Here is a 56,141-nt window from a genome sequence, read left to right on the forward strand (position 1 = left end):
TGACTGGTACTAATAGGCCGAGGGCTTGTCCTCAGTTGCTCGCGTCCACTGTGTTAGTTCTGAAATAACGAACGGCCGTGTTTTCATCCGGTGTTGGTTAATTTCATAGTGTTTCGGTGGTCATTGCGTTAGGGAAACGCCCGGTTACATTCCGAACCCGGAAGCTAAGCCTTTCAGCGCCGATGGTACTGCAGGGGGGACCCTGTGGGAGAGTAGGACGCCGCCGAACAATTTTTCCGGGAAAGCCCCGCACCTTTTGGTGCGGGGCTTTTTTGCGTTCCAGGACCTTGGGTGTGCCCTGTTCGACCTCCACCCCCGTGCACCGGACGGGGGAAGCTGAGGGTAGGGTCAGGGAGCATCATCGGCACATTCTTCACAGGAGGCCCCCGGGTGGAGGTCCAGGAGACTCGGGTCCAGACGGACCGGGTCCTCACCATCCCCAACATCCTCAGCATGGCTCGCCTTGTCGGGGTACCGCTCTTCCTGTGGCTGATTCTTCGCCCCGTGTTCGGAGGGCCCAACAGCGACAACTGGGCGCTCCTGGTGCTGATGCTCAGCGGCATCAGCGACTACCTCGACGGGAAGCTGGCCCGCAAGTGGAACCAGATCAGCAGCCTCGGCCGGCTCCTGGACCCGGCGGCTGACCGTCTCTACATCCTTTCCACCCTTGTAGGCCTCACCTGGCGTGAGATCCTGCCCCTCTGGGTCACCGCGGCGCTTCTCGCCCGGGAGCTGATGCTCCTGGTGATGGTGGCCATCCTGCGACGCCACGGGTATCCGCCTCCGCAGGTCAACTTCCTCGGAAAAGCTGCAACCTTCAACCTGATGTACGCGTTCCCCTTGTTGCTGCTCAGCGACGGGAGTGGTTGGCTGGCCACACTGGCAGCTGTCTTCGGATGGGCGTTCGCAGGATGGGGTACAACGCTCTACTGGTGGGCAGGAATCCTCTATGTGGTTCAGGTCCGCCGGATCGTGAAGGCGGACGCAGTAGCCGATTGAGCTCGTTGATGCGGTGCCGCGCAGTGTGGCCGGCCCGCGGCAGATGGTGTGAATGATGCCCCGACGGGCGCACTCGGCTGACCGTCGTCTCTTCTAGGAGGACGTTTCCGACATGAAGGCCGTCGTGATGGCTGGCGGCGAAGGCACACGCCTTCGCCCCATGACCTCGAGCATGCCCAAGCCGCTCCTGCCCGTGGCCAACAGGCCGATCATGGAGCATGTCCTGCGGCTGCTCAAGCGGCATGGGCTCAGTGAAACCGTAGTGACCGTCCAGTTCCTCGCCTCCCTCGTCAAGAATTATTTCGGGGACGGCGAAGAGCTCGGGATGGAGCTCACCTACGCCAACGAGGAGAAGCCACTCGGCACCGCGGGCAGTGTGAAGAATGCAGAAGAGGCGTTGAAGGACGACACGTTCCTCGTCATTTCCGGTGACGCGCTCACCGACTTCGACCTCACCGACCTCATCGCGTTCCACAAGGAAAAGGGCGGACTCGTCACGGTCTGCCTGACCAGGGTTCCCAATCCCCTGGAATTCGGGATCACCATCGTGGACGAGAACGGTCAGGTCGAACGGTTTCTGGAGAAGCCGACCTGGGGACAGGTCTTCTCGGACACCGTGAACACGGGCATCTACGTCATGGAGCCCGAGGTGTTCGACTACGTCCAGGCCGACACCTCGGTCGACTGGTCCGGTGACGTCTTCCCTCAGCTGATGAAGGAGGGCAAGCCCATCTACGGCTATATCGCCGAGGGCTACTGGGAAGACGTAGGCACCCACGAAAGCTATGTGAAGGCCCAGGCGGACGTCCTGGAGCGCAAGGTCGACGTGGAGCTCGACGGCTTCGAGATCTCGCCCGGCGTGTGGGTCGCCGAAGGGGCTGAGGTCCACCCCGACGCCGTGCTGCGCGGACCGCTGTACATCGGCGACTACGCCAAGGTCGAGGCGGACGTCGAGATCCGCGAACACACGGTCGTGGGGTCGAACGTCGTCGTCAAGACGGGCGCCTTCCTCCACAGGGCCGTGGTGCACGACAACGTCTACATCGGACAGCACAGCAACCTCCGGGGCTGCGTGGTGGGCAAGAACACCGACATCATGCGCGCGGCCCGGATCGAGGACGGCGCCGTGATCGGGGACGAATGCCTGGTCGGCGAAGAGTCGATCATCCAGGGCAACGTCCGGGTGTACCCGTTCAAGACGATCGAGGCCGGTGCGTTCGTCAACACCTCGGTGATCTGGGAGTCCCGAGGGCAGGCGCACCTCTTCGGGGCGCGCGGGGTCTCCGGAATCCTGAACGTCGAGATCACCCCCGAACTCGCCGTGCGGCTGGCCGGCGCCTACGCCACGACCCTCAAGAAGGGCTCGACGGTCACGACCGCACGTGACCACTCCCGAGGCGCCCGCGCCCTCAAGCGGGCCGTCATCTCGGCCCTCCAGGCCAGCGCCATCGACGTCCGGGACCTGGAGAACGTCCCCCTGCCCGTGGCGCGCCAGCAGACCGCCCGGGGCAGCGCCGGCGGCATCATGATCCGTACGTCACCCGGGGTGCCCGACTCGGTGGACATCATGTTCATCGACGAGCGGGGCGCGGACCTCTCACAGGCGCAGCAGCGCAAGCTCGACCGGGTCTACGCGCGCCAGGAGTACCGCAGGGCCTTCCCCGGCGAGATCGGGGACCTGCACTTCCCGTCCAGCGTGTTCGACTCTTACACGGGATCCCTCCTGCGGAACGTCGACGTCACCGGCATCGCGGACTCCGGACTCAAGGTCGTCGTCGACGCCTCCAACGGCAGCGCCGGGCTCGTCCTGCCCAGCCTGCTCGGGCGGCTCGGCGTGGACGCGCTGACGATCAACCCAGGACTCGACGAGGCGCGGCCCACCGAGTCGGCCGACACCCGGCGGGCCGGTCTCGTGCGGCTCGGGGAGATCGTGTCCTCCGCACGGGCGGCCTTCGGCGTGCGGTTCGACCCGGTGGGCGAGAGGCTCTCCCTCGTCGACGAACTGGGCCGGATCATCGAGGACGACAGGGCCCTGCTGGTCCTCCTGGATCTCATCGCCGCCGAGCGGCGCAGCGGTCGTGTCGCCCTGCCCGTGACGACCACGCGCGTCGCCGAGCAGGTGGCGGCCTACCACGGCACCCAGGTGGAGTGGACTACCACCTCGCCGGATGATCTGACCCGGGTGGGCCGTGAAGAGGACACCATCTTCGGAGGAGACGGGCGCGGCGGGTTCATCGTTCCCGAATTCAGCAGCGTGTTCGACGGGAGCGCCGCCTTCGTCCGGCTCATCGGGCTCGTCGCGCGCACCCAGCTCACGCTGAGCCAGATCGACGCCCGTATTCCCCGGGCGCATGTCCTGCGCCGCGACCTGGCGACTCCGTGGGCCGTCAAGGGGCTCGTCATGCGCCGGGTCGTCGAAGCGGCCGGTGACCGCAGCGTGGACACCACGGACGGGGTCCGTGTGGTCGAGGCGGACGGACGGTGGATCATGGTCCTGCCCGACCGGGCGGAGGCCGTCACCCATCTGTGGGCCGAAGGCCCGGACGACGCCTCGGCCCAGGCACTGCTCGACGAGTGGGCCGCGGTGGTGGACAGCGCCGGGGACTGACGCGCATGCGGTGCGCCGCGACGCCCCGGGCAGGGGGTCGCGGCGCACCGGTGGGGCCATTCGGCGGCAGCCGCGATGACGTGCGACGATGTGCGGCATGTCGCAGCAGTCCCCCGATCGGAGCACCGCCCCGCCGCCCGCACGCCCCGACGCCTCCATGTCGCTGCTGAACAACGTGATGGACCACAGCCTCGACGACGGGTACGCGGAGGCCTCCGCACGGCGCAGGGCCGACGGGAGCGCTGGGCTGCCCCGTACGCTCAAGTCGAAGCTCGGCCTGGCCGCCGGACTGGTGGTGGCCGCCCTGGTGGTCACCCTCGGCGCCGCCGAGGCGCGGATCTCCGCGCCGGTCGTCGCCAAGGAGCGCGAGGAGCTGATCGACCGCATCGACGCGGAGACAGAGGCAGCGGACACATTGGAGTCGGAAGTCGAGGCCCTCCGCCGCGATGTGAGTGAACGTCAGCGCAAGGCACTTGAGCAGCACGGTGGGGACCAGGGGCAGCTCGTGGCGCTGTTGGCCGGAGCGACGCCGGTCGAGGGCCCCGGCGTGAAACTGGTCGTCGACGACGCCAAGGACACCGACCAGGGCGGCGGCGGTCCGCGCGAGTCGACGGGCTTCGCCGACACCGGGCGGCTGCGCGACCGGGACATGCAGCGGGTCGTCAACGGCCTGTGGGAATCCGGGGCCGAGGCGATCGCCATCAACGGGCAGAGGCTGACGGCCCTGTCGGCGATCCGGGCCGCCGGCGACGCCATACTGGTCGACAACAGACCGCTCGTACCGCCGTACACGGTGCTCGCGGTGGGGGACGGCAAGAAGCTCGCGACCGCCTTTCAGGACAGCGCCGACGGCCAGTACCTTCAGGCGCTCAAGGAGAGCTTCGACATCCGCACCAGCATCTCCGATCAGGCGAAGGTGCGGCTTCCGGCCGCGCCGAGCCTGATCGTCCGTACAGCAGAGCCGAAGGCCGCCGGCAGTGGTGCGGCAGACACAGGGAAGGGCACATCGTGATCGCCGTACTGGGCCTCGTCGTGGGAGTCGTGGTCGGACTGTTGGTCCGGCCCGAGGTGCCGGCGGTGGTCGAGCCCTATCTGCCGATCGCGGTGGTCGCCGCGCTCGACGCCGTCTTCGGCGGTCTGCGGGCCATGCTCGACGGCATCTTCGTCGACAAGGTCTTCGTGGTCTCCTTCCTCTCGAACGTCGTGGTGGCCGCGCTGATCGTCTTCCTCGGCGACAAACTGGGTGTCGGCGCTCAGCTCTCCACCGGTGTGGTGGTCGTGCTGGGCATTCGGATCTTCTCCAACGCCGCCGCGATCCGCCGGCACGTCTTCCGGGCTTGAGGCCGATGAACAACGACGAGAATTCCCGCAGCGAACAGCCGGAGAGCGGCGCGTCCGCCGTCGTCCCCGATCCTCCCGCGCCGCCGCCCGTCACGGAGGTGTCCGGTCGGCAGAGGCTCAAGGCGGGCCTGTGGCCGCCGCGGTTGAGCCGGGCCCAACTGATCGTCGCGTTGCTGCTGTTCGGGCTCGGGCTGGGGCTCGCCATCCAGGTGCGGTCCACCAGCGACGACAGTGCGCTGCGCGGAGCCCGGCAGGAGGACCTGGTCCGCATCCTCGACGAGGTCGACGACCGGACCCAGCGTCTGGAGGACGAGAAGCAGCGTCTGGACGATCAGCGCACCGAGCTGGAGAACAGCTCCGACCAGGCCGAGGAGGCCCGGAAGCAGACGCTGGAGAAGGAACGTCAGCTCGGTATCCTCGCGGGCACCGCGGCGGCGCAGGGCCCCGGCATCACGCTGACGATCACCGACCCCTCGGGGGCGGTCGCGCCCGACATGCTGCTCGACGCCATTCAGGAACTGCGGGCGGCGGGAGCCGAGGCGATCCAGGTCAACGGGGTGCGGGTGGTGGCCAACACCTATTTCTCCGGTGACGCCGGAAACGTCCAGGTGGACGGGGAGAAGATCGAGGCGCCGTACGAGTTCACGGTGATCGGCAAACCGCAGGATCTGGAGCCCGCCCTCAACATTCCCGGCGGTGTGGTCCAGACGTTGGAGAAGGAGCAGGCCACCGTGCTCGTGGAGCGGTCCGACGACATCGTCGTCGATGCCTTGCGACCGGCGCAGCGGCCTGACTACGCTCGGTCGTCTTCCCCGTGAGCCGGGCGAGTGTGGGGGCCGGTGGAGCGGGTCGGACGGTTGCGGGGGGTCGGCGCACCGGATTGGTGGTGCGTGGTGGAAACTGTCGGGTGGATACGGACGTTGTGAAGATGTCCGGGTCGGCAGGTGTGTTCAATCAGGGTTCGTCCTGCCCCACGGGCGGGTCTATGTCGGTCAAGGGGAATCGCCCGTGAAGTTGTTTGCGAAGTTGTTCGGGAAGAGTGCACGCGAGGACAGCAACAGTGCTGCCCGCCACCGCGCGCCGCGCCACGGTCAGGGCGAGGAGCAGGAGGCGGAGCGTCCGCTCTTCCGCGACGAGGTCTCCGGCGCCCCGGGGGGTGACGGCGTGTCGTCTGTTGACCCTGCCGGTGCCGGACGCATAGGTTTCGGCGCACCATCAGCCTCGAGTACGGGTGGAGGGTTCACCCCGGAGGGCTCGTCGATGCCGGTCTGTACGAGGTGCGGTCACCGCAACGCGGAGGCCAGCAGGTTCTGTTCCAACTGCGGGGCGCCGCTGCGGGGCGGTGTTCCCGAGCGTCCCTCGGAGACGACGTCCACCATCTCCATCTCCGGCCTGGAGGCGTACGAGGCGGAGGCGACGGGTCAGACCGCTCTGCCCTCGCTCTCCCCGGAGGCCCAGGCCGCGGTCGACGCGCTGCCCGGGGGCTCGGCGCTGCTGGTCGTGCGGAGGGGCCCGAACTCCGGGAGCCGCTTCCTGCTCGACAGCGACCTGACCACGGCCGGCCGTCACCCGCAGAGCGACATCTTTCTCGATGACGTGACCGTGTCGCGGCGTCATGTGGAGTTCCGCAGGAGCCCGGACGGTAGCTTCACCGTGGGTGATGTCGGCAGCCTCAACGGCACCTACGTCAACCGTGAGCGCATCGATTCGGTCCAGCTGTCCAACGGCGACGAAGTCCAGATCGGAAAGTACCGCCTGGTCTTCTATGCGAGCCCGCGGGGCGTGTGACCAGCCCCCGGACTCCGTCCGGGGGAACCCCGAGGAAGGCCCATGCTGCGAACACCGACAGGCGGTGCCGGACACGGCACCGCCACCGCGGAAGCGCGCCCGATGAGCATCGGTACGGTGCTCATCCAGCTGCGCGAGGAGTTTCCCGAAGTCACCATCTCCAAGATCCGGTTCCTGGAGGCCGAGGGGCTCGTCGAGCCGCAGCGCACTCCTTCCGGATACCGGAAGTTCGCCCCGCGTGATGTGGAGCGCCTGGCCCAGGTGCTCCGCATGCAGCGGGACCACTACCTGCCTCTGAAGGTCATCCGGGAGCACCTGGACGCCCTGGCCAGGGGGGAGCAGCCCGTGCTGCCCTCGCCCGGCGAGCGGCGGGACCTGGCCGACGGGGTGTGGGAGACCGGCCCCGGGACGGCGACCGCCGCCCGGGTCGGACGGGCCGAGCTGCTCGCGGCGGCCGAGGTCGACGAGGACCGGCTGGCCGAGTGGGAGTCCTACGGACTGATCGTCCCCGCCCCCGAGGGCGGCTACGACGCCGAGATGGTGACGGTCGCCAAGCTGGTGGCGGACCTGGGGCGTTTCGGCCTGGAACCGCGTCATCTTCGGGCCATGCGGGCCTCCGCCGACCGGGAGGCGGGGCTGGTGGAGCAGCTGGTCGCGCCCTTGCGCCGGCACCGTAATCCGCAGACCAGAGCCCATGCCGAGACCACCGCGAACGAGCTCGCCGAGCTGTCCGTACGGCTGCACGCGGCCCTCGTGCAGAGCGCTCTGCGCAGCCGTCTGCACTGACCTCGGCGGAGCCCGACTACCCAAACATGGCGAGCACGTCCTAGGGTTGCTGTGTGAACGAGCTCGACGTTGTCGGTGTCCGGGTGGAAATGCCCTCCAACCAACCGATCGTTCTCCTGCGTGAAGTGGGAGGCGACCGGTACCTCCCCATTTGGATCGGTCCTGGGGAGGCGACCGCGATTGCCTTCGCCCAGCAGGGCATGGCTCCCGCCAGGCCGCTGACCCATGACCTGTTCAAGGATGTGCTCGAGGCCTTGGGCCAGGAGCTCACCGAGGTCCGCATCACGGACCTCCGCGAAGGGGTCTTCTACGCGGAGCTCGTCTTCGCCAGCGGAGTGGAGGTGAGCGCCCGGCCCTCCGACGCCATAGCGCTCGCCCTGCGGACCGGCACGCCGATCTACGGCAGTGACGGCGTGCTGGACGATGCGGGTATCGCGATCCCCGACGAGCAGGAGGACGAGGTGGAGAAGTTCCGCGAGTTCCTCGATCAGATCTCTCCGGAGGACTTCGGTACGAACAGTCAGTGACCGTCCCGCAGGGGTGCTGTCAGCGCATCCGACAAGCCGTTCCCGGAAACGAGACACGGGAAACCACCCTCAGGGTGATTATCACTCGGCGTGCCGAGTGTGGCGATCGTTGACGCACCCCGAGTGACTGCCTACCTTCGAGTGGGCAGGTCAAGGACGGAGGTCGGCGTGAGAAGCAGCGGCGACGGTACGGCGGCGGGTGGGCCGTATCCGCAGCACGGCAGTGGAGCCGACCACGCCATCAGGCAGCCGGTTCAACCGGCAGCGGTGGCAGCGGGCGGCGTGGCAGCGGCGAGCGATGCCGACGACATCGGCTATCGCGGACCGACGGCGTGCGCGGCGGCGGGGATCACCTACCGCCAGTTGGACTACTGGGCCCGTACGGGACTGGTCGAGCCCAGTGTGCGCCCGGCCTACGGGTCGGGGACCCAGCGTCTCTACAGTTTCCGGGACGTGGTTCTCCTCAAGATCGTCAAGCGTTTCCTGGACACCGGGGTCGCTCTGCAGAACATCCGCACCACGGTCCAGCACCTGCGGGCCCGTGGTTTCCAGGATCTTGAGCGCATGACGCTGATGAGCGACGGAGCCACGGTCTACGAGTGCTCCTCGCCCGACGAGGTCGTCAGCCTGCTCCAGGGCGGGCAGGGAGTCTTCGGGATCGCCGTCGGCGTCGTCTGGCGGGACGTGGACGCGGCGCTCTCGCAGCTGCACGGCGAACGGGTCGACACCGGCGAGACGCTCGTCGGCCACAACCCCGCCGACGAGCTGGCGCGGCGCCGCAACCGCGCCGTCTGAGCACCCCGGAAGCACAGCACGGCGGGCAGCACGAAGAGGACGACGGGACGGTCCGGTACCCACGGGGTGCCGGACCGTCCCGTTGTCAGTGCCGTAGGGCAGCATCGACGGTGTGAGACCCGCGCCCACCATCCTTCACCTGGACATGGACGCCTTCTACGCGTCGGCGGAGCAGGCGGCCAAGCCGAGCCTGCGCGGCAAGGCGGTCGTGGTGGGTGGTCTCGGACCGCGCGGAGTGGTCGCCACCGCCTCGTACGAGGCCCGGCGCCTGGGCGTGCACTCGGCGATGCCCACCGCACAAGCCCGGCGGCTCGCACCGAACGCCGCCTACCTGGTGCCCCGCTTCTCGCTGTACCGGACGGTGAGCGACCAGGTGATGGAGCTCCTGGGGCGGCTGTCGCCCCTGGTGGAGCCGCTCAGCCTGGACGAGGCCTTCGTGGACCTGGAGGCCGGCGGGACGGCCGACGACGCGGCGTCGGCCCGTGCGACGGGTGAGGGGTTGCGGACGGCGATCCGCGCGGTGACCGGCCTCAGTGGGTCCGTCGGGCTGGCCGGTTCCAAGATGCTCGCCAAGATCGCCTCCGAGGAGGCGAAGCCCGACGGGCTGCTGCTCATCGAGCCGGGCACCGAGCGTGAGCTGCTCGCCCCCATGTCCGTGCGCATCCTGCCGGGGGTGGGACCGGCCACCGGCGACCACCTCAGACGCGCCGGGATGACCACCGTCCACGATCTGGCCGAGGCGGGCGAGGCGGAGCTCGTACGGCTGGTCGGCAAGGCCCACGGCCATGGGCTCTACCGGATGGCGCTGGGGCTCGACGACCGGCCGGTGGTCGCCGAGCGGGACGCCAAGTCCGTATCGGTGGAGGACACCTTCGACGTGGACCTGCACGACCGGGTGCGGGTGCGGGCCGAGGTGGAGCGGCTGGCCGTCCGGTGCGTGGAGCGGCTGCGCGCCGCCGACCGGTCGGGCCGCACGGTGGTGCTGAAGGTGCGCCGCTACGACTTCTCCACCCTGACCCGCTCCGAGACGCTCAGAGGCCCCACGGACGACCCCACAGTGGTCCGTGAGGCGGCGGGGCGGCTGCTGGAGTCCGTCGACACCACGGGGGGCGTACGGCTGCTGGGGGTCGGTGTGACGGGGCTGGCCGACTACACCCAGGAGGACCTGTTCGCCCAGGCCGCCGACGCCCGGGAGCTCGCTCAGCGGGCCCAGGAGGAGCACCGGGCGCCGGTGGAGGGCGACGAGGAGAACGTGGCGGCCGAGCCCGGGCCGGAGGGCGCGGAGCTGCTCGCCGCACGGCGCTGGCCCGCCGGGCACGACGTGCACCACGAGGAACACGGGCACGGCTGGGTCCAGGGGAGCGGCGTGGGCCGGGTCACCGTCCGGTTCGAGGAACCGTGGAGCGCACCCGGCCGGGTGCTGACGTTCCGTGTCGACGATCCGATGCTGCGGCCCGCCGACCCGCTGCCGCTCGTGCGTGAAGCGGCCGACTACTCCTCCTGGCCCGCCAGCCTGCCGAAGTCCCGGTCGGGCGCCGACTCCGCCGGGGGCGGGGAGTCCAGCCCGTAATGGCGGTAGAGCTGCAGTTCCTGCTCGGGCGAGAGGTGCCGGCCGACGCCGAAGTCCGGCGCGTCCTTGATCAACGCGCGGTCGAACGGAACGCGCAGCGCGTCCTCGACGAATTCGCTGGGTTCCAGGGGGACGAAGGCGTCCCTGCTGAACAGGCCGGTGCGGACGGCCGCCCATTCGGGCACGCCCGTCGCGTCGTCGAGATAGACCTCATCCACCGTTCCGATCTTGGCGCCCTGGCGATCGAATGCCTTGCGGCCGATCAGGCGGCGCGGATCGATATCGGTCTGCACAGTGCCTCCCACTGGTCGCAACTGCTCAGGGTGGACGCTGTCGCTCCACCAGCACCACACAAGTGCAGATCCGTGGCGTCGGCCACTCGAGAAATCCGGCGCGGGGGCCGCTGGTAGGCTGACAGTGGCTGCTGACCCCGTGCGGGAGAGTCCTCCGGTGCAGAATCCGGAGGCGCCGAAGGAGCAACTCCTCCCCGGAATCTCTCAGGCCCCCGTACCGCACGGACGAGGTCACTCTGGAAAGCAGGGCGATTCCGCGCGGGCGCAGGCAGGCCCAGGCGGACTCGACCCTCACCGACGGTGAAAGCCGGCACGCCCCCGGGCGCGCCGGTGAAGCTCTCAGGTTGAGATGACAGAGGGGGAGGCCGTTCGGGCACCCGCGCCGTGGTGCCCCTCGCAGGTCGTGACAGACCAGGAGGCCTCCACCATGACCCCCCGTCGCACTCCGCTCTCCCAGCTGGAGCAGGGCATTCCGTTCGAGCAGCGCCACATAGGGCCCGATGCCGGAGCCCAGGCGAAGATGCTCGCCCAGGTCGGCTACGGCTCCCTCGACGAGCTCACCGCCGCCGCGGTGCCCGACGTGATCAAGAGCGCGGAGGCCCTGAACCTTCCCTCGGCGCGCACCGAGGCGGAGGTCTTGGCCGAGCTGCGGTCACTGGCCGACCGCAACGAGGTGCTGGCCCCGATGATCGGCCTCGGCTACTACGGCACCTTCACGCCGCCCGTCATCCTGCGCAACGTCATGGAGAACCCCGCCTGGTACACGGCCTACACGCCGTACCAGCCGGAGATTTCCCAGGGCCGCCTGGAGGCCCTCCTCAACTTCCAGACGATGGTCGCCGAGCTGACCGGGCTGCCCACCTCCGGCGCCTCGCTGCTCGACGAGGGCACCGCGGCCGCCGAGGCGATGGCCCTCGCCCGGCGCGTCGGCAAGGTCAAGAAGGGCGTCTTCCTGGTCGACGCCGACACCCTGCCGCAGACGGTCGCGGTGATCGAGACCCGCGCCGAGCCCACTGGTGTCGAGGTCGTCGTCGCGGACCTGAGCGACGGCATCCCCGCCGAGATCGCCGAGCGCGGCGTCTTCGGCGTCCTGCTCCAGTACCCGGGCGCTTCCGGTGCCGTGCGCGCCATCGAGCCCGTGATCGAGCAGGCCCACGAGCTCGGCGCGATCGTCACCGTTGCCGCCGACCTGCTGGCCCTCACGCTGCTCACCTCGCCCGGCGCGCTCGGCGCCGACATCGCGGTCGGCACCACCCAGCGCTTCGGCGTCCCGATGGGCTTCGGCGGTCCGCACGCCGGCTTCATGGCGGTCCGCGAGAAGTTCGCCCGCTCCCTGCCCGGCCGCCTCGTCGGCGTCTCCGTCGACGCCGACGGCAACAAGGCCTACCGTCTGGCCCTCCAGACCCGCGAGCAGCACATCCGCCGCGAGAAGGCCACCAGCAACATCTGTACCGCGCAGGTCCTGCTCGCCGTCATGGCCGGGATGTACGCGGTCTACCACGGCCCCGACGGGCTGCGGACGATCGCGCGGCGCACCCACCGCTTCGCCGCGATCCTGGCCGACGGCCTGCGGAGCGCCGGTGTCGACGTCGTGCACGGCGCGTTCTTCGACACCCTGACCGTACGGGTCCCCGGAAAGGCGGCCGCGGTCGTCGCGGACGCCCGGGAGCGAGGCGTCAACCTCCGCCTCGTCGACGCCGACCAGGTCTCCATCGCCTGCGACGAGACCACCACCCGCGCGCAGATCTCCGCCGTCTGGGCCGCCTTCGGCGCCGAGGGCGACATCGAGGCGCTGGACGCGACGGTCGCCGACGCGCTGCCCGAGGGGCTGCTGCGCTCCGACGACATCCTGACCCACCCGGTCTTCCACCAGCACCGCTCCGAGACCGCGATGCTGCGCTACCTCCGCAAGCTCGCCGACCGCGACTACGCGCTGGACCGCGGCATGATCCCGCTCGGCTCCTGCACCATGAAGCTGAACGCGACCGCCGAGATGGAGTCGATCACTTGGCCCGAGTTCGGCGCGCTGCACCCCTTCGCCCCCGCGGACCAGGCGCAGGGCTTCCTCTCGCTCATCCGTGAGCTGGAGGAGCGCCTCGCCGAGGTCACCGGCTACGACGCGGTGTCCATCCAGCCCAACGCCGGCTCCCAGGGCGAGTTCGCGGGTCTGCTGGCCGTCCGCGCGTACCACCGGGCCAACGGGGACGACCAGCGCACCGTCTGTCTCATCCCGTCCTCCGCGCACGGCACCAACGCCGCCAGCGCCGTCATGGCGGGCATGAAGGTCGTCGTGGTGAAGACCGCCGACGACGGTGAGGTCGACATCGCGGACCTGCGCGCCAAGATCGAGCAGTACCGTGACGAGCTGGCCGTGCTCATGATCACCTACCCGTCCACGCACGGGGTGTTCGAGGAGCACGTCGCCGAGATCTGCGGCGAGGTGCACGACGCGGGCGGTCAGGTCTACGTCGACGGCGCCAACCTCAACGCGCTGGTCGGGCTCGCCAAGCCCGGCAAGTTCGGCGGCGACGTCTCGCATCTGAACCTGCACAAGACCTTCTGCATCCCGCACGGCGGCGGCGGCCCCGGCGTCGGCCCGGTCGGTGTCCGCGCGCACCTCGCCCCGTACCTCCCCAACCACCCCCTCCAGCCCGCCGCGGGCCCGGAGACCGGTGTGGGCCCGATCTCGGCCGCCCCGTGGGGTTCGGCGGGCATTCTGCCGATCTCGTGGGCGTACGTCCGTCTGATGGGCGGCGAGGGGCTCAAGCGGGCCACGCAGGTCGCCGTGCTGGCCGCGAACTACATCGCCAAGCGGCTGGAGCCGCACTTCCCGATCCTGTACAACGGTCCGGCCGGTCTGGTCGCGCACGAGTGCATCGTGGACCTGCGCCCCATCTCCAAGGCGACCGGCGTCTCCATCGACGACGTGGCCAAGCGTCTGATCGACTACGGCTTCCACTCGCCCACCATGTCGTTCCCGGTGGCCGGCACGCTGATGATCGAGCCGACCGAGAGCGAGAACCTCGCGGAGCTCGACCGGTTCTGCGACACCATGATCGCGATCCGGGCCGAGATCGAGAAGGTCGCCTCGGGGGAGTGGAGCCAGGACGACAACCCGCTGAGCAACGCCCCGCACACCGCGGCCGCGCTCGGTGGCGACTGGGACCACGGTTACAGCCGCGAGGAGGCCGTCTTCCCGGCCGGAGTGTCCGCCGCGGACAAGTACTGGCCGCCGGTGCGCCGCATCGACGGCGCCTTCGGCGACCGGAACCTGGTCTGCTCCTGCCCCCCGCTGGACACGTACGACGACTGAGTGGGGCTGCGGTAGGGCGTGCGCCGTGAGCGGTGCACGCCGGACATGCGTCGGGGCCGGTGCGGAGATCTCTCCGGGCCGGCCCCTGTTCGTCGGCCCGTCCTCAGGCGGCCTTCACCGCGCGGCCGGTTGCCAGGCTCCGGTGCGGGGCGATGATCTGTCCGTCGGGCAGCAGTTCGCCGGTGTCCTCGAAGAGCAGGACGCCGTTGCACAAGAGGCTCCACCCCTGTTCGGGGTGGTGGGCCGTCAGGCGGGCGGCCTCCCGGTCGGGTGAATCGGCGGTGGGGCAGGGTGGCTGGTGCTGGCACATGGATGGGTTCTTTCGCTGCGTCGAGTCGAGTGTCCTGCGGCTGGATGAGGTGTTCATGGCCGCCCCCGTATCAGTCGGTCCGGTCCCAGTGTTGCCCCACGGGGAGGATTCCGCAGGGATTTGGTCGCAGCACCCGTACTCCTCTCATGACGCATCACCCGCGCGGACGGTTCATCGCAACCGCACTGTCCCTTTGGGTGGTTCGGGGTGGCCGGATGGGGCTAGGCCCTGTCGTCGAACTCCCGTCTGCCCCGCGGTGCCATGCACGCACTCTCGCCGCGCCGGGCACACGCCCGAGTACGGTCCAGTACGCGGACGTGAGCCCGGCAGGCCGAGAGCACGCACCTGACCCCGCAGGGCCGCCCTCCGGGCGACGACGGGAGTTCGACGACAGGACCCAGCCCTCGGTGGGCAGCCCAGCGCCCCCGCAGTGACCCCTGCCCCGCCCGGTGTTCGGGCGGGGCAGGATGGGGTCGCTACGGGGGCGCTGGGCCGGGGTGGCGCTCCGGTCAGGCAGATCTGAGGAGCGGGCCGGGGGCCACGCGCAGCGAGATGACGGGCAGCAGATCGGCGACCCGGTGCGGGCGGTGGGCGGTGATGCCAGGCGGGGCCGGCGCCAGGGGCACCAGGACGTCCGTCGGCGCGAGCATCCCGCCGGCGGGATCGGCCTCGGTGTCGCCGTGCAGCCAGAGGGTGAGCATGTACAGCTCCGGGATGGACAGCAGCCGGGCCTGGCAGGCGGTGGACGACCCCTCCGCCTGCCGGAGGGCCAGCTCGGTCGAGGCGAGGTAGGGCCCCTCGAAGAAGTGTGAGAAGGCCCAGCCGTCGGGCGTGAGCACGGTGTCCGCCGCGGCGACCGCGCGGCCCTCGCTCCGGATCAGGAAACGCCAGGCCGCGAGGCGTGTCAGAGGTGCTGTTCCGGTGGGCGCGATCCGGTCCAGCACATGCACGGGAAGCGGTAGTTCGGGGCTCAGCGGTCCCTGGACGGACCGGAGAGCGGATGTTCGGGCCTCGCGGACGGCGGTGGGAGAACCGAGGGCCGCGAGAACACTGCGCAGGGCGGGCGCGGGAGCCGGGGGAACATGCAGCGGCATAGTGGGTCGCCTCTCACTTCGGAGACACGGTGGCGCTTGGGCGGGTGCAGACAGCGCTGTCGGCATGAGGGCCGGAGACGGCCGGTGACGGGCGAGTCGCATCAACACTCTGCCTCGTTGAGCGGAGTTTATATGACGTGTGTTCACACAGTGTTTCCACTAGCGGTCGGAGGTATGTCGCGCAAGGCGTCATCCGGCCTTCGCATTGTGGTATTCCTGGTGATTTGAACTGCTGCGGGCGGCCCCGACCTGGCGTTCTTCCGGTGGAGCGGTCGGCTGGAACCCGTCGGTGTTTTCACCGCGCATACCCCGGCCGAAAATATGGGGAACCACATGCCTCCGGAATGTGCCCCCGGTCTCCTTCCATCAGACTATCGGGTATCGGAGGCCCGTGGGGGCGTTACGGATCACTCCCGCTGGGCATTATCGATCGTGATGCGAGCGGCCTGGGCCGCCGGCCGCCCACTGGAGGAGGGACCCCTCGATGGGGGAGAAGGTCGTGGCGGAAGCCTTTGACCTGTCCGATCGACAGGCGTACCGCGCCAAGCTCAACCAGTGCCTGGAGGGGCTGGGCAGACTCCTGGCGGAGCGGAGGTTCGACCGTCCGCGGAACCTGATGGGGCTGGAGATAGAGCTGAATCTCGCGGGTTCCGACGGGATGCCCCGGATGATGAATCAGCAAGTGCTCCAGCGCATCGCGAGCCGGGATTTCCAGACCGAACTGGGGATGTTCAATCTCGAAGTGAATATCGTCCCGCACCGACTCGGCGGCCGGGTTTTCGATCAGCTCGCGGAGGAGTTGCGGACCGGTCTCGCCTATGCGCACCGCAAGGCGGGGGAGGTGGACGCGGGCATCGTGATGATCGGAATCCTGCCCACCCTGGGCGAGCATGACGTGGTGTCCGCCAATCTCTCGGACGTGGACCGTTACACCCTGCTCAACGATCAAATGGCGGCCGCCCGGGGGGAGGATTTCCTCCTGGATATCGAAGGCGTCGAGCGATTGGTCTGCACCTCGCCCTCCATTGCCCCCGAATCGGCCTGCACCTCGGTACAGCTGCACCTCCAGGTGACGCCCGCCCGGTTCGCCGACGTGTGGAACGCCGCCCAGGCGATCACCGGCGTCCAGATCGCGCTGGGCGCCAACTCCCCCTTCCTCTTCGGCAAGGAGCTGTGGCGGGAGTCCCGGCCGCCCCTGTTCCAGCAGGCCACCGACGTGCGGCCGCCGGAGCTGGCCAACCAGGGAGTGCGCCCCAGGACCTGGTTCGGGGAGCGTTGGATCGGCTCCGCCCACGAGCTCTACGAGGAGAACCTGCGCTACTTCCCGCCGCTGCTGCCGATCTGCGACGACGAGGCCCCCCTGAAGGTGCTGGACGAGGGCGGGGTGCCCGAGCTGGCCGAGCTGGTGCTGCACAACGGCACCGTCTACCGCTGGAACCGTCCGGTGTACGGGATCGCCGACGGCGTCCCCCATCTGCGGGTGGAGAACCGTGTGCTGCCCGCCGGGCCGACGGTCACCGATGTGATCGCCAACGCCGCCTTCTACTACGGGCTCGTACGGGCGCTCGCCGAGGAGTCCCGGCCGGTGTGGAGCAGGCTGCCGTTCGAGGCCGCCGAGGAGAATTTCACCGAGGCCTGTCGGCACGGCATCGAGGCCGAACTGCTCTGGCCGCGGTCGGGCCGCTCCGGCGGGCCGGCGAGGATCCCCGCCGTACAGCTGGTGCTGGACGAACTGCTGCCGCTGGCCGCCGCGGGGCTGGACGCCTGGCACATCGAACCCGCCGACCGGGACCGCTATCTCGGGGTGATCGAGGAGCGCTGCAAGCGGCGCGTCAACGGGGCCTCCTGGCAGGTGGCCACGTACCGCCGGGCCCTGGGCGCCGGGCTGGGGCGGGACGCGGCGCTCGCGGCCACCACTCGCCGCTATGCCGAGCTGATGCACGCGGGGGAGCCGGTCCACACCTGGCCGGTGGGCTTCCCGGCGCCCTGAGACCCCCGGGAAGCCGGCGCCGCTGCCCCCGGCGTCCTTCCGCCGCGTGGCTGTCGGGCAAGCTAGGACGTCCCATGCCGGTGGCGCCCCTCGTTGAGGACGAAACAGGGAAAAGGGGACCGCACCATCAGTGAGGGTGGTCGTCCCCCGGCCTGTCGCGCATGATCTTCGTACCTCTATTCGAGACCCTGGTGCGGCGGTCGATGGGATGAGACGTGATTGCGGAACACAAGGCAGGTGTACAGGTGGAGGCCGGGCGAGTGGCTGATTCTTTTCCCCAAGAGGCCGTGTCGCGAAGGATCTCCCGGTCCGAGGTGCTGCTGGTCCTGGCGCTCTCGCTGGGCGCCAGCGCGGTGTCCTCTCTCATCAGTTTTGTCGGATCGCTGACGAAACCGGGGGGTTTGAAGGACCAGGCGGCGACGCTCAACGGTTCGTACGCTCCGGACCGTCCATGGCTTGATCTGTCATGGCAAATGTTCGGAATCGCCACGGCGCTGGTGCCGGTCGCGCTGGTCGCGCACCTGCTGATCCGGGAAGGGGCGGGGCTGCGGGCCATCGGTTTCGACGTGACGAAACCCTGGTTCGACCTCGGCCGCGGAACCCTCGTCGCGGCCGGCATCGGCAGCGCCGGCCTCGCCTTCTACCTGGTGGCCCGCGCCACCGGATTCAACCTGACGGTCGTTCCCGAGTCCCTCCCCGAGGTCTGGTGGAAATTCCCCGTACTGATCCTCTCGGCGATCCAGAACTCCGTGGTGGAGGAGGTCATCGTCGTCGGCTATCTGCTGCGCAGACTCGGACAGTTGGGCTGGACGCCGATGGCCGCGCTGGTGGCCAGCTCCGTGCTGCGCGGGTCGTACCACCTGTATCAGGGGATCGGCGGCTTCATCGGCAACGTGGTGATGGGCGTCGTGTTCGTGCTGCTGTACCGACGCTGGGGCCGGGTGGGCCCGCTGGTCGTCGCGCACGCACTCCTGGACATCGGGGCGTTCGTCGGATACGCCCTGCTCGCCGGCCGGGTCGACTGGCTGCCGACGCCGTGAGCGCGGTGCCGTCAGGGGGTGCGCCGGAAGTTTCGGCGCACCCCCTGACGGCCGTCAGAGCGTGGTGAGCAGTTCGCCGTCGATCACCGTGACCGCCGTGCCGGTCAGCAGGGTGCGCTCGCCGCGCAACGCGGTGCGGACCAGCCCCGAGCGGGCGGACGCCTGGAGACCGGTGAGGTCGTCGCGGCCGAGGTGGGCCGACCAGAAAGGGGCCAGCGCGGTGTGGGCGCTGCCGGTGACCGGGTCCTCGTCGATGCCGACGCCCGGGAAGAAGCCGCGCGAGACGTAGTCGTATCCCCGGGCGGGGTCCTCGGCGGCGGCGGTGGCGATCACACCGCGCCGGGAGTGGGCCGCCAGCGCGGCGAAGTCCGGGGCGAGTGCCCGTACGGCCGCCTCGTCGCGGAGCTCGACGAGCAGGTCGCCGATGTGCTCACCGGTGTCGTGCACCGAGACGGGGTCCGCCCCGAGGGCGTCGGCGAGGCCGTACGGCACCGGCTCCTCGGTCAGCGGGGAGGTGGGGAAGTCGAGGGTGAGGGCGCCGTCCTGCCGGGCGGTCGCGGTCAGGATCCCGCAGCGCGCGGCGAAGCGCACCGGGCCCGTGGCCAGACCCGTGGTGTGCAGGACGTGGGCGGTGGCGAGCGTCGCGTGCCCGCACATGTCCACCTCGGTGGCCGGAGTGAACCAGCGCAGCGCCCAGTCGGCCGTGCCGCCCGGCGGCAGCGGGTGGGCGAAGGCCGTCTCGGAGAGGTTGACCTCGGCGGCGATCTCCTGCAGACGTGCGTCGGCCGGGAACGTACCGCTGTCCAGCAGGAGTACGCCGGCGGGGTTTCCGGAGAAGGGGCGGTCGGTGAACGCGTCGACGATGCGAATCCTCATGGGACGACCGTAGATCGCCGGGGCGGAGGCGGGCCAAGGCCAATTCCGGGTGGCCGGCCCCTGACCGCCGTGTCGGAGCGTCCGTGCCGCCGACGGTTCTCGGCTCACCGATGACTCCCCGGGCCCGACGGAGTCACCAGAAGGAGAACGTACGCGTCCAGCGCCGGAGCGTACGGGTCCAGTGCACGGGAGAGAGTGGCATGCGCACCCTTGCGATCACGCAGAACATCACCGTCGACGGATCGATCGAGATGATCACGGACTGGTTCGATCCCCAGGGGCAGGCGGGCGTGGACATGAGCGACGTCCTGGAGGAGAGCCATCGGCAGGACGACCGCGCCGACGCACTGCTCCTGGGACGGCGGACGTTCGAGGACTTCCGCGGCTACTGGCCGCTGCGGACCGATGACTCCACGGGTATCACCGCCTACCTCGATCAGGTGTCCAAGTACGTCGTCTCCGGCACGCTCACCGACCCCGGGTGGCAGAACTCCACGGTGCTGACGGGCGACCCCGTCGAGGAGGTCCGCCGGCTCAAGGCCGAGGAGGGCGGCAAGGACATCGTCCTCACCGGCAGCATCACCCTGGCCCACGCGCTGATCGCGGCCGGATCGGTCGACGAGCACCGCCTCTTCGTCTACCCGGCCGTCCAGGGCCGCGGCCGGCGTCTCTTCCCCGAGGGATACGAAGTCCCCCGGCTGCGGCTCCTGGAATCGAGGGAGTTCCGCAGCGGGATCACCCTGCAGCGGTACGCCCCGGCCTGACCCGGCCGGGAACACCGCACGCCTGCGGGACCGGAAGCACCCGTCCCAGGCGAGCGAGCGGGACACGGCCATCAGGACCGGCGACAGCATCATGCCCCCGGCCGACACCAGGAGGCCGGTGCGCAGACCCCACCCCTGGGCGAGGAGGCCGCCGAGCAGCGAGCCGAGCGGGGTGAACCCCATCCCGGCGAAGGTGATCGTCGCGGCCGCGCGCCCCTGCATCCCGTCCGGTGTGACGGCCTGCCGCACTGACTGCATCCCGTCCGGTGTGACGGCCTGCCGCACCGACATGACCGTGACGTTCACCAGTTGGCTGAACGTCCCGAACACGAAGTTGACGGCGAGGAGCGCGAGCACCGTCGCGATCGAGGAGCGCGAGCACCGTCGCGATCGAGGAGCCGTGCAGGGCCGGTACGCACAGCAACGCACCGTTGCCGAGCACCGCGGCGGACACGAGCACCGCACCGTGACCGAACCGGCCCGGCAGCCGCGCGGCCAGGAAGGAGCCCAGGAGCGCGCCCTGACCGGTCGCCGCGAGGGCGAGGCCAACGGTGACGCCCGTCAGCCCAGGGCTCCGACGGTGAACGTCACCATGAACAGCGCGGGCAGGCCGAGCAGTCCGAGGAGACCGGCCACGGCCGCCGCCCCCAGGGGCACGGCTCGGCCGGCGTCGGTGAGCACCATCACCGTACGGGCCCGCCACCGGTCCACCCAGGCACCCGCGAGGAGGGAGAGCAGCAGGATCGGCGCCTGCCCCACGGCGCGGAGGGCGCCCAACTGGCCCGCGCCCGCGTCGAGCGTCAGGACGGCGAAGAGCGGCAGCACGACAAGAGCGTCGTGTGTTCGCCGAGCTGGGAGGCCGTCTGACCTGCCCAGAGCCTGCGGAAGTCGGCGTCCCGCCAGGGACCGGACCGGCCGGCCCCGTCGGTGACGTCAGCGCGCGCTCGGACGACCGACCATGTCCCTCCGCTCCTGGTGGGAACACTCCTGACGAGTCATTCGCCGCCCGGAACGCTAGTGCTTGCCGAGCGGGGGCGAAAGGCCATTACGGGGGGCACGGGAGGCGGGCCCGGCCTCGGACGGGTGTGACCGGGCGGTGCCCCTCGGCGTCCGCGATGCAGAGCACCGGGGAACGGATCACCGCCCTGCGGTTCTCACCGTTCGTAACGCTCCCGCCGTCCTGCCGTTCTCACCGCCGTAACGCTCCCGCCGCCCTGCCGTTCTCACCGCCCGTACCGTTCCCCGCCGGTTCGGGCGACGGAAACCGTGCGGGCGGTGAGGCCGCATCACGCGACGGCGGTGCCCTCAAGCTCGACCAGCTGGCCGGGGACCGCCAGTCGCGTCACCCCGAGCAGGGTGCTGGCCGGCGCCACTCCGGCCGCGCCGAGCCGCCCCGCCAGCGCGCCGTAGTGCCGGAGGAGCAGATCGGCGTCGGTCGTATAGACGTTGAGGCGGACGAGGTTCGCGAGAGACATGCCCGCCTCGCTCAGCACGGCCTCCAGGTTGTCGATGCTCAGCGTCAACTGCGCCGCCATGTCCCCGTGGTGCTGGGGCTTGCCGTCGTCGCTCATCGAGGTCTGCCCCGAGACGTACAGGGTCCGGGTCTGCCCGGAAACGACTACACCCTGGTTGAACCCCAGGTCCACCGACCAGGTCACCGGGTTCACGGCCGTTCGTTCCAGTGCCACTTGAGCTCCATTCGATTCATGGGAGTACGGAGGTCCGTCGGCCCGGCGGGCGCCGACCTCGACGTCGTACGGGGGGAGCCTTCCAACAAATGACGACACCCTTGGTCGTGTATTTCGCTACCGTTCCCGCATGCGCGCCGACCGTTTGGTCTCGTTGGTACTGCTGTTGCGTCAGCGCGGTCGGCTGACCGCCGACACGCTGGCCCGTGAGCTGGAGGTGTCCACCCGTACCGTGCTGCGCGACATCGAGGCACTGTCCGCGGCCGGAGTCCCGGTCTACGCCGAACGCGGCAGGCACGGCGGGTTCGCCCTGCTGCCCGGTTTCCGGACCGAGCTCACCGGGCTGAACCACGACGAGACCCTCGCCCTGCTGGCCGCCGGATCGGGACGCGGGGAGCAGGTGTTCGGCCTCGGACCGGCGCTCGCCTCGGCCATGCGGAAGGTGGTCGACGCGCTGCCGGAAAGCCATCAGGCCGCCGCGAGCGACGCGGCCCAGCGGTTTCTCGTCGACCCGGAGACCGACCTGCTCTCGCGCCGGCCGGTCGTCGACCAGGTACCGGGCACCGCCATGATCGAGGTCCGCCGGGCCGTGCTCTCCGGCCGCAAGCTGCGCATCCACTACGCGGCCACGGGCCGGGCGCCGCAGTGGCGCACGGTGGACCCGATCGGCCTGGTGACCGTACGGGACCGGGGCTACCTGCTGGCCACCAGATCAGGCGCGGACCGCACCTACCGGCTGTCACGGGTGCTGGCCGCGGAGGAACTGCCCGAACCGGCCCAGCGGCCGAACCGGGTCGACCTGGACCGGATCTGGCGGGACCGTTCCGCGCGATTCCTCGCCGGCGGCGACCACGTCACCGCGCTGGTGCGGGTGCATCCGGCGCGGCGGGAGGAACTGATGGGAACCGTGCTGGCCGTCCGCGCGGAAGATCCCGAGACGGACGGCTGGCCGCGGCTGGAAGTCACCTTCCAGGACGCCCGGCACGCCGAATGGGCACTGTGGCGTCTCGGTACGGATGCGGAGGCCCTGGCCCCGCAGTCCTTGCGCAGCGCGCTGCGCGACGTCGCCGTCACGCTCGCGGCCCGCTACGGGACCTAGCCGGTGTCGTGCCGATCGAGGCCTGCCGCGGTTCAGCGACCGAACGGACGAAGGCGATCGTGCGTGAGCGCAAGCCTTCCCGGCGCGAGGCGATGATCTCGTCGACCGGGCGGTCGAAGGCTTCGCGGACCGGCTTGCCGTGCACCTTCACCGCGCAGTCGAGGTCGGTGCACAGGAGGAGCCCGATCGCGTCGAGGCGTTCACGTTTGTCACGTGAGGGGCGTTGGGCGGTGAACAGCGAGACCTCGTTGAAGCGGCGGGCGAACCGGCACAGGTCGCACATCACCGCGCGCGAACCGCGCGCCGAGTCGTTCGGGGCCTGGCGCAGCAGCACTCCCCGCGCGCTGCCGTCGACCTCGGTGACGAGGTGGGCGAGGGCCGGGGCGCGCAGGTCTCTCCAGCCGAGGTAGTCGATCCGGTGCCATCGGACGTCGTCGAACCGGGCCGGCAGGCGGATCTTCTTCGCGGCCGGGTCCAGGTTCACGATCGCGCCGCGCACCTCTTCCCTGGTCATGGGGCGCATGGCTTCTCCTTGCGAGTCGCACACGGGTGCGATCTGTAGGGGGACGGGGGGTGGGGGAACCCCGAGCGTCAAGATGTGGAGGTGGTGGGTGCCGTGTGCCACGGCATCGCGCGGGACGGCCGGGTCACGGCGCGAGCCGCATGCGATGGGCGACGCCCGGGTCCCGCAGGGGCTTGAGCGCCAGGCGCACCAAGGCCAGTGCGTTGTCGTCACCGGCGATGCGATTGGCGCTGAGCTCGCCGCAGGACACGCACTGGTGGATGATCATCCACTCGCCGTCGGGCCTGACCGACATGCCCAGGGCTTCCATCCGGGCGCGGCAGTCCGCGGCCCGGTCGCCCGGCACCCGCCGGTCGACGTGCAGGCTGACCAGGCAGTTCGGGCAGTGATTGCGGTGCGTGGTGCCGGGGGCTTCCAGGGACACGTCCAGTCGGCAGCCCGCGCACCGGAAAGCGTCTCCCCGGTGCCCTCCCTGGCTGTGCAGGACGTCCTTGTACCGCTGCGGCCGTCGTGCGGCCCGGGCACGGCGACGGGTGTTCTTCGCTCGTCTCGGCATGGCCGGTCCCCTCCTCTCCTTCCGGTTCAGAGGTCGCCGAACGCTTCGAGCGGAAAGGGAGGTTGTGCCAGTGGCCGGACGGCCAACCGCATCAGGATGAGCTGGTTGTCGTCCGTGCGGGTGGGGTGGGAGGTCAACTCGTCGCAGCGCACGCAACGGTGGATGACCACCCAGCCGCCCGTACGCGGCACGGCGACGGCGATCGGCGACATGCGGCCCCGGCAGTCACTGGAGCCGCCGTCGGCGGGGTCGAGAACATGCCGGCTCTGCAGGCACGACGGGCAGTGATGGCGCCGTGCGCCGTCGCCTTCACCGTCGTCGGCGGAAACGGTCCGGCCGCACCACGAGCAGGAGAATGCGCTGTTCAGGGTGGTGTGGGGAGTGCTGGAGAGAGTTCTGTTGGTGCTGGACACCCGGGGTGCTCCTTGCTGGGAAGTCTGTGATGACAGCAAGAGCAGGCCGAGCGGCCTCGACGAAGACGCCCCCCTCGTACGACGCGACATGCGTGCGGGCGGAGGCAGGGGCTGATTCAGTGCACCGGAGAGTCACGTCCGGGCGCCGTCCGAGAAGGAGGGCAGCGGAAAGACGGACTACTGGCTAGACGGTGCAGCGAGGCGCGCGCGGCGCGGGCCGGAACATAAAAATCTCTCTTTTCCAGGGCGCGGAAGCCCAGAACAGACCGAGGAACGCCGTCAGCGTATCCACGGCTCGGCCGGGGGGCCAGTGATTATTCCGGGCACCGCACCACCGGCTGCCCGCACCGCAACCGCACGCCGGCCGGCGAAGCGGTCACGGTCTTCGAGGATCGCCGCGACGCCGAGCGCGGCCGACGGCTCGACGACGAGGCCGGCCTGGTCGAGGAGCATCCTCATACCGGCGATGACCGACGCCTCCCGGACAAGGACGGCGTCGTCGGCGACCAAGGGGAGGTCGTCCAGGACGGCCGGGACGGGATACCGGCCGGCGACGCCGTCGGCGATGGTGTCGGTCGAGTCGGTGGTGACGACGCGCCGTTGGCGCCACGAGCGTGTCCCACGGAATCGTGCCGCGTGCCGCGTGCCGCGTGCCGCGTGGGCGTGGGCGTGGTCAGGAGGTGACGAGCCCGGCGAGCTTGCGCAGTGACTCCTGGAGCGCCGCCGTCGCGGAGTCCTTGAGCTTGCCGCCCATCAGTGAGACCGCCGCACCGGTGAACTCCCCGTCGATGCGCATCGTCGTGGCGTCGCCCTCCGGGGTCAGGGAGTACCGCATGGCCAGGTTGACCCCCATCGGGCCCTTGCCCCGGGTCGCCAGCAGGCGGCCCTCCTCCAGGCCGTCGACCGTCCAGATCACTTCGGCGGGGAAGCCCATGAGCTTCATGTTCTCCTCGTAGGTGGCCGCGAGTTCCAGCTCGGCCGGGCCGCCCCGGGGGAAGCTGGTGTGGGTGGCGTTCCACTCCCCGTACGACGAGAAGTCCGTCAGGCGGCCCCAGACCTTCCCGGCGGGCGCCTCGATGCGTGCCTCGGCGCTGACTTCAGCCATGCGACCACCCCTGGTTCGTCCGGTTTCGGTGTCGCGGAAGGTAGCGGCGGCCGCGCCAACATTCAATACTGATGAGCCGTCAGGTCTGTATGGGGCTGTCTGCTCCGCCAGATCACCGCGGAGTCGAACCTGTCCGAAGCGCGGGGGTGGGGGCCCTCGTCGTGGCAGTGGAAGGCCGCCCAGAAGAGATCGGCGGGCAGGGCGTCGTCGGGTGCGTACACGCGGTAGACGTACTCCAGCCCGTCCCGGGCGAGCAGCGCGACCATCCAGAACACCCGTTCCTCCCCTCCCGCCCCCGCCGCGTCCGTGTGGCGTGAGGGACGTGCGCGCGGGGGCCCGCGGTTGCCGCGGGGGCGTGAGACGCAAGGCGGCGCGCGCTCCGGGCCGTCATGGTTGTGCCGTTCGGCACGATCTCATCCGCAAGGATGACGGACGGCTGCGGTGTCCCCAACTTCGGTGGGATGCCCAATGGGTCGCTCCGGGGATGTCTTCCGGCCGTGGGACTGATGGGGTAGAGGTGTGCAAAACCGGACGCCGCGCATGCCTGACCAGCCCGCACCGAACCACGCGGAGAACGATGCCCGCTTCACCGTGGAACTGGCATCGGTGCTCAACGGTGCGCGCAGGCGCGCGCTGCGCGACGGTGACCGGCAGATCGACACCGCCCACCTCCTGCATTCGCTGATCGAAACGGACCCCGATGTCCGCGAGGTCTTCGACGGTGGGCCCCAGCTGGCCAAGGTCCTCGGTTATCTCGTCCAGCGCAGCATCGGCTACGGGCTCCGCTGGCAGGGCTCCGTCGAGGACTCCGGCGCCGTTCCGGTGGTGCGCGACCCGGCGGTCGACGGCTGGTCGCCCTCGGCCCTCGCCGCGATGGAGGGCGCGCTGCACCGTTCGGCGGCCCGCGGCGAAGCGCGCGCCGCCGGCCTCGATCTGCTCGCCGCCCTGGCTGCCGACGCCGAGTGCCGTGCGGTGGAGGTGCTCGCCCGCGGGGGCGTGGGCGCGCGGTGGCTGGCGGACCGGGTGGTCGTGCTCACGGCCGAGGCGGCGCGACACGCTTGAGCCGCCCCATGGTGGCGATGCCTCACCTCACCGCCTGCACGCGGTCGCGGCCGAGGGCATCTCGACAGGTGTCACGGGGATGGCGGTGCTGTCGACTGCTGCCATGATGTGCCGATGCAAGCGTCTTCGGGATTTCAGGGCAGAAGTGCCGGGCTGGGCCTCGCACTGGTCTCGGCCTTCGCCTTCGGCGGTTCGGGAGTGGCGGCCAAGCCGCTGATCGAGGCGGGGCTCGACCCGCTGCACGTGGTCTGGCTGCGTGTCGCGGGAGCCGCCGTCATCATGCTCCCGGTCGCCTGGCGGCACCGGAATCTCGTTCGGGAACGCCCCGCGCTGCTGGCCGGGTTCGGCCTGTTCGCGGTGGCCGGGGTCCAGGCCTTCTACTTCGCCTCCATCTCCCGTATCCCGGTCGGTGTGGCGCTCCTGGTGGAATACCTGGCGCCCGCGCTGGTCCTCGGCTGGGTCCGCTTCGTGCAGCGCAGGCCCGTCACCCGGGCCGCCGCGGTCGGTGTGGTGCTGGCGGTCGGCGGCCTGGCGTGTGTCGTCGAGGTCTGGTCCGGGCTCAAGTTCGACCTGCTCGGCCTGTTGCTCGCCCTCGGCGCGGCCTGCTGTCAGGTCGGCTACTTCGTTCTCTCCGACCATGGCGGGCAGGACGGCCGGGACGGCGAGGGCAAGCACGCCGAGCCTCCGCACCCCGTCGGGGTCATCGCGTACGGACTGATCGTCGGCGCTGCCGTCCTCACCGTCGTCGCCCGCCCCTGGGGCATGGACTGGTCGCTGCTCGGCGGCAGTGCGGGCATGAACGGCGACGAGGTCCCCGCCTGGCTGCTGCTCGGCTGGATCGTGCTGCTCGCCACCGTGCTCGCGTACGTCACCGGGGTCGTCTCGGTCCGGCTGCTCTCGCCCCAGGTGGCCGGAGTCGTCGCCTGCCTCGAAGCGGTCATCGCGACCGGACTGGCCTGGGTGCTGCTCGGCGAGCACCTCTCCGCACCGCAGCTCATCGGCGGATTCGTGGTCCTGACCGGCGCGTTCATCGCCCAGTCCGCCGCGCCGAAGCCCCCGTCGGGTCCCGTCGCCTCCGGCGCCGGTGCCGGAGCGGTGGCCGGCGTCGCCGAGGGCGAGTTGTCCGGCGGCCGGGCCCCGCATTAGTGTGACGGCCATGCATCTGACTGTGCTGCCGCCCCCTGCCGCCTAGCGCGGGCGGCCACTCCTGACGAAGACCGGGCTCGGGCAGTCCCCGAGCGGTTCGTCGCTGCCCGCGTGCGGAGCCGAGCGACCTGCCACCCTGTCCTCCTCTGGAGAAGTCATATGTCCATCCCTGTTGCTTCCGCGCTGCCCGTCGGGCGGAGCATGCTGTATCTGGTCGTCGCCGGAGTCGCCTGGGGCACCGCGGGCGCGGCCGCGTCCCTGATCTTCCGGGTCAGCGATCTCGGCCCCCTCGCCCTGTCCTTCTGGCGCTGCGTGGGCGGTCTCCTCCTGCTGGCCGGCGCGCTCGCCCTGCGCCCCCGCCGGACGCCCCGGAAGGCCGAACCCCGGCGTCGTCGGCTGCTCCGGATCCTCGGTACCGGCATCGGTCTCACCATGTTCCAGACCGCGTACTTCGCGGCGGTCGAGGTCACCGGCCTTGCCGTCGGCACCGTCGTCACGCTCGGGGCCGGGCCCGTCCTGATCGCCGTCGGGGCGCGTCTGCTGCTGGGGGAGCGCCTCGGCCGGGGCGGCCTGGCCGCCGTGACCGGCGCGCTGGCCGGGCTCGTCGTGCTGGTGCTGGGCGGCGAGGGCGGCGACGTCGTGCCGGCGGGGGTGCTGCTCGCGCTGTTGTCCGCCTCCGGGTACGCGTTCATCACGCTGCTCACCCGCTGGCTCGGGCGGGACGGCGGCGGCGGTGACGCGCTGACCACCAGCGCCTGGGCGTTCGGCATCGGAGCGGTGGGCCTGCTGCCCATGGCCATGGCCGAGGGGCTGGTGCCGCACACCGCCGAGACGGGACAGGTGCTGTGGCTGCTGGTCTACGTGGCCGCGGTCCCCACGGCGCTCGCCTACGCGCTGTACTTCGCCGGGGCGGCCGCCGTCCGATCGGCCACCGTCTCCGTGATCATGCTCCTGGAGCCGGTGAGCGCGGCCGTCATCGCGGTGGCCGTCCTGCGGGAGCGGCTGACGACGGCCACGGTCCTCGGGACGCTGCTCCTGCTGACCGCCGTGGCCGGACTGGCCCTCGCGGAGGCGCGCGGCGCGGCGGCGGCCCGTCGGAGGGAGGGCCTGGCCGTGTGACGAGCCTGCGCGGCGGCGCGGCGGGTGCAGGTCGCGGCGGCCAGGGCCGCCGCGACCTCGGTCGGCCGGCGCGCCGCCGCGCCCTCCGTCAGAGTGCGGACAGGTACTCCGGTACGGCGATGGCCGGATCCATGTCGTCCGCGGGGACCGGTGCCGCATAGCCCCGGGTGAGCGGCACGATGCCGGTCCAGTGGGGGAGGGCGCTGTCCTCGGGCTCGTCGTTGGGCCCGCCGGTGCGGACCTTCGCGGACACTTCGTTCAGGTCCAGCCGGATCACCGCTGTCGCGGCGAGTTCCTTGGCGTCGGCCGGCCGGGAGTCGCGGGAGCGGCCGGGCACGACCTGGTCCACGATCGCGTCCAGGGCGAGCCGACGCTCCTCGGGGTCGGTCACGGTCACTGCCGTGCCGTGCACCACCACCGAGCGGTAGTTCATCGAGTGGTGGAAGGCGGACCTGGCCAGCACGAGGGCGTCGACATGGGTGACCGTCAGGCAGACCGGCAGCCCCGGGTCGGCGCTCCTGGCCGACCGCAGCGGTCGTGAACCCGTGGAGCCGTGGACGTACAGCCGCTCTCCTATCCTGCCGAAGAGGGTCGGCAGGACGACCGGGGCGCCGTCACGCACGAAGCCCAGGTGACAGAGGCAGGCCTCGTCGAGGATGGAGTGGACCAGCTCGCGGTCGTAGGAGGCGCGCTCCTTGGACCGGGTGGGGACCGTGCGGTCGGTGGGCAGGTAGGGGGCGGCGACGCCGGAGCCCGTGTCGTCGGGCGTTGCGGTGTGCTGCATTGCTTACTCCATTGCACTAGTGCATACTGTTGTTTGTGCTAGGAGAGTATCGGATCAGTGGGCGGCGCGCAGCGGAGATCGCCGCCAGTGTGGAGCGCGGGGTCGGCTCCGGAGACCTTCCGCCGGGCCATGTGCTGCCCCCCATGCGGGAGCTGGCCGCGCGTCTGGAGGTCAACCCCAACACCGTGGCCGCCGCCTACCGGACCCTGCGCGAGCGCGGCGTGATCGAGACGGCGGGCCGGCGGGGGAGCCGGGTGCGTCCGGCCCCTGCCAGCACGTCGCGCGGATCGCTGCGGATCGAAGCGCCCCTGGGCGTCCGGGACCTCGGCGAGGGCAACCCCGATCCGGAGCTGCTGCCCGACCTCGGGCCGGCGCTCGCCGCGGCCGCCGCGGCCGACGAGGAGAGCCGTGGTCTGTACGGGCAGGCCGCGGTGGTAGCCGAGTTCGCCGCGTACGCCCGCGCCGTGCTGGACGCCGACGGGGTGCCCGCCGGGCCGGTCGCCGTGACGTCCGGAGCGCTGGACGCGATCGAGCGGGTCCTCGCGGCGCACCTGAAGCCGGGTGACGCCGTGGCGGTGGAGGACCCCGGCTGGGGCAGCGTGCTCGACCTCGTACCGGCGCTCGGGCTGCGCGCCGTGCCGGTCGGCGTGGACGACTCCGGTCCGCTGCCCGCGGATGTGGAGCGGGCGCTGCGGGCCGGGGCGCGGGCCCTGGTGGTCACCGACCGGGCGCAGAACCCGACCGGCGCCTCCCTGGACGCGCCGCGCGCCCGGGAGCTGCGCGCGGTCCTCGGACGCCACCCGGACGTGCTGCTGATCGAGGACGACCACGGACACGCCATCGTCGACCTGCCGCTGCACCCACTGGCCGGGGTGACGGCCCACTGGGCGTTCATCCGTTCGGCGGCCAAGGCGTACGGCCCCGATCTGCGGGTGGCCACGCTCACCGGGGACGCCGTCACGGTCGACCGGGTGGCGGGGCGGCAGCGGCTCGGGCCCGGCTGGGTCAGCCGGCTGCTCCAGCGTGCCGTGCTCCAGCTGTGGACCTCGGGCGCCGTCGACACCCGTGCGGTCTCCCGCTCCTACGGGGACCGCCGGGACGCGCTCATCCATGCGCTGGCGGAGCGCGGCGTGAGCGCCCGGGGCCGCAGCGGTATGAACGTGTGGGTGCCCGTGAGCGACGAGACCGGGGCCGTCGCCCGGCTGCTCCACGCGGGCTGGGCGGCGGCCCCCGGCGCGCGCTTCCGGCTGGACACCCCCCAGGGGGTGCGGCTCACCGTCTCCCCGCTGACCGCGGCGGACATCGGCCCCCTGGCGGACGCGGTGGCCGCGGCCGCGGGTCCCGCCCGGCCGGTCAGCTACGGCTGAGACCGGCGGCGTCCACGTCCGGCGGCACCGCCCGGTCCGCCGCGGGCTCCGGTGGGGCGGCGACGACAGCTTCCGCGGGCTCCGGTGGGGCGCCGACGAGAGCTTCCGCGGGCTCCGGTGGGGCGCCGACGACAGCTTCCGCGGGCTCCGGTGGGGCGACCGGGCGGGCCCGGCTCTGGGTGAGGGCCGCCCCGACGAGGACGATCAGCGCCCCGACCGGGGTGTTCCAGCTCAGCTGCTCGCCGAGCAGCGCGACGCCTGCCGCCGTCGCGATCACCGGGATGAAGTACGTGACCATCTGGGCCGTCGTCGGACCGACCTCCTGGACCAGGCCGTACTGGAGCAGGACGGCGAGGCCCGTGCCCAGCGCGCCCAGGGCAAGCACCGAGACCGTCGGGAGCAGCGGAAAGGACGTCGGTGCCGAGGTGAACAGCGGAGTCACCACAGCCAGTTGCAACGTACCGAGGAAGAGCTGGCTGCCCGTCAGCGCCAGCGTCGACGACCCGGTCCCGGCCAGGGTGCGGCGTACGTAGATCCAGCCGACCGGATAGCAGAACGAGGCGAGCAGCGCCATGCCCGTACCCGGCAGGTCCAGGCCGGGGAAGCCCTGCCAGGCGCCCAGCACCGTGAGGACGCCGAGGAAGCCGACGCCGAGACCGCCCACCCGGCGGCGGGTCGGGCGGTCCTCCGACAGGGCGATCACCGAGAGCGCCATGCCCCACAGCGGCGAGGTCGCGTTGCAGATCCCGGCCAGCGTCGAGGGGATCGTCAGCTCCGCGTAGGAGAAGAGCGAGAACGGCAGTGCGTTGAGGAGGAGCGCCGCGACCGTGAGGTGCCCCCAGGTCCGGGCGGAGCGCGGAAGGCGCTCCCGGCGCATCGCCATGGCGACCACCAGCACCGCCGTACCGGCCAGCAGCCGACCGAAGGTGACCTGGAACGGGGCGTAGCCCTCGGTCCCGACCTTGATCAGCAGAAAGCTGAACCCCCAGATGAGCGAGAGCCCCGCGAACCGGATCCGCCAGTCGAGGGCGGGGCGCCGCACGGCGGGCGCGGTCGGGGCGGGCGCAGGAGGTGGCGGGGGAGGCTGCGGGGGAGGTGCTGACGCCGGGGCCGTGGCCCCCGGCTCGCAGGGAGCGCTCATGAGGTCAACCCTGACGAAGATGACGTCGTAGGACAAGTGAATCTTTCTGTGCTCGTTCGCGTAGCATTGCTTACATGTTGAACCTGGAGCGGCTGCGCACGCTGGACGCCCTCGCCCGGCACGGCTCGGTGAGCGGGGCGGCCGACGGGCTGCACGTCACGACGTCGGCGGTCTCGCAGCAACTTGCGAAGCTGGAGCGTGAGGTCGGGCAGCGGCTGCTCGCCAGATACGGCCGAGGCGTCCGGCTCACCGACGCCGGCCGGCTGCTCGCGGACCACGCCGCGCGGATCCTGTCGCAGGTGGAGCTGGCCCAGTCCGACATCGAGGCGCAGCGCGGCGAGGTCGTCGGCGAGGTGCGGATCTGCGCTTTCCCGACGGCGGCTCGCGGGCTGTTCCCCGCGATGCTCACCGCCCTGCGCGCGGACCACCCCGATCTCGCCGTCCGTACCCGGGAGCTGGAGCCCGAACAGGGCCTGCGCGCGGTGCTCCGCGGAGACGTCGACCTGGCCGTCGTGCTCGACTGGAGCAACAAGCGGCTGCCCGTGCCCGGCGGTCTGGCCAAGGCCGAACTCCTCGACGACGCGCCGGACATCGCCATGCCGGCCGGGCATCCGCTGGCGGACCGTGACGAGGTGGAGCTGGAGGACTTCGCGGACGACCCGTGGGTGTCCTGGCCCGAGGGTGAATTCTGTTACGAGTGGCTGATGTTCACGCTGCGCTCCCGTGGCATCGAGCCTCGCATCGCCCATCTGGCGGGTGAGCACCACACACAACTCGCGCTGATCGCGGCCGGGTTCGGTGTCTGCGTGGCTCCTCGGCTGGGGCGCGGCCCGGTCCCCGAAGGCGTGCGACTGGTGCCGGTGCGGCAGACCATGCGGCGGCACGTCCACGTGGTCTGGCGCAAGGACGCGGACCGTCGGCCGTCGGTCCGCGCCGCGGTGAAGGCGCTGCGGGCGGCGGGGGCAGGTGTGGGGGTGGGTGGGGCGGCGGACGGTGGGTGAGCCCCGGCCATGGGGGCGTTGGGGTCGCGGGCGGGAGCTCAGGCGAGATCGGCGAGCTTGCGGAAGTCCCAGGAGGTGATCGTCTCCGGGGTGAGCCGCAGCCAGGCGTGCCGTCCGTCGTGCGGCATCTCCGTCACGCCGAAGTACTTCACGGGGAACAACCGCTCCGGCTCGACGAGTTCGGGGCAGGGCTCGCCCGTGCGGGGCGCCTCGCCGACGAACTCCGCCCGACCGGTGAGCTCCACGCCGCGCAGCTCCTCGTACCCCCCGCCGTCGTCCACGACCACGGCGATCCTGGCGTCCCCGCGCAGCTGGGACCAGCGCAGGCTGCGCGTGATGGAGTACAGCCAGAGGGAGTCGCCGTCCCAGACGAACCACAGGGCCCCGACGTGCGGGGCGCCGTCGGGGCCGAGCGTCGCCACCCGGCAGATGCGCTGTTCGCCGAGATAGGCGTCACGCTCCAAGGGCGTCATCATGATCCGGCGGCCTCGTCGCTGGGTGTCGGTCATGGTCGCCCTCCTGGTATCTGACTGTACGTCAGGAATCATGGACACTCTTCCTTCGTGACGCAATGGCCGCTACTCTCACGCGCCCGGCCCGTCCGCGGAAGTCCGTCCACGGAAGTCCGTCCACGGGAGCCCGTCCTCCCGGGCGCCGGTCACAGAGAAGGAGGGAAGCGCCCGTGCCGTCGAGGTCATCACAGGAGCGGCTCACCGAACTGCTCGATCCCGCCACCACCGTTCTGCTGACCGTCGAGTGCCAGCAGGGCGTCGTGGGACCGGACAGCGCCCTGCCCGAACTCGCCGCCGCAGCCCGCTCGTCGGGCGCGCTCGACAACATCGCCCGCCTCGTCGCCGCCGCCCACGGGAGCGGGGTCCAGGTGATGCACGCGGTCGCCGAGAGCCGACCCGACGGCCGTGGCGGCAACCACAACGCCCGGCTCTTCCGCGCCGTCGCCCGGCTGCCCGTCCAGCAGCACACCGGCAGCACCGCCGTCCGGGTCGCGGCCCCCATCGAGGTGGCCGACGAGGACCTCGTCGTCCGTCGGCTGCACGGCCTCTCGCCGCTGGCCGGCACCGACGTCGACCCGCTGCTGCGCAACCTCGGCTGCCGGACGCTCGTCGTCACCGGCGTATCGGCCAACATCGCTGTCCCCAACGCCGTCTTCGACGCGGTCAACCTCGGCTACACGGCCGTCGTCCCGGCCGACGCCATCGCGGGGGTGCCCGCCGAGTACACCCCCGCGATGGTCCGCAACACGCTCGCCCTCGTCGCCACCGTCACCACCACGGACGCCGTACTCGGCGGCTGGAAGCGACCGCGCAGGCAGGGGGCGGGGCAGGGAGCGGCTATGCCAGCCTGATCGAGTCGCCCTCGACGTTGATCTCACGGGCGGGCAGCGGTCGTGTGGCGGGCCCGCCGGTCGGGCTGCCCGTGGCGGCGTCGAACGTGGAGTCGTGACAGGGGCACGTGATCGTGCCGTCCGAGACGTCCTTGACCGCGCAGCCCTGATGGGTGCACGTGGACGAGAACGCCTTGAACTCGCCCGGCTGCGGCTGGGTCACCACGACCTTCTGCGCGGCGAAGACCACCCCGCCGCCCTCCGGGATGTCCGCGGTCGCGGCGAGCACCTCTCCACCCTTCCCGCCGCCGCTCCCGGGCTGCTCGACCGCGTCCGAACCTCCCGAACCCCCCGAACCGTCCGATCCGCCGCACGCGGTGAGGGCGGCGGCCGCTCCGGCCGCTCCCGCCGCGGCGACGACCGTGCGGCGTCCGAGGAGGCTCCGGTGTTCCTGCGTCGCGCTCATCGCGGCATTCCCTTCGTCGGTCTTCCTGTCGGTCTTCCCGGCTCGGTCACTTCGGTCAGGGGTACGTGCCCCGGGGACACGGTGTTCACGCCGGGATCCCGCGATGTCGGGATGCCGCTGGACGGCCCCGTCGGCCGGGGGTAGTTTCGCCGTCATCTGCCGCCGCCATCAGGGGAGTCCGCATTGGTGCTGGTCGGACGGACCGGAGAACTGCACGCCCTGCTCGACGCGATGGCCCACCCGCCGTCGGTCGCCCTGATCGAGGGGGAGGCGGGCGTCGGAAAGACCCGGCTGATCCGGGAGGCCGTCGGACACCCGGTGCCCGGCCCCGGCCGCCCGCCCGGCACCCGGGTTCTCGCCGGGGCCTGCCCGCCGCTGCGCGAGCCCTTCCCGTACGGTCCCGTCTTCGACGTCCTGCGCACCCTGGAGGGCGCGGTCCCCGAGCGGCTCAACCCGGTCTGCGGAGCCCTGCGCCCCTACCTTCCCGAACTCGCCGGTCAACTTCCCGCCGAACCGGCCCCGTTGCTCGATCCGCAGGCGGCGGCCCACCGTCTCTTCCGGGCTGTGCGCGCTCTGCTCGCGGCGGTGTCCCCGGTGGTCCTCGTCGTGGAGGATCTGCACTGGGCCGACGACGGCACCCGGGATCTCCTCCGCTTCCTGGCCGACGACCCGCCGCCGGGCCTGTCCACCGTCCTCAGCTACCGCCGCGAGGACCTCAGGAGCGGGGCCCTGCCGCTGGGCCGGGCATATCGGCACCCGCCGGGCGTCACCTCGGTGGTCCTCCCGCTGAGCCCGCTCGACGTCGCCGGAGTCAGGACCCTCACGGCGGCGCTGACCGGCCGTGACGTCCCCGCCGTCGTGGCGCGCCGGCTGCACGAACGCACGGCCGGCATCCCCTTCGTCCTCGAGTTCGTCCTGGAGGAACCGGACGAACTCGACGGTTCCCAGGGGGCGGTGCCCCTCCTCCTGCGCGACGCCATGGCCGAGCGGGTGGCGGGCCTCTCGGAGCCGGCGGCGGCCGCCGTGCACGCCGCCGCCGTACTGAGGGTGCCCGCCGCCGAGGAGCTGATCGGCGCGGTGGCGGACCAGCACGGCGAAGAGGCGGCCGACGCCCTGCGCGAGGCCCTGCGCGCGGGCGTGCTCCACGACTGCGGGGAGGACCGCTACGGGTTCCGGCACGGTCTGGCCGAACAAGCGGTCTACGAGGGGCTTCTGAGGCCGGACCGACGACGGCTCCACCGACGCGCCACCGCCGTGCTCGCCGCCCAGGACCCCCCGCCACTGGTCCAGCTCGCCCACCACACTCGCCAGGCGGGCGACCTGAACGCCTGGCGCACGTACGCCGAACAGGCCGCCGAATCCGCCCGGAAGCTCGGTGACGCGGCGCTCGCCGTCGAGCTCTACGAGGGAGTCCTGGACGACCCCCTCCTCCCGGAGGCGGACCGGGCACGGCTCGCGGTGCGCCTCAGCCGGGCGGCCCTCTTCGGACTGGCCCACCGGCGTTCCAGCCGGCTGCTGCGCCGCGTCGTCTCCTCGGCCAACTCGGCCGAACTGCCGGACGCCGTACGGGGGGAGATCCGGCTCAACCTGGGGCTGCTGCTCAACAACCAGGCGGGCCGGCACGAACAGGGCCGCCTGGACACCGAGCTGGCCGTGGACGAGCTGCGGACACGCCCCGAGCTGGCCGCCCGCGCCATGGCGGGCCTCGCCATGCCGGTCTGGGGTGAGCACCCCGTCGCCGTCCACGCGCACTGGGCCGAACGGGCCGAGGAGCTCGCCGCCCGGCACGGTGACCGCGCGCTGCGGATCGCGGTGCGGGGCAACCATCTGACGCTGCGGGTCTGCCTCGGCGACGGCGAGGCGGTGCGCGGGGAAGCCGAGAAGCTCCTCGCCGACGGGCGGAACGCGGCCGAGCGGGTCGAACTGGCCCGGATGTGCGCCAACGCGGCTGACGCCTTCGCCTGGGTGGGCCGGTCCGCCGACGCCGAACGCTTCCGGGACGAGGGGGTGCGACTGGCGGAAGCGGCCGGAGCGCCCTTCCTCAGCGGCATCATCGAGGGCACCGCCCTGCGCATGGCCTGGACGCGCGGCGCCTGGCGCGGCCTCGCCGACCGGGCCCGTACGGTCCTGGCCGACGCGCCCGGCGTCTCGGGCATCGCGTCCGACGCCCACCTCGTCCTCGGGCTGCTCGCCGAGACCCACGGCGAGTGGGACGCGGCGCTGGAGAATCTGGACGCGGCGGCGCTCGGGGACCCCGTCAACGCCCCGGCGCCCGTACTCGCCGCCGCGTCGGCCGCCGCCGTACGGATACGGCTGGAGCGGGGCGAGAGCGACGAGGCGTGCGCGGAAGCCGTGCGGGCGCTGGACCGGGTCCGCCGCAAGGGCGTCTGGGTCTGGGCCGCGGAGCTGGTTCCGGCGGCGCTGACGGCGTACCGCCGGGCGGGCCGCGCCCCCGAAGCGCATGCCGTGCTCGCCGAGTTCACCGCCGGGCTCGGTGACCTGGACGTGCCCGCCGCGCGCGCCGCGCTCGCCGCCTGCCGGGGCGACCACTCCCGGGCCGCCGAACAGTACGCGGCGCTCCCGGCCCCGTATCCGGCGGCGCTGTGCGCGGAGCGGGCCGCCGAAGGAGAGGTGGAGCGACTGCGTGAGGTCGCCGCGCGCTTCGAGGCGCTGGGTGCCGTACGGGACGCCGCGCGCTGCCGCAGCGCCCTGCGGGAGCGGGGCGCGGGAGCTCCGCCCGGGCCCCGGCGGGGGCGCAGGGGATACGGCAACGAACTGTCCCCGCGCGAACGGGACGTCGCCCGCCTGGTGGCGACGGGACACACCAACCGGGAGATCGCCGACGTGTTGTTCCTGTCGCCGCGCACCGTGGAACAGCACGTCGCGAAGGTGCTCCGGAAGCTGAACGTCTCCGCCCGCGGGGAGGTGCGGGAGACCCACCCGGAAGGCGGCCCGGATGATTCCGGGCGTACGGGGGCCATTGAATAGGTGGCGCTACGCAGTGCCGTACGGATTGTTCCGGCCCGGGCCGGACCGGAGAGTTGCCCCCGTCGTCGCACCGGGCACACACCCTGCCCCACGCCCCAGCCCGGAGCGGCGGCTCCTGTGTCACCCGTGCCGGGCCGCCCTCCCCAACTCTCGGCGGCCCGGCACGGTTCCCCATCACACGGAGCCAAGGGAGCAACCAGATCATGCGCACAACCAGCAGACCGCGCCTCGTCGGCGCACTGTGTACCGCGGCCGCCGCGGCCATGGCGCTCGGACTCGCCGGAACCGCCCCCGCCCACGGGGCGACCGCCCCGGCCCCGCCCGCCGAGGGCCGCGTCCTCGGCGCGGACCGGGCCGAGGCCATACCCGGCCGGTACATCGTGGCCCTCGACGACGCGCCCTCGATCGCCGCGGGCACGGCCGCCGCCGACCTGGTCGCGGAGCACGGTGGCACGGTGCGCACCGTGTACTCCACCGCCTTCAAGGGCTTCGCGCTGAAGGCGACCGCCGCCCAGGCGAAGAAGCTGGCGGCGGAGCCCGGCGTCCGCTACGTCCAGGCCGACGCCGAGGTCCGGGCCACCGGGGCCCAGCCCAACCCGCCCTCCTGGGGCCTGGATCGGGTCGACGGCGTCAAGGACGCCTCGTACGCCTACCCCAACGAGGGCGAGGGCGTGACCGCGTACATCGTGGACACGGGCCTCTACCGCCAGCACACCGACTTCGAGGGCCGGGCGTCCTCGGGGTACGACTTCATCGACAACGACGCCGACTCCGCCGACTGCCAGGGACACGGCACTCACGTCGCCGGCACGGTCGGCGGCAAGAGCTACGGCGTCGCCAAGAAGGCGAAGCTCGTCGGCGTCCGGGTACTCAACTGCCAGGGCACCGGATCGACTTCGCAGATCGTCGCGGGCATGGACTGGGTCGTCCGGAACGCCCAGAAGCCGGCCGTCGCCAACCTGTCGCTCGGCGGCGGCGTCGACCGGGCCATGGACGACGCGGTCCAGGGTGCGATCAACGCCGGCATCCCGGTCGCGGTCGCCGCCGGCAACGACAACCGGGACGCCTGCAGCACCAGCCCCGCACGGCTGCCCGCCGCCATCACCCTCGGCTCCACCGACAGTAACGACGGCCGCTCCAGCTTCTCCAACTACGGCCGCTGCCTGGATCTGTTCGCCCCCGGAGGCTCCATCGTCTCCACGCGCATGGGCGGCGGCACCCAGACCATGAGCGGTACGTCGATGGCCACCCCGCACGCCGCGGGCGCGGCGGCGATCCACCTCTCCGCCCACCCCGACGCCACCCCGCAGCAGGTACGGGACGCCCTGGTGAACAACGCCCTCTCCGGCGTCGTCACCAACCCCGGCTCCTCCTCCCCGAACAGGCTGCTGGACGTCACCGACCTCGGCGGCGGCCCGTCCGAACCCGGCAAGCCGGTCGCCACGTTCACCGCCCAGTGCTCCACCACCACCCCGGCCTGCACCTTCGACGCTTCCGGCTCCACCGACCCGGACGGTGACATCGCCTCCTACGCCTGGGACTTCGGCGACGGAAGCGAGGGCGAGGGCGCGAAGCCGTCCCACACCTACACCAAGGCCGGCACCTACGCCGTCAAGCTCACCGTCACCGACGACAGCGGCGAGAGCGGCACCCTGACCAAGCAGGTCACCGCCGGCACCACCGAGCCCTCGCCCGGCCAGGCCCCGTCCGCCTCCTTCACCCTCTCGTGCTGGTACGGCGACTGCTCCTTCGACGCCTCCGCCTCCAGCGACCCGGACGGTGACATCGCCTCGTACGCCTGGAAGTTCGGCGACGGCACGACCGGCTCCGGCGCCACCGTCGCCCACCGCTACCCGTCCGCCCAGCGCACCTACACCGTGCAGCTGACCGTCACGGACCGGGGCGGCCGCACCGGCACGACCTCCCGCCAGGTCTCCTGCTTCGCTTTCACCGGCGGCCAGCCGCTCTGCTTCGCGGGCTGACAGCCGTACGCACGCAAAGCCGCGAGCCGCGGCGGGCCCGGAAGTCTCCCGGGCCCGCCGCGGCTCCGCCGTACGCCGGAGGTCCCCCCGAGAAGGCCGAGGTTCCCTCCGGCGTCCGAGCCGGCGCGGACCGCGGTCCGGCTCGCGCGGAAACCCGGGCCGGCCGTTGGGCTGCCGGCCGTCGCGGGCCGGGCCCCAGTGGCCTGTAACCGCCGTCGAACACGTAGACTCCGTGAAATGAGTGTGCGCCGTATCACCCCTGGACGCCCGCGAACCAAACCCGCGGAGGAGCGGCGTGCCGACCTTTTGGACTCGGCCGAGAGGGTGTTCGTCGAGCGGGGCATCGACGCTGCCCGGATCGATGAGATCGCTGAGGGCGCGGGAATCGCGATCGGCACCTTCTACCTGTACTTCAGCTCCAAGCGCGAGATCATGCTCGCGGTACAGGCCCGCTTCATCGATCGGCTGGTCGAGCGGCAGAACGCGGCGGTGCGGAGCCTTCCCGCCGACGACTGGGTCGGACGCGTGGACGCCTGGCTCAGTGACGCGGTCCGCGTCTACCTGGAACATGCCGAGCTGCACGATGTGCTGTACGGCCACACCCCGATCAACGCGTCGACGGAGATCGAGGTCAGTCCCACGAACGCGCACGTCGAAGCGTTCCGGCAGCTCATCTCCGAGCGCCCCGACCCGCCCGCGGACGCCCCGGACCCCGCCATGGCGGCGCTCTTGATCTACAGCGCCTGGTACGGCGGCACCCACGCGCTGCTGCATCACGAGGCCGAGGACATCGACCGCCTGGCCGAGGGGCTCATCGCCGACATCACCGACCTCGCCCACCGCTACCTGCGCGCCGAGGTCTGAGCACCGGGTCCGAGCACCGCGAACCGACCTACGCTGCCGTCGCCCCCCGGTGCGGGGGGCGACGGCAGCGGTGCGGTTCGGGCGACGGGCGGCCGGTGGGTTGTTCCCCGGGGATCCGTCACGTGTCGCCGGTCAGCCGCTCACCGGGGCGATGCGCCAGTGACGGGCCCGCTCGTACTGTGAGCTCAGCCGTGAGAACGCCCCACCGGCGCGCAGCAGTTCGTCCCTGGTGCCGGCCTCCACGACCCGGCCGTCGTCGAGCGAGACCACGTGGTCCGCGGTGGCCAGGGTGGCGGGACGATGGGCGATCACGATCACCGTGCGGTCCGGGTCGTCGCCGAGGTTGGCGATGGCCCGCGTGACCGCGGCCTCGTTCTCCGGGTCGAGGGCGGAGCTGGCCTCGTCCACCAGGACGATCCGCGCCCGCTTGAGCATCGCCCGGGCGATCGCGACGCGCTGGCGTTCGCCGCCCGACAACTGCGCGCCACCCTCGCCCACCCGGGTCTGCCAGCCGGCGGGAAGCCGCTCGATCACCTCGTCGAGCCGTGCCGCGGCGGCGGCCTCCCGCAACTCGTTCCAGGTCGCGTCCGGGCGTGCCAGGCGCAGGTTGTCCTCGATGGTGTCGTCGAACAGGTAGACGTCCTGGAAGACGATGGCGATCTCGTCGAGCAGGGTGCTCGGGTCGAGTTCGCGCACATCGACGCCGCCCACGCGCACCTGGCCCGAGTCGACGTCGAAGAACCGGGCGATGAGCCGGGTCGCCGTCGTCTTCCCGGACCCCGACGGCCCGACCAGGGCGGTGGTGGTGCCCGGTCGGCAGCGCAGGGTCACGTTCTTCAGAGCGGGGGTGTCGCCGCCCGGGTAGGTGAAGGTGACGTCCCTGAGCTCGACGTCGGCCTCGGCGATCAGACGTACCGGCTCGGCCGGAACCGGCAGAGCCGGAGTGGACAGCAGCTCCTCGATGCGCCCGATCTGGTTCCGCAACGCCCGCAGCGCGCCGATGAGGTCGATGAGATTGCCGAGCGGCTCCAGGAAGCGGGCGGCGAGCACGAGCAGCACGATCGCCGTGGCGACCTCGATGCGTCCACTGAGCATCAGCTCGGCGGTCAGGGCGAGCACCGCGACGAACCCGGCCATGATCACGCCGGTGTAGACGAAGAACGGCTGCCGCGCACGGCGCATGCCGTCGCGGTAGGTCTCGCGATGGTCCTCCAGCGCGGCGCGCATCCGGGGCGTGCCCTCGGCGTGGCCCGCGGCGCGCAGCACCGGCTGGGCCTGGCCCAGCTCGATCGCCCGACTGGCCACCCCGGCCGCCGCCTGCTCCAGCTCGCTCTCGGTGATCTCGGCGATGCGCGCGGCCCGCTGCAGGGCCAGGTAGGCGACCAGCGCGATCGCGCACAGCAGCAGCGCCATCCGCCAGTCGACCGTGAACGTCACGACGACGACCGTCGCGGGCAGCAGCGTCGAGGTGATCACGGGCCCGCCGATGGTGACGGCCAGATGGGCGGCGCTGCCGACGTCCGCGGTCACGCCGCGCGCGAGCCGGGCCTTGTGCTCGGCGGTGAACCAGCCCAGCGTCAGCGTGCTCACATGGTGCATCAGCCGTCGGCGCAGTTGCGCCGCGAGCGCGCCCGCCGCCGCGAAGCCCACCGGGGTGGCGATGATGCTCAATGCCGCGTACAGCGCCGCGCCGATCCCGCTGAGCACCAACCACGGGGTGGCGGCGCCGACGTCCGGTTCGGGCCGCACGACCGCGTCCAGAATCGGGATGAGCAGAGCGAGCAGCAGACCCTGAAGGACCGCCTGCGCCGCGGTGAGCAGCCACAGGCGGGCCAGCAGCTTCGGATTCGGCCAGAGTCGGTACAGGCGGCGGATCACGCGAGCACTCCTTCCTGTGCCGCCCACAGCCGGGCGTACAGCCCGTCCCGGGCGAGCAGTTCGTCGTGGCGGCCCTGTTCGACGAGCCGTCCGTTGTCGAGCACGAGGATCTGGGCCGCGCCCGCGATGGTGTGCAGCCGGTGGGCGATCACGATCACCGTCTTGCCCACCGCCAGGTTGGACAGCGCCTCCTGGACCGCGGATTCGCTGTCGGCGTCCAACGCGGCCGTCGCCTCGTCGAGGACGACGATCGGCGCTCCGGACAGGATCGCCCGCGCGATCGTCAGCCGCTGGCGTTCACCGCCGGACAGACTGCCGCCGCCCGAGTCGAGCAGCGTGTCGTACCCGTCGGGCAGGCCCGCGATCACCTCGTGGATGTGCGCGGCCTCCGCTGCCGCGCGGACCTCGGCGTCGCTCGCGCCGGGGCGGCCGATGCGGATGTTCTCCGACACGCTGTCCCGCAGCAGGGCGACGTCCTGGAAGACCAGCGACATCGACGCCAGCAGTTTCGCGGACGGGATCGAGCGCACGTCCACCCCGCCGACCCTGATCGCCCCCCCCTCCGACACCTCGTGGAAGCGGGGCAGCAGGCCGGCCAGGGTCGACTTGCCGGCTCCCGACGGGCCCACGATGGCGGTCACCCCGCCCGGCGGACAGACGGCGCTGATGTTCTCGACCGCGTTGGTCACCCCGTCGTACGAGAAGGAGACCCGGTCGAACTCGACGCCGTGACCGTCGGGCGTCAGCGGAGTCTCGGGCTCGGGCAGCGGTGTGCGCGACAGCAGCTGCTCGATGTTGGACGCGCCCATCCGGCCCTTGCGCACGCCTTGGGCGGCGGTGACGGCGGGCAGGATGGAGTTGGGCAGCCCGATGGCGACGACCAGGAACGTCACCAGGTCCGCGACGCCGAGCGACCCGCGGTCGACGAGGAACAGACCCACGGCCGCCACGGCGGTGAGGACGGCCATCTCCGAGCCGAACAGCCGCGAGACCGCGGAGCTGTGGCGTACCTCGGCGACCCAGGCCGCGAACGCCTGGGTGTGCTCGTCCACGGCGTCGTCGTAGCGGCGCAGGACACGGCCCCCGGTGCCGAACGTCTTGACCACCTGGATCCCGTCGGCGTACTCGACACTGGCGGCGCTGATGCGGGCGTCGGCGGCGACCAGTCGGTTCATATGGCTCGTCATGGAGCGCATCGAGATGCGGAAGAAGACGCCCATCAGCAGGAGCACACCCAGCACGACGAAGGCCATGCGCACGTCGACGAAGAGCAGATAGCCAGTTGCGACGGCCGTCACGGTGGTCGCCCCGATCAGCTGTCCCAGTGCGTGCGCGATGACCTCGTGCATCTCCTCCAGGTCACCGGTCATCGCCCGCTTGACCTTGCCCGAGCCGGCCGAGCGGAACCAGCCCAGCGGCAGCCTGCCGAGATGCTTCACGATCCGCACCCGTACGTCGTGCAGGATCTTCGCGTCCGCGTAGTGCCCCACCCGGGCGGACTGCACGAACAGCACGAGCCAGAGGCCCGCCCCCGCGGCCCCGATGCCGACCCAGGTCCAGATGGCGGTGTGCGACGGAGTGGGGTCGTCGAGCATGACCCGCGCGATCTCGGCCACGGCGATGTAGGGCACGATCCCCGCCGCCGCGCTCAGGCACGAGAGCACCGCACAGATGACGAGATGGTTGCGGATCGGGGCGAGCAGACGCATTAACGCGCCGGGCCCGGCTAGCCCCGGAGTCTGTGATGTTGGTCGCTTCATTAGGGTAACCTAACATGGCGACTGAGCCTCATTCAATAAACATGCACGTCATCCCGGACGCAGCTCCGTCCGGGATGTCGCCCTCACGGCCTTCACCGAAGGGAACGTTTCGTCATGTTCCGACCGCACGTCGACCACCCGTCCGCGAGCCGCCGCTCCCGCGCCGCTCCCCACCGCCCCCGCGCCGCTGTGGTCGGCGCGGTCGTCGCTCTCACGGCGGTCGGCGCCACCGGGTGCGGGGGCACCGGAGCGGGCCCACGCCACGACGACAAGGCGAGCCGCGTCACCTTCGAGTCCTGTAGTCGCACCGTCCACCTCGACCGGGCCCCGCAGCGGGTGGCGATCACCACGGACGCCATAGCCGACACCCTGTTCGCGCTCGGCGTCGGCGACCGGATCGTCGCGAAGACCCGCGGCGAATCCGCCCCCGCGCCCGAGCTGAAGGAGCGACTCGCCGCGCTGCCGAGTCTCGGGACGCGTAATCCGAGCGTCGAGGCGCTGATCGCCGCCAAGCCCGATCTCCTGATCACCGATCAGGTCGAGAAGGTCTCCGGCAAGCAGGGCAGCCCGAGCATCGCCGAACTGAGGGAACTGGGGATCGCGACCTACGTGGTCGGCGGCGGTTGCGCCGCGGACCTGCGCTCGGACACCTCCGGACTGGACGCGCTCGACGCCGACCTGCACCAGCTCGGCACGGTCTTCGGCGTGGAGGACCACGCGCACGAGCTGGCCGACGAGCTGCGCGGCGAACTCGACGCCGTACGCCGGAGGACCGCGAAGGAGCCCGAGCGTAAGGTCGCCGAGCTCTCCCAGGTCGCCGGTCAGCTCTACGTGACCAGCGGCGGTCTCGCCAACGACGTGCTCGAACGGGCCGGCGGGACGAACGTCTTCGCCGACCTGCCGGGCCAGTTCGCCCCGGTCAGCCCCGAACAGATCGTCGCGCGCGACCCCGAGGCCCTCGTCGTCGACAACTTCACCGCGACGGAGAAGGGCCGGAACGAGGCGCTCGCGTTCCTGAAGCGCACGTTCCCCACCGTCGAAGCGGTCAAGAAGGAGCGCGTGCTCGTCATCGACGCGGCCAAGACCGGAGCACGCGGCAGTACGCGACCGGTGTCAGGCGTCACCGAGATCGCGGCCTTTCTGCACCCGATCCCGTCCCGCTCGCAGTAGGGGCCCGCGATGCACAGGCAGAGATCCAGCCCGCTCCTCACCGGCGCCGACGAGAGCCCGCGGGGCGGCCCCGGGCCGACTCCGATCCGCGGCGGCCGCCCCCTCTCCCTCCCCGTCGTCGTACCCCTGCTGCTCGCCCTCCTCCTCGTCACGGTCTGCGTGGCCGTGTCCGTGGGATCCGTCGGTGTGCCGTTGGGAACCGTCACCCGGGTCATCGCCCACCACCTGACCGGGCTCGGGGCGCCCCCCGGCGTCATGGACGACCAGATCGTGTGGAACCTGCGGATGCCGCGGGTCCTGCTGGCCGCCGCGGTCGGGGCGGGGCTCGCCGTCGTCGGTGTCACTCTCCAGGCGACCGTCCGCAATCCGCTCGCCGACCCCTATGTGCTCGGCGTCTCCGCGGGCGCCGGGCTGACGGCCTCCATCGCCATCACCCTCGGATCGGTGGCGGTGGCCGGGCTCTCCACGTCGGCGGCGGCCTTCGTCGGCGCGCTCGTGGCGATGGCCGCGGTCCTCGGACTGTCGCGCCGCGCCGGCCGCGTCCTCCCGAGCCGCCTGATCCTCGCCGGGGTCACCCTCTCCTACCTGTTCAGCGGAGCCACCAGCTTCGTCATCTTCCGGAGCGGCAACGCGGACGCGGCGCACTCGGTGCTGTTCTGGCTGCTGGGCTCCCTCTCGGAGTCGTCATGGTCGAACCTCGTGCTGCCGGCGGCGGCCGTCCTGGTCGTCGGCGTCCATCTGCTGGCGCAGACCCGGACGCTCAACGCCCTGGCGGCCGGTGACGACGCGGCGCTCTCGCTCGGCGTCTCCGTGCACCGTGTCCGCATCCGTCTCCTGGTCGTCGCCTCGCTCCTGACCGGCGTCCTGGTCGCGGTGTCGGGCGGGATCGGCTTCGTGGGTCTCATCGTTCCCCATCTCGTACGGCTGGTCGTGGGCCCGGACCACCGCCGGCTGCTTCCCGTCGCCATGCTCGTCGGCGCGGTCTACCTCGTCGTCGTCGACCTGCTCTGCCGCGTTCTCGTCCGCCCGGAGGAACTGCCCCTCGGGATCGTCACCGCCGTGCTCGGCGCGCCGGTGTTCCTGTGGCTGCTGCGACGTTCGGAGGCGTCATGAGACTCGCCCTGTCCGGCGTCGGCGTCCGCATCGGCTCCGCCCCGATCGTCATGGAGTGCGACCTCGCCGTCGCCGACGGCGAGCGCGTCGGCCTCGTCGGGCCCAACGGCAGCGGCAAGACTTCGCTGCTGCGTACGGTCTACCGCGCGCTCGACCCCTTCGCCGGCCGCGTCGCCCTGTCCGGGGACGACGTCACGGATCTCAGCCAGCGCGAGGTCGCCCGACGGGCGGCGCTCGTCGCCCAGGACAGCACCCCGGACTTCGACTTCACCGTGGAGGAAGTCGTGGCCATGGGGCGCGGGCCGTGGCTCGGGGCCTTCGAGTCGGCCACCGGCGGCGGGGGCGCGAAGGTCACCGCCGCACTGGAGCGGGTCCGCCTGACGGAGCACCGCGCCCGCAGGCTCTCCACACTGTCCGGCGGTGAGCGGCAGCGGGCCCTGGTGGCGCGTGCGCTGGCCCAGGAGAGCCCGCTGCTCCTCCTCGACGAACCGACCAACCACCTCGATGTGTACGCGGCGCTCGAACTCCTGGAGCTGGTGAGGGATCTGGGGCGTGCGACGCTGTGCGTGCTGCACGACCTCAATCTCGCGGCCGCCTACTGCGACCGGCTCTACGTCCTGCACCGCGGGCGGATCGTCGCGGACGGCCCGCCGGCGGAGGTACTCAGCCCCGAGCTCGTCCGGACGGTCTTCGGAGTCGCCTGCACTCATCTGACCCACCCGGTCACCGGCGGCCTGCTCCTCGCGTTCTCACCGCACCAGGGCGCCTCGGCCGACCCGGTCGCCGCGCTCGGTGAGGGAGTGAATCGATGAGCAGCCTATGCACGGCGTCACCCCACCGGAGTTCCGGGCGGAATGCGGCAGTGACCATCGTCATGAACACCGCAGCGAGGTAGCTGCATAAGCACCTTTCGCGACCCGTCACAGAGATGGCCGGGCGATCTGACAACAGGTCGCCACAGCGGTCTGTACGGGCTGCGTCGGCACCATGATTCCTCCTGTTGACGGCAGTCGAAACCGTGGTAAAAATTCCCTCCAGGCTCCGGATCCCCTGTCGGTGAACATCATCGGACCGGCTTTCCGGGGCGCTCTTGGATTACCTCGGATTACGCGAAGTCATCGGCATCGTGAAGTGATTCTCATGAAGCCGTAAACCTGAAGCGCTCGTTCCCATGCGTCGTCCAAACGAAAGGCGAATCACCCGATGGTTGATCGTGTGAATGTCATACCGTTAACGGAACGCCAGGATGCAGACCAAGCCCAGGCGGCCATCGTGCAGATCGACGAAGTGCTGATCCTTCTCCAGGAGCTCGGTGACGTCGCACGCCGCGCACGCAAGGATCTGGTCTCACCGCGGCACCGGGGCTCCCATGGCGTCCTGGCCCAGGCGACGCCCCCTGGAGCGCCACGCCCTCCGGCGCGGTCCGAGGGCGATTCCACCGGCGAGGCCGGGGCCCGGGACAACCGGCCCGGCGCCACCCAGAAGCCCCTGACGCTCACCCGGCGTCAGGAGGAAGTGCTCAGTCTGCTGGCCCAGGGCCTGTCCAACCGCCGGATCGGCCGGGCCCTGCATATCACCGAGCAGACGGTGAAGGCCCATCTGCACATGGTTTACCACAAGCTCGGCGTCGCGGACCGTATGGAGGCCGTGGTCCTGGCCATGCGCCAGGGACTGGTCCAGAACCAGCGCCGGGAGGACACGCCTACCTGACCGGCCCGCACGCGGGGGCGATCGCCGCCTCCGGAAGTGATCAGCCGTGACCGGTGAGAGGGCGCGGGCGGGTGAGAGGGCGCGGGCGGTGAGAGGGCGGGGGCGGTGAGAGGGCGGGGGCGGTGAGAGGGCGGGGACGGTGAGAGGGCGGGGACGGTGAGAGGGCGCGGTCCCGGCCGGGCGCAGGCTCGGCCGGGACCGCTCGCCGTCAGACCGCGCTGTCGGGGACGGCCTCGATCAGCGACGCGTTCAACTCCTGGGCCAGCGGTGCGACCTGGACGACACGCAGCCCCGCCCGGGCGCAGAGCGTGGCGTACTCCGCCCTGGTGCGCTGCCGGCCGCCGATGGTGACCAGCATGTGCAGATCGGTCAGATACGGGTTCTCCAGGGCGGCGTGGTTGAGGCTGTCCGCGTCGGCGACCTCGGGCAGCACCGGCTCGGCGATGAGCAGCTTGCCGTGGTCGGGCATGGCGGCCCGGACCCGGCTCAGGATCGTCGAGGCCCGTTCGTCGTCCCAGTTCAGCACCACGTTCTTGATGAGGTAGAGGTCGGCACCCTTGGGTACTTCGGCGAAGAAGTCTCCCGCGACCGCGCGGCACCGCTTCTCCAGACCGGACGCGGTGACGGTCTCCCGCGCTCGCGCGGTCCCGGCCTCGGTCTCGTACACGGTGCCGGTCAGCCGCGGGTGCCGTTCGAGGAGCGCGGCGAGCAGCGTGCCGTCGCCGCCTCCGACGTCGACCACCGTGCCGAAACGGCTCAGGTCGTAGGCCCCGGAGATCGCCTCGGCCATTTCCACCGGCAGATGGCGCTTGCTCATCGCCGCGTGGAACAGGGCGGCCAGTTCCGGCTTTCCCGACAGGTAGTCGTACACCGGCTCGCCGAAGTGCGTGTCGAATGCGGGCCGGCCTGTGCCCAACGACTCCGCCAGATTGAGCCAGTTTCGCTGGAAGACGTCGTGAGTGAGGAAGGCGGCGAAGTCCAGCAGCGACGCCGGGGTGTCCCGGCGCAGCAGTGCCCCCGCCTCGGTGAGTGCGAAGCGTCCGGGCCGGGACTCGACACACAGACCGAGGGAGGCCAGGGCGCGCAGCAGCCTGCCCAGCTGTTCGGCGGGCACTCCGCAGGCGAGCGCCAGTTCGTCGGTCCCGGCCTCGCCGTCGCCGATACGATCGGCCAGCTCCAGCCGCGCGGCAGCTCCTACGGCCTGGGTGGCCAGCGTCCCGAAGATCGCCGATATCACGGTGCGGCGGGCGTCGGCCTCGGTCGTCATGAACTCACCATTCCCTCTGCGTCGTTGCCTGTGGGCTCGTGATGGACAAGGCGTGGTGGAAGATGTTCAACGGATCCCATTTCGCCTTCACTTCTTGCAGCCCGGGATAGTTCTCGCCGTAATACAGCTCGTGCCAGGGAACGTTGGACGTGTTCCACTCCGGGTTCGCCAGGTCGGTGTCCGCGTAATTGATGTAGGCGGTTGGCGTCGTTCGGCACCGATGTCGAGCAGGGCCAGGACCAGGACCACGAACTCCGCGCGGTTCGGCAGTTGCACCACCACCCGGTCCCCGGCACGGACGCCGAGCCCCTCCAGGCGCCGGCCGGCCGCGGTGACCGCCGTGTGCAGTTCGCCGTGGGTCAGCCGTGTCGTACCGCTCACCACGGCGAGCCGGTCGGGGTGGCGCAGGCGCGCCTCGCGCAGCAGATCGGCGACCCGCTCCTCGCGCCACAGCCCGGCCCGCAGATAGGCCTCGGCCCGTCGCCGGTCGATCACCGGGACGTCCCCGTCCAGCGGCCGGGTCCCGAGCGGACTCATCGGGGGGCCTCCGCTATCCCGCGGGTCAATTGCTCCACCGTGTAGTCGTCCTTGTCCCACAGATCCATCCTGACTCCGAACCGTTCGCGCAATTGAATCTCCAGGTCGGTGGTCTCGACAGAGTTGAGACCGATGTCGGCGCGGAGCCGGGTATACGGTTCGACCTCGCTCAGCGTCTGCTCCGAAATGCCGATATCGAGCAGCAACTGCTTGATGACGTCCACGGACACGGCGGCTCCCTGATTTTCGATGTCGAGGATGAGGGGCGGTGGCGTTCCGCCGTTTGCGCGAAACTCCGTATGGAGCGCAGGTCGAGGCTAATCGACGCCCGTCGGCCTGACAACGGACTAGTACGCCGGTACTAGGGCCGCGTTCCGTTCCCGGCCCGGGCCACGGAGGTTGTCCATCGTTGGGGGAGAACCGGGGTGTGGAAGGCGTAGACCGGCCTTACACCAAGCGGTGTATTTCCGATTCCGGTGAGATTTGAGAGTGTTGCGCTTGTGCCGGACGAATATCGCAAGCCTGCGGTCCGTTCCGGAGGATGGCCGCGGGAAATTCGACCCGTTGATCGGCGCGTTGCCGATTCGGACTGGAGCCTATCGATGCCCGAATGCTCGGGTGACACGTGTTCAGGCGGTCGGGAAGTCATGGGGGTAGACGGTGCAACAGTTGTACGAAATTCCTTACCCGGAGCTGGGGTCCGTACTGGGGGAGCAGGAAATCGGCGTTCTGGCCCGTTTGCTCGAATCCGGTGAGAACCTGTCGGGGGAAGATACCGAGAGGAGTTCGAGCGGTTTTTCCGCGAGTACCTCGGAGTGCCGCACGCGCTCTCGGTGACCAGCGGGACCGTGGCGCTGGAGATCGGGATACGGCTGCTCGACCTGAATGAGGGCGACGAGATCATCGCGACCCCGCAGACGTACAAGGCCAGTGTGCAACCGCTGCTGAACTACCCGGTGAACGTGCGCTTCTGCGATGTCGAGCCGGACACCCTCAATATCGACCCCGACCACTTCGCATCGCTGATCACCGACCGGACCAAGGCCCTGATCCTCGTGCACTACGGCGGGCTGCCCTGCGACATGGAACCTTTTTCAACCTCACGCTGATGCGTGGTGAAGGACGAGGACGGCCTTCACCACGTCGGTGATTCGGTTGGTGCTGCAGCGGAGCTTCCGCAGGAGGCGCCAGCCCTTGATAGTGGCCATGGCCCGCTCGCCGAGGCAGCGGATCTTGGCGTGGGTGGTGTTGTGGCGACGCTTCCATCGCTTGAGGCGGCGGCCCCGAAACGGTACGCGGACGGGTCCGCCGGCGCCTTGATATGCCTTGTCCACCCAGCATTTGAGTTCCGCATCGGCGAGGGCTTCGATGATGCCGTGCTGCCGCGCGGCGGTCAGGTCGTGAGCCGAGCCGGGCAGAGTCGGCGAGGCTCAGAGCAGCCGTCCGAACGGATCGGTGAGGACCTGGACGTTCATGCCGTGGCGTTTGTGTTTCCCGGAGTAGTACGGGGTGTCGGCGGCGATGCGGTCGATCGGCAGCGGGGTGCCGTCGAGGATCACGAACGCCGTCGTTCGGATCGTCTTCATCGCCTCGGCCAGGGACGGGGCGAGGGCGGCCAGGGCCTCGACGGCTTCACGTATGTAGCGGTAGACGGTCGCGATCCCGATGTCGAACCCGGCAGCGAGCTGGGCGTAGGTGTCACCGCACCGTAGATGGGCCAGGGGGAGCAGTGCCTGACGTGCGGCGGGAAGGCGCCGCCACGGCGTTCCGATCTCCTGCCGCCGGGCTGTCAGTTGTCCGGTCAGGAACCGCAGGGTGCGGCTGGACAGATTAATCGAGGACGGGTAGACAAGCACGCGAAGCTCCTGGCGGATAAGGGTGATCTTGGTCGAGAACCCATCTACCAGGAGCTTCGTCGCTGCGCAGGACGGTCCAACTCGTGGTCAGGCAACGCAGCTTGAGGAGGGCTCACTGCCTCCATCGTGGCCGATGGGGCGCTGGTGGAGTGGGGACCTGCGTCGGTGTGGCGTGCCGCGGTTTCCCACGAAATCCGGTGGAGTCTCAGCGGCCGGAAGTGGTTGGGTCCTGCTCAATGCTTCGCTGACACGGCCCGGCACAGTGCGAGGCGCAAGGTCCGAATCGCAGGGCGGTCTAGCCCGCGCGTTGTCGAGTGGTGGAGGTTATCGCGGTGGCTGGTTATGGGGCGCTTTCCGACGTATACGAGTGGCTGATCGGGGACGACAGGTTGACCCCCGCCCAGGCAGCCGCGGTCTACTACAGCGATGTCGTGGGCTATCTGCCGCCCAACGCGCGCGTCCTCGACTGCGCGTGTGGAACCGGACAGCTCGCCGTCGGTCTCGCGAGTCTTGGCCTTGACGTGGTCGCCGCAGACGCCAGCAAGGGGATGGTTCGCCGGACCGAGAAGGCCGCCGACGAGCAGGGCGTCTCGCTTCGAGCCCTCCGCGCGAGCTGGGACGAGCTGCCCGACCAACTGGAGGACTCCACGTTCGATCTGGTGTTCTGCGTCGGCAACTCACTCGGGCACGCCGAGGGCGCAGCCGGGCGCCTGACCGCACTGGAAGCGATGTCGCGGCTGCTGAATCCGGACGGACGCCTCGTGCTCCACTCACGCAACTGGGAGCGCGTGCGCTCCGCCGGCTCACGGGTAGACGTTCGCGATCGACTCATCCGCCGCAACGACCGCGATGCGGTCGTCAGCTACTACTGGCAGATCGAGCAGCGCTGGGAGCAGGAACACTTCCTCGAGATCGTGGTCGCCCAGATAGAAACGGATGGGGCAGTGCGAGCCTGCTCGGAGCGGTTGTCCATCTGGCCCTACCGGTACGAGGACCTCGTGGCACAGTTGCAGAGTGTCGGGCTCACGGTGCAGTCCACCACCTTCGACCCCGAGAGCAATGGATACCTGGTAGTCGCCAGCCGCGACCAGGCGCGAGGCACGTCGGAGCTGGCGCGCTGATCCGCCTCTCGTCGTCGTTTGCCGACCTGCCGGCTCGCGACCGCCTGCAGCGGGTTCTTCGCGAAGTGTTCAGCGCTGTACGGTCCTCACCCTGTATCTGACCTGCTCAAGCTGAGGTTGGAAACAGCTCAATGGATCCGTACCGTAGCCAGCCCGCAGCTCCCCACAGGAAGCAGATGGCGACACCAACCGCTACTGCCGGGGTTCCTGCGATTCTCTTCCTACTCATTGCCCCCTCGACAAATGTGCTTTCTCTCACTTCTTTGAATTCCATTTCCTGATGATCAGCGTGGTGATCGCAACGCAGGAAATACTGATGAGGAAGATGGGTATTTGCCAGCCATCTGGAATCCAAGACCCTTTACCTTCGGATGAAAGGAGCCACATGGGGCTCGTCCTTTCAGTCGGGTGGGAGCGAGGGTCGACTCGCTCCCACTAGTCAACTCGTCAAGACCAAGCGGCCACGGTTCTTTCTTCGGCGAAGGATCCTGCGGCTTCACCGGCGGCCATACACGGGGTGGCGCCGGCGGCCACGCCTAGGCTGCCGCCTGCGGCAGCTCCTCGCAGGCAGAGGCCCTCCACTGCCGTACCGGCCGCGATGCCGAATCCGATTCCGGCGGCCTTTCGGCATACTCCGTCGAGTCCGGCGTTCCACATCCGGCCAGTGGCTTCAACATCGTTCGCCCCCGGAGTGCCCCAGGTCTTTCCTGTGGACGGCCTGGGCTGGCCGGCTTGCCCTGTGCGCCCCGAACCGTTGACGGTTCGGGGCGCACAGGCTGTTCGCGGCGCTCGTCCATAGGTCGAACGCGAAGTGCTCGATGACGGTGAAGCACACCTCGTTCACAGTTCCGACGAGGCGGCCGCCGTCCTGGAAGTACACCTCCTTGGGCGCTTTGGCCGCGATCTCTCGGAGGCGGTTGGTGGCGTCTTGCTCCTGAGCGGCCGTCACGACTGGGTTATGTGGCGCCTTGCCATCAACTCCTGGAGATCTCACCCACGACATACGCGCCTGCCGCGATGAAGCAGACCACGCCTACTCCCAGGAAGAGGACTCGGGTGACCGACTTGCCGATCACCGCGTTGCGCTCGTCCTGTCGCGCCGCGATCATTCTGCCTTGCGCCCGGGATGCGTAGATTCCGATGGCGACGAACAGCACTCCGAGCAGGACGAGCACGACAGCGACAATCATGATGGGTCTCCTGGTCTAAAATTGCCTGTTGCCAAAGTCTTCGGCGGCATAACTTCCGAATTCCGTCGCTGCGTAGCAGCCGGCTCTGACCGCAAGGCCCATGCCACCGGTGGTGACGCCGAAGGCGGCTGCTGTAGCCCCGCAGATGGCTCCGATGAGCGCGCCACCAGCCATGCCCGCCAGCCCGGCAAAGCCCGCTTTGATCTTGCCCGGGTAGCGCTGCTGGCAGAGAAGGCTGCAGCCCGGCGACGCCTCGCAAGGGGAGGCCGGACAGCCGTGTCTTCCCGCCGACTGCGTCCGGCGCTGGTGGGGTGACGCGCATCCGGCCGGATCCCACGTAGGGCCCCGTGCGGTCTGCGGCCGCCCGGCACCGGGGCCACTCTGGCAACACCCCGGCGGGGGAAGCGAGGCGCCGAACCGGCTCAGGTACGCAGGGACAGGTAGTAGTCGCCGACCTCGGACAGGTAGCCGGGGTCGGCTGTCTCGCTGTCGGTTGTGAAGCGGGGAGCGGATTTGATTTCCTCCCGGGACGGTGCGACCTCCACCTTCTGCGCCTCGGTGTCGATGGAGGTGACGGAGCCGGCTGGGATCAGGACGCTTCTGCCGAATTTCCACACGCCGGTGTCGACAACGAGGTGCTGCATTCCGGGCTGGTCCTGATGGCGGTCCACGTGCCCGATGACCCCGTCAGCGGCCTCCACTGTGAAACCCACCATCGACTGCCGGGCCCCGTACCCGCTGTCCGGCGCGTACATCCACACACTTCCCACCGGTCCCTCTCCTCGTCTTCGGCGACCCGCACTGCGGATCTTCCCGTTGCCTACCGCCCTCCTTCCCCGGTGTCCGGCGAACAATCGGGGCCGCCGACCCTCGCAGGACGCATTCCCCTTCAGGCTGCGGAAGACGAGTTCACCGGGCCGTGCGGTGGTGTTCGGCGTTGATCCGCTTAGCTTCTTCGAGCTGGTATTCGAGGATGACGATGCGGCAGGCGGCCTCGATGGGCGTTCCCTGGTCGACGAGTTCGCGGGCACGGGCGGCGATGCGCAGCTGGTAGCGGGAGTAGCGGCGGTGGCCGCCCTCCGAGCGCAGGGGGGTGATGAGGCGGGCTTCACCGATGGCGCGGAGGAACCCTTGTGTGGTGTTGAGCATTTCGGCTGCCCGGCCCATGGTGTAGGCGGGGTAGTCGTCGTCGTCGAGACGGCCGAACGAGTCGTCTGCTGTCACTTGCACCTCTCTGTGGAACGCACGGAGGGGCCCTGGTGCCATATGGCACCAGGGCCCCGAAGGAACTGCTACACCATCGGCCGGCCGTGATCGGCTGCGCCGGCTCTCTGTTTCCGCAGGCCCGCCCCGGGAGAGGTCGGGGGCTGCGGGGATCGCGGTTGCTTGACCGGAGACCACCTCACTATCGATGTCCTGCGGTACCCGGGCCCACTTCTTGCACCCGGGCGATCCTGATGGCGACCAACTCCTCCGTTCTTCCCTCTGGGTCAACTGCTTGCGTACTGCTGATGCTGCGTCCTGTCTCGGTGACCTGTGGCAGCGTCACTCTTCGGCAGCCAGCCCCGTCGCCCGTCCTGCATATGCTCCGGCTTGGAACCCCACTGCCGAACCTTCCGGTGCGCGCGCCCGCAGCCGACGCCTTCACCGAGGTACTGCTCGCACTTCTCTGCTGGGTACTGCCACTGCGTGAACTGCGGTACTTCTCGCGGCGGCCCCTGATCACTGCGGGCCGCCTGGTCCGGTCGTCAGCCCCGTCGCCTTCCTGCAACAACCCTGGCTTCGGAACTCCACCACCG

51 protein-coding genes, 1 rRNA gene, 6 pseudogenes and 1 riboswitch are annotated in these 56,141 nt (G+C 70.7%); of the genes and pseudogenes, 31 read left to right on the forward strand and 27 right to left on the reverse strand.

Annotated features, from left to right (window positions below):
* Positions 1-112 precede the first annotated feature (112 nt).
* The 11 genes from rrf (at position 113) to D581_RS0113625 (ending at position 10,414) form a co-directional block, all read left to right on the forward strand.
* A 5S ribosomal RNA gene (gene rrf, locus D581_RS0113575) occupies positions 113-229 on the forward strand.
* A gap of 161 nt (positions 230-390) precedes the next feature.
* Entirely contained in the window at positions 391-999 is a 609-nt protein-coding gene (clsA, locus tag D581_RS0113580) for a cardiolipin synthase ClsA (RefSeq protein WP_018957757.1), read from the forward strand.
* Between the two features lie 112 nt (positions 1,000-1,111).
* Positions 1,112-3,607 (forward strand): sugar phosphate nucleotidyltransferase, encoded by a 2,496-nt coding sequence (locus D581_RS0113585; protein WP_018957758.1) that lies wholly within the window; start codon positions 1,112-1,114, stop codon positions 3,605-3,607.
* 97 nt (positions 3,608-3,704) lie between these two features.
* Positions 3,705-4,619, forward strand: a complete 915-nt coding sequence (locus D581_RS0113590; protein WP_018957759.1) for a DUF881 domain-containing protein — start codon at positions 3,705-3,707, stop codon at positions 4,617-4,619.
* Positions 4,616-4,948 (forward strand): small basic family protein, encoded by a 333-nt coding sequence (locus tag D581_RS0113595; RefSeq protein ID WP_003970459.1) that lies wholly within the window; start codon positions 4,616-4,618, stop codon positions 4,946-4,948. Before D581_RS0113590 ends, D581_RS0113595 begins: the two co-directional genes overlap by 4 nt.
* Before the next feature lie 5 nt (positions 4,949-4,953).
* Positions 4,954-5,766, forward strand: a complete 813-nt coding sequence (locus D581_RS0113600; RefSeq protein WP_018957760.1) for a DUF881 domain-containing protein — start codon at positions 4,954-4,956, stop codon at positions 5,764-5,766.
* 190 nt (positions 5,767-5,956) lie between these two features.
* A complete protein-coding gene (locus D581_RS0113605; RefSeq protein WP_078625830.1) occupies positions 5,957-6,736 on the forward strand; it encodes an FHA domain-containing protein in 780 nt (259 codons plus the stop codon).
* A 42-nt stretch (positions 6,737-6,778) separates the two neighbouring features.
* Entirely contained in the window at positions 6,779-7,522 is a 744-nt protein-coding gene (gene ftsR / locus D581_RS0113610; protein WP_018957762.1) for a transcriptional regulator FtsR, read from the forward strand.
* A 53-nt stretch (positions 7,523-7,575) separates the two neighbouring features.
* Positions 7,576-8,049 carry a bifunctional nuclease family protein gene (locus D581_RS0113615; RefSeq protein ID WP_003970463.1) on the forward strand — a complete coding sequence of 158 codons (474 nt, stop codon included), beginning with the start codon at positions 7,576-7,578 and terminating at the stop codon, positions 8,047-8,049.
* Between the two features lie 168 nt (positions 8,050-8,217).
* Positions 8,218-8,844: a MerR family transcriptional regulator gene (locus D581_RS0113620; RefSeq protein ID WP_026290483.1), complete on the forward strand. Its 627-nt coding sequence runs from the start codon at positions 8,218-8,220 to the stop codon at positions 8,842-8,844.
* Between the two features lie 112 nt (positions 8,845-8,956).
* A complete protein-coding gene (locus D581_RS0113625) occupies positions 8,957-10,414 on the forward strand; it encodes a DNA polymerase IV (RefSeq protein ID WP_026290484.1) in 1,458 nt (485 codons plus the stop codon).
* Here D581_RS0113625 and D581_RS0113630 read toward each other — a convergent pair.
* The gene (locus D581_RS0113630; protein WP_018957766.1) at positions 10,336-10,707 is read right to left on the reverse strand and encodes a PRC-barrel domain-containing protein; all 372 of its coding nucleotides are present in this window, start codon (positions 10,705-10,707) and stop codon (positions 10,336-10,338) included. The two genes, D581_RS0113625 and D581_RS0113630, sit on opposite strands and share 79 nt — an antisense overlap.
* 132 nt (positions 10,708-10,839) lie before the next feature.
* Positions 10,840-10,937: riboswitch (glycine riboswitch) on the forward strand.
* 197 nt (positions 10,938-11,134) lie between these two features.
* Here D581_RS0113630 and gcvP point away from each other — a divergent pair.
* Positions 11,135-14,020: an aminomethyl-transferring glycine dehydrogenase gene (gcvP, locus tag D581_RS0113635; protein ID WP_018957767.1), complete on the forward strand. Its 2,886-nt coding sequence runs from the start codon at positions 11,135-11,137 to the stop codon at positions 14,018-14,020.
* A gap of 103 nt (positions 14,021-14,123) precedes the next feature.
* On the opposite strand, the gene D581_RS0113640 is transcribed toward gcvP, so the two are convergent.
* On the reverse strand, positions 14,124-14,330 hold the full coding sequence (locus D581_RS0113640) for a DUF5999 family protein (RefSeq protein WP_018957768.1): 207 nt from the start codon (positions 14,328-14,330) through the stop codon (positions 14,124-14,126).
* A 509-nt stretch (positions 14,331-14,839) separates the two neighbouring features.
* Positions 14,840-15,424 carry a hypothetical protein gene (locus tag D581_RS0113645; protein WP_026290485.1) on the reverse strand — a complete coding sequence of 195 codons (585 nt, stop codon included), beginning with the start codon at positions 15,422-15,424 and terminating at the stop codon, positions 14,840-14,842.
* Between the two features lie 484 nt (positions 15,425-15,908).
* Between D581_RS0113645 and D581_RS0113650 the strand changes: the two genes are divergently transcribed.
* Together D581_RS0113650 and D581_RS0113655 are read left to right on the forward strand one after the other, a co-directional pair.
* Positions 15,909-17,414 (forward strand): glutamate-cysteine ligase family protein, encoded by a 1,506-nt coding sequence (locus D581_RS0113650; protein WP_018957770.1) that lies wholly within the window; start codon positions 15,909-15,911, stop codon positions 17,412-17,414.
* Between the two features lie 260 nt (positions 17,415-17,674).
* On the forward strand, positions 17,675-18,454 hold the full coding sequence (locus D581_RS0113655; protein WP_026290486.1) for a CPBP family intramembrane glutamic endopeptidase: 780 nt from the start codon (positions 17,675-17,677) through the stop codon (positions 18,452-18,454).
* Positions 18,455-18,508: 54 nt separating this feature from the next.
* Here the strand turns inward: D581_RS0113655 and D581_RS0113660 are convergent, their stop codons facing one another.
* Positions 18,509-19,330, reverse strand: a complete 822-nt coding sequence (locus D581_RS0113660) for a PhzF family phenazine biosynthesis protein (protein WP_018957772.1) — start codon at positions 19,328-19,330, stop codon at positions 18,509-18,511.
* A gap of 200 nt (positions 19,331-19,530) precedes the next feature.
* On the opposite strand from D581_RS0113660, the gene D581_RS0113665 reads away from it, so the two are divergent.
* Positions 19,531-20,094: a dihydrofolate reductase family protein gene (locus D581_RS0113665; protein ID WP_018957773.1), complete on the forward strand. Its 564-nt coding sequence runs from the start codon at positions 19,531-19,533 to the stop codon at positions 20,092-20,094.
* Here the strand turns inward: D581_RS0113665 and D581_RS1000000138585 are convergent.
* Both D581_RS1000000138585 and D581_RS0113675 read right to left on the reverse strand, forming a co-directional pair.
* Positions 20,066-21,005, reverse strand: a pseudogene (locus D581_RS1000000138585) (MFS transporter); the annotation flags it as partial. The gene D581_RS0113665 and the pseudogene D581_RS1000000138585 sit on opposite strands and share 29 nt — an antisense overlap.
* A 375-nt stretch (positions 21,006-21,380) precedes the next feature.
* Positions 21,381-21,776, reverse strand: a complete 396-nt coding sequence (locus tag D581_RS0113675; protein ID WP_026290487.1) for a RidA family protein — start codon at positions 21,774-21,776, stop codon at positions 21,381-21,383.
* Positions 21,777-21,912: 136 nt separating this feature from the next.
* On the opposite strand from D581_RS0113675, the gene D581_RS0113680 reads away from it, so the two are divergent.
* Positions 21,913-22,881, forward strand: coding sequence for an HTH domain-containing protein (locus D581_RS0113680; protein WP_018957776.1), 969 nt, complete (start codon positions 21,913-21,915; stop codon positions 22,879-22,881).
* On the opposite strand, the gene D581_RS0113685 is transcribed toward D581_RS0113680, so the two are convergent.
* The 6 genes and pseudogenes from D581_RS0113685 to D581_RS0113710 all read right to left on the reverse strand — a co-directional run bounded on the left by D581_RS0113685 (position 22,853) and on the right by D581_RS0113710 (position 25,753).
* On the reverse strand, positions 22,853-23,404 hold the full coding sequence (locus D581_RS0113685) for an FBP domain-containing protein (protein ID WP_018957777.1): 552 nt from the start codon (positions 23,402-23,404) through the stop codon (positions 22,853-22,855). The two genes, D581_RS0113680 and D581_RS0113685, sit on opposite strands and share 29 nt — an antisense overlap.
* A gap of 124 nt (positions 23,405-23,528) precedes the next feature.
* Complete coding sequence (locus D581_RS0113690) at positions 23,529-23,960, reverse strand: RNHCP domain-containing protein (protein WP_026290488.1); 432 nt, start codon at positions 23,958-23,960, stop codon at positions 23,529-23,531.
* A 26-nt stretch (positions 23,961-23,986) separates the two neighbouring features.
* A complete protein-coding gene (locus D581_RS0113695; protein WP_018957779.1) occupies positions 23,987-24,373 on the reverse strand; it encodes an RNHCP domain-containing protein in 387 nt (128 codons plus the stop codon).
* Between the two features lie 279 nt (positions 24,374-24,652).
* Positions 24,653-24,991 (reverse strand): annotated as a pseudogene (locus D581_RS0113700) (pyridoxal-phosphate dependent enzyme); the annotation flags it as partial.
* A gap of 55 nt (positions 24,992-25,046) precedes the next feature.
* Positions 25,047-25,478: a type II toxin-antitoxin system Rv0910 family toxin gene (locus D581_RS0113705; protein WP_018957781.1), complete on the reverse strand. Its 432-nt coding sequence runs from the start codon at positions 25,476-25,478 to the stop codon at positions 25,047-25,049.
* 62 nt (positions 25,479-25,540) lie between these two features.
* Positions 25,541-25,753, reverse strand: a complete 213-nt coding sequence (locus D581_RS0113710) for a hypothetical protein (protein WP_018957782.1) — start codon at positions 25,751-25,753, stop codon at positions 25,541-25,543.
* 244 nt (positions 25,754-25,997) lie between these two features.
* On the opposite strand from D581_RS0113710, the gene D581_RS0113715 reads away from it, so the two are divergent.
* From D581_RS0113715 to D581_RS0113725, 3 genes are all read left to right on the forward strand, one after another.
* On the forward strand, positions 25,998-26,540 hold the full coding sequence (locus D581_RS0113715) for a peptidase (RefSeq protein ID WP_026290489.1): 543 nt from the start codon (positions 25,998-26,000) through the stop codon (positions 26,538-26,540).
* Positions 26,541-26,654: 114 nt separating this feature from the next.
* On the forward strand, positions 26,655-27,686 hold the full coding sequence (locus D581_RS0113720; RefSeq protein WP_018957784.1) for an EamA family transporter: 1,032 nt from the start codon (positions 26,655-26,657) through the stop codon (positions 27,684-27,686).
* Positions 27,687-27,845: 159 nt separating this feature from the next.
* A complete protein-coding gene (locus D581_RS0113725) occupies positions 27,846-28,805 on the forward strand; it encodes a DMT family transporter (RefSeq protein WP_026290490.1) in 960 nt (319 codons plus the stop codon).
* Between the two features lie 88 nt (positions 28,806-28,893).
* Here the strand turns inward: D581_RS0113725 and D581_RS0113730 are convergent, their stop codons facing one another.
* The gene (locus D581_RS0113730) at positions 28,894-29,589 is read right to left on the reverse strand and encodes a pyridoxamine 5'-phosphate oxidase family protein (RefSeq protein ID WP_018957786.1); all 696 of its coding nucleotides are present in this window, start codon (positions 29,587-29,589) and stop codon (positions 28,894-28,896) included.
* Between the two features lie 35 nt (positions 29,590-29,624).
* On the opposite strand from D581_RS0113730, the gene D581_RS0113735 reads away from it, so the two are divergent.
* The gene (locus D581_RS0113735) at positions 29,625-30,956 is read left to right on the forward strand and encodes an aminotransferase class I/II-fold pyridoxal phosphate-dependent enzyme (RefSeq protein ID WP_026290491.1); all 1,332 of its coding nucleotides are present in this window, start codon (positions 29,625-29,627) and stop codon (positions 30,954-30,956) included.
* Here the strand turns inward: D581_RS0113735 and D581_RS0113740 are convergent.
* Positions 30,943-32,097 carry an EamA family transporter gene (locus D581_RS0113740; protein ID WP_026290492.1) on the reverse strand — a complete coding sequence of 385 codons (1,155 nt, stop codon included), beginning with the start codon at positions 32,095-32,097 and terminating at the stop codon, positions 30,943-30,945. The two genes, D581_RS0113735 and D581_RS0113740, sit on opposite strands and share 14 nt — an antisense overlap.
* A gap of 74 nt (positions 32,098-32,171) precedes the next feature.
* Between D581_RS0113740 and D581_RS0113745 the strand changes: the two genes are divergently transcribed.
* Positions 32,172-33,098: a LysR family transcriptional regulator gene (locus D581_RS0113745; RefSeq protein ID WP_018957789.1), complete on the forward strand. Its 927-nt coding sequence runs from the start codon at positions 32,172-32,174 to the stop codon at positions 33,096-33,098.
* Between the two features lie 38 nt (positions 33,099-33,136).
* Here D581_RS0113745 and D581_RS0113750 read toward each other — a convergent pair whose 3' ends face one another.
* Positions 33,137-33,607, reverse strand: a complete 471-nt coding sequence (locus tag D581_RS0113750) for a pyridoxamine 5'-phosphate oxidase family protein (protein WP_018957790.1) — start codon at positions 33,605-33,607, stop codon at positions 33,137-33,139.
* A 173-nt stretch (positions 33,608-33,780) separates the two neighbouring features.
* Between D581_RS0113750 and D581_RS0113755 the strand changes: the two genes are divergently transcribed.
* A complete protein-coding gene (locus D581_RS0113755) occupies positions 33,781-34,461 on the forward strand; it encodes a cysteine hydrolase family protein (protein WP_018957791.1) in 681 nt (226 codons plus the stop codon).
* Here D581_RS0113755 and D581_RS0113760 read toward each other — a convergent pair.
* Positions 34,448-34,906 (reverse strand): Rieske (2Fe-2S) protein, encoded by a 459-nt coding sequence (locus tag D581_RS0113760; protein ID WP_018957792.1) that lies wholly within the window; start codon positions 34,904-34,906, stop codon positions 34,448-34,450. The genes D581_RS0113755 and D581_RS0113760 overlap by 14 nt on opposite strands.
* A gap of 186 nt (positions 34,907-35,092) precedes the next feature.
* On the opposite strand from D581_RS0113760, the gene D581_RS01000000137175 reads away from it, so the two are divergent.
* The 3 genes from D581_RS01000000137175 (at position 35,093) to D581_RS0113775 (ending at position 40,740) form a co-directional block, all read left to right on the forward strand.
* Positions 35,093-37,894 carry a helix-turn-helix transcriptional regulator gene (locus tag D581_RS01000000137175; RefSeq protein WP_106434393.1) on the forward strand — a complete coding sequence of 934 codons (2,802 nt, stop codon included), beginning with the start codon at positions 35,093-35,095 and terminating at the stop codon, positions 37,892-37,894.
* Positions 37,895-38,097: 203 nt separating this feature from the next.
* A complete protein-coding gene (locus D581_RS0113770) occupies positions 38,098-39,876 on the forward strand; it encodes a S8 family serine peptidase (RefSeq protein WP_018957794.1) in 1,779 nt (592 codons plus the stop codon).
* Between the two features lie 237 nt (positions 39,877-40,113).
* Positions 40,114-40,740 (forward strand): TetR/AcrR family transcriptional regulator, encoded by a 627-nt coding sequence (locus tag D581_RS0113775; protein WP_026290493.1) that lies wholly within the window; start codon positions 40,114-40,116, stop codon positions 40,738-40,740.
* 132 nt (positions 40,741-40,872) lie between these two features.
* Here D581_RS0113775 and D581_RS0113780 read toward each other — a convergent pair whose 3' ends face one another.
* Both D581_RS0113780 and D581_RS0113785 read right to left on the reverse strand, forming a co-directional pair.
* Positions 40,873-42,618 (reverse strand): ABC transporter ATP-binding protein, encoded by a 1,746-nt coding sequence (locus D581_RS0113780; protein WP_018957796.1) that lies wholly within the window; start codon positions 42,616-42,618, stop codon positions 40,873-40,875.
* A complete protein-coding gene (locus D581_RS0113785) occupies positions 42,615-44,327 on the reverse strand; it encodes an ABC transporter transmembrane domain-containing protein (protein WP_018957797.1) in 1,713 nt (570 codons plus the stop codon). The genes D581_RS0113780 and D581_RS0113785 overlap by 4 nt, the downstream gene beginning before the upstream one ends.
* Positions 44,328-44,492: 165 nt before the next feature.
* Here D581_RS0113785 and D581_RS0113790 point away from each other — a divergent pair, with 165 nt between their 5' ends.
* The 4 genes from D581_RS0113790 (at position 44,493) to D581_RS0113805 (ending at position 48,371) form a co-directional block, all read left to right on the forward strand.
* Positions 44,493-45,548 (forward strand): ABC transporter substrate-binding protein, encoded by a 1,056-nt coding sequence (locus D581_RS0113790; protein ID WP_018957798.1) that lies wholly within the window; start codon positions 44,493-44,495, stop codon positions 45,546-45,548.
* Between the two features lie 9 nt (positions 45,549-45,557).
* On the forward strand, positions 45,558-46,661 hold the full coding sequence (locus tag D581_RS0113795; RefSeq protein WP_018957799.1) for an iron ABC transporter permease: 1,104 nt from the start codon (positions 45,558-45,560) through the stop codon (positions 46,659-46,661).
* Positions 46,658-47,473, forward strand: a complete 816-nt coding sequence (locus D581_RS1000000138590; protein WP_018957800.1) for an ABC transporter ATP-binding protein — start codon at positions 46,658-46,660, stop codon at positions 47,471-47,473. The genes D581_RS0113795 and D581_RS1000000138590 overlap by 4 nt, the downstream gene beginning before the upstream one ends.
* A 460-nt stretch (positions 47,474-47,933) precedes the next feature.
* Positions 47,934-48,371, forward strand: a complete 438-nt coding sequence (locus tag D581_RS0113805) for a helix-turn-helix domain-containing protein (RefSeq protein WP_018957801.1) — start codon at positions 47,934-47,936, stop codon at positions 48,369-48,371.
* Positions 48,372-48,579: 208 nt separating this feature from the next.
* Here D581_RS0113805 and D581_RS0113810 read toward each other — a convergent pair whose 3' ends face one another.
* From D581_RS0113810 to D581_RS0113820, 4 genes and pseudogenes are all read right to left on the reverse strand, one after another.
* The gene (locus D581_RS0113810; protein ID WP_018957802.1) at positions 48,580-49,638 is read right to left on the reverse strand and encodes a methyltransferase; all 1,059 of its coding nucleotides are present in this window, start codon (positions 49,636-49,638) and stop codon (positions 48,580-48,582) included.
* A gap of 4 nt (positions 49,639-49,642) precedes the next feature.
* Positions 49,643-49,837: pseudogene (locus D581_RS1000000139630) on the reverse strand (BBE domain-containing protein); the annotation flags it as partial.
* Between the two features lie 74 nt (positions 49,838-49,911).
* A pseudogene (locus D581_RS0113815) lies at positions 49,912-50,175 on the reverse strand (AMP-binding protein); the annotation flags it as partial.
* A complete protein-coding gene (locus D581_RS0113820; RefSeq protein WP_397923267.1) occupies positions 50,172-50,399 on the reverse strand; it encodes an acyl carrier protein in 228 nt (75 codons plus the stop codon). The pseudogene D581_RS0113815 and the gene D581_RS0113820, both read right to left, overlap by 4 nt.
* A 591-nt stretch (positions 50,400-50,990) precedes the next feature.
* On the opposite strand from D581_RS0113820, the gene D581_RS1000000141620 reads away from it, so the two are divergent.
* On the forward strand, positions 50,991-51,284 hold the full coding sequence (locus D581_RS1000000141620) for a DegT/DnrJ/EryC1/StrS family aminotransferase (RefSeq protein WP_018957804.1): 294 nt from the start codon (positions 50,991-50,993) through the stop codon (positions 51,282-51,284).
* Here the strand turns inward: D581_RS1000000141620 and D581_RS1000000139640 are convergent.
* A pseudogene (locus D581_RS1000000139640) lies at positions 51,276-52,031 on the reverse strand (transposase family protein). The gene D581_RS1000000141620 and the pseudogene D581_RS1000000139640 sit on opposite strands and share 9 nt — an antisense overlap.
* 332 nt (positions 52,032-52,363) lie before the next feature.
* On the opposite strand from D581_RS1000000139640, the gene D581_RS0113835 reads away from it, so the two are divergent.
* The gene (locus tag D581_RS0113835) at positions 52,364-53,152 is read left to right on the forward strand and encodes a class I SAM-dependent methyltransferase (RefSeq protein ID WP_026290497.1); all 789 of its coding nucleotides are present in this window, start codon (positions 52,364-52,366) and stop codon (positions 53,150-53,152) included.
* A gap of 796 nt (positions 53,153-53,948) precedes the next feature.
* Here the strand turns inward: D581_RS0113835 and D581_RS1000000142065 are convergent.
* The 4 genes and pseudogenes from D581_RS1000000142065 to D581_RS0113855 all read right to left on the reverse strand — a co-directional run.
* Positions 53,949-54,092: pseudogene (locus D581_RS1000000142065) on the reverse strand (telomere-protecting terminal protein Tpg); the annotation flags it as partial.
* Positions 54,093-54,126: 34 nt separating this feature from the next.
* Positions 54,127-54,342, reverse strand: coding sequence for a hypothetical protein (locus D581_RS0113845; RefSeq protein WP_018957809.1), 216 nt, complete (start codon positions 54,340-54,342; stop codon positions 54,127-54,129).
* Positions 54,343-54,764: 422 nt separating this feature from the next.
* Complete coding sequence (locus D581_RS0113850) at positions 54,765-55,112, reverse strand: hypothetical protein (protein ID WP_026290498.1); 348 nt, start codon at positions 55,110-55,112, stop codon at positions 54,765-54,767.
* Positions 55,113-55,251: 139 nt separating this feature from the next.
* Positions 55,252-55,566 carry a MerR family transcriptional regulator gene (locus D581_RS0113855; RefSeq protein WP_018957811.1) on the reverse strand — a complete coding sequence of 105 codons (315 nt, stop codon included), beginning with the start codon at positions 55,564-55,566 and terminating at the stop codon, positions 55,252-55,254.
* Positions 55,567-56,141: the final 575 nt, after the last annotated feature.

The sequence above is a fragment of the Streptomyces sp. CNB091 genome (assembly GCF_000377965.1).

What these genes read in the sequence shown, in the direction of transcription:
- D581_RS0113585 (WP_018957758.1), top strand. Translation starts at nt 1,112, where the DNA reads ATGAAGGCCGTCGTGATGGCTGGCGGCGAAGGCACACGCCTTCGCCCC.
- D581_RS0113590 (WP_018957759.1), top strand. Translation starts at nt 3,705, where the DNA reads ATGTCGCAGCAGTCCCCCGATCGGAGCACCGCCCCGCCGCCCGCACGC.
- D581_RS0113600 (WP_018957760.1), top strand. Translation starts at nt 4,954, where the DNA reads ATGAACAACGACGAGAATTCCCGCAGCGAACAGCCGGAGAGCGGCGCG.
- ftsR (WP_018957762.1), top strand. Translation starts at nt 6,779, where the DNA reads ATGCTGCGAACACCGACAGGCGGTGCCGGACACGGCACCGCCACCGCG.
- gcvP (WP_018957767.1), top strand. Translation starts at nt 11,135, where the DNA reads ATGACCCCCCGTCGCACTCCGCTCTCCCAGCTGGAGCAGGGCATTCCG.
- D581_RS0113640 (WP_018957768.1), bottom strand. Translation starts at nt 14,330, where the DNA reads ATGTGCCAGCACCAGCCACCCTGCCCCACCGCCGATTCACCCGACCGG.
- D581_RS0113645 (WP_026290485.1), bottom strand. Translation starts at nt 15,424, where the DNA reads ATGCCGCTGCATGTTCCCCCGGCTCCCGCGCCCGCCCTGCGCAGTGTT.
- D581_RS0113650 (WP_018957770.1), top strand. Translation starts at nt 15,909, where the DNA reads ATGGGGGAGAAGGTCGTGGCGGAAGCCTTTGACCTGTCCGATCGACAG.
- D581_RS0113660 (WP_018957772.1), bottom strand. Translation starts at nt 19,330, where the DNA reads ATGAGGATTCGCATCGTCGACGCGTTCACCGACCGCCCCTTCTCCGGA.
- D581_RS0113665 (WP_018957773.1), top strand. Translation starts at nt 19,531, where the DNA reads ATGCGCACCCTTGCGATCACGCAGAACATCACCGTCGACGGATCGATC.
- D581_RS0113680 (WP_018957776.1), top strand. Translation starts at nt 21,913, where the DNA reads ATGCGCGCCGACCGTTTGGTCTCGTTGGTACTGCTGTTGCGTCAGCGC.
- D581_RS0113685 (WP_018957777.1), bottom strand. Translation starts at nt 23,404, where the DNA reads ATGCGCCCCATGACCAGGGAAGAGGTGCGCGGCGCGATCGTGAACCTG.
- D581_RS0113690 (WP_026290488.1), bottom strand. Translation starts at nt 23,960, where the DNA reads ATGCCGAGACGAGCGAAGAACACCCGTCGCCGTGCCCGGGCCGCACGA.
- D581_RS0113705 (WP_018957781.1), bottom strand. Translation starts at nt 25,478, where the DNA reads ATGGCTGAAGTCAGCGCCGAGGCACGCATCGAGGCGCCCGCCGGGAAG.
- D581_RS0113720 (WP_018957784.1), top strand. Translation starts at nt 26,655, where the DNA reads ATGCAAGCGTCTTCGGGATTTCAGGGCAGAAGTGCCGGGCTGGGCCTC.
- D581_RS0113725 (WP_026290490.1), top strand. Translation starts at nt 27,846, where the DNA reads ATGTCCATCCCTGTTGCTTCCGCGCTGCCCGTCGGGCGGAGCATGCTG.
- D581_RS0113730 (WP_018957786.1), bottom strand. Translation starts at nt 29,589, where the DNA reads ATGCAGCACACCGCAACGCCCGACGACACGGGCTCCGGCGTCGCCGCC.
- D581_RS0113740 (WP_026290492.1), bottom strand. Translation starts at nt 32,097, where the DNA reads ATGAGCGCTCCCTGCGAGCCGGGGGCCACGGCCCCGGCGTCAGCACCT.
- D581_RS0113745 (WP_018957789.1), top strand. Translation starts at nt 32,172, where the DNA reads ATGTTGAACCTGGAGCGGCTGCGCACGCTGGACGCCCTCGCCCGGCAC.
- D581_RS0113750 (WP_018957790.1), bottom strand. Translation starts at nt 33,607, where the DNA reads ATGACCGACACCCAGCGACGAGGCCGCCGGATCATGATGACGCCCTTG.
- D581_RS0113760 (WP_018957792.1), bottom strand. Translation starts at nt 34,906, where the DNA reads ATGAGCGCGACGCAGGAACACCGGAGCCTCCTCGGACGCCGCACGGTC.
- D581_RS0113770 (WP_018957794.1), top strand. Translation starts at nt 38,098, where the DNA reads ATGCGCACAACCAGCAGACCGCGCCTCGTCGGCGCACTGTGTACCGCG.
- D581_RS0113775 (WP_026290493.1), top strand. Translation starts at nt 40,114, where the DNA reads ATGAGTGTGCGCCGTATCACCCCTGGACGCCCGCGAACCAAACCCGCG.
- D581_RS0113785 (WP_018957797.1), bottom strand. Translation starts at nt 44,327, where the DNA reads ATGCGTCTGCTCGCCCCGATCCGCAACCATCTCGTCATCTGTGCGGTG.
- D581_RS0113790 (WP_018957798.1), top strand. Translation starts at nt 44,493, where the DNA reads ATGTTCCGACCGCACGTCGACCACCCGTCCGCGAGCCGCCGCTCCCGC.
- D581_RS0113795 (WP_018957799.1), top strand. Translation starts at nt 45,558, where the DNA reads ATGCACAGGCAGAGATCCAGCCCGCTCCTCACCGGCGCCGACGAGAGC.
- D581_RS1000000138590 (WP_018957800.1), top strand. Translation starts at nt 46,658, where the DNA reads ATGAGACTCGCCCTGTCCGGCGTCGGCGTCCGCATCGGCTCCGCCCCG.
- D581_RS0113810 (WP_018957802.1), bottom strand. Translation starts at nt 49,638, where the DNA reads ATGACGACCGAGGCCGACGCCCGCCGCACCGTGATATCGGCGATCTTC.
- D581_RS0113845 (WP_018957809.1), bottom strand. Translation starts at nt 54,342, where the DNA reads ATGATTGTCGCTGTCGTGCTCGTCCTGCTCGGAGTGCTGTTCGTCGCC.